Annotated in this window: 52 protein-coding genes, 2 tRNA genes and 1 other RNA gene (1 of these 55 running past the window's edge); 24 read left to right on the forward strand and 31 right to left on the reverse strand. The window is 54.6% G+C overall.

Features of this window, described 5'->3' with window-relative positions:
• Positions 1–306: 306 nt before the first annotated feature.
• The 5 genes from rnpB to LZ634_RS12800 form a co-directional block, all read right to left on the reverse strand.
• Positions 307–688: RNase P RNA component class A (gene rnpB / locus LZ634_RS12780), an RNA gene on the reverse strand.
• Positions 689–720: 32 nt separating this feature from the next.
• Entirely contained in the window at positions 721–1,866 is a 1,146-nt protein-coding gene (garK, locus tag LZ634_RS12785) for a glycerate 2-kinase (protein WP_234505605.1), read from the reverse strand.
• A 95-nt stretch (positions 1,867–1,961) separates the two neighbouring features.
• The gene (gene garR / locus LZ634_RS12790; protein ID WP_234505608.1) at positions 1,962–2,852 is read right to left on the reverse strand and encodes a 2-hydroxy-3-oxopropionate reductase; all 891 of its coding nucleotides are present in this window, start codon (positions 2,850–2,852) and stop codon (positions 1,962–1,964) included.
• Between the two features lie 29 nt (positions 2,853–2,881).
• A complete protein-coding gene (gene garL / locus LZ634_RS12795; protein ID WP_052283692.1) occupies positions 2,882–3,652 on the reverse strand; it encodes a 2-dehydro-3-deoxyglucarate aldolase in 771 nt (256 codons plus the stop codon).
• A 26-nt stretch (positions 3,653–3,678) separates the two neighbouring features.
• Entirely contained in the window at positions 3,679–5,019 is a 1,341-nt protein-coding gene (locus LZ634_RS12800) for an MFS transporter (RefSeq protein WP_234505611.1), read from the reverse strand.
• A 414-nt stretch (positions 5,020–5,433) separates the two neighbouring features.
• Here LZ634_RS12800 and garD point away from each other — a divergent pair, with 414 nt between their 5' ends.
• Positions 5,434–7,005, forward strand: coding sequence for a galactarate dehydratase (gene garD, locus LZ634_RS12805; protein WP_234505615.1), 1,572 nt, complete (start codon positions 5,434–5,436; stop codon positions 7,003–7,005).
• Between the two features lie 46 nt (positions 7,006–7,051).
• On the opposite strand, the gene LZ634_RS12810 is transcribed toward garD, so the two are convergent.
• Positions 7,052–7,867 (reverse strand): DeoR family transcriptional regulator, encoded by an 816-nt coding sequence (locus LZ634_RS12810; protein ID WP_234505618.1) that lies wholly within the window; start codon positions 7,865–7,867, stop codon positions 7,052–7,054.
• Between the two features lie 249 nt (positions 7,868–8,116).
• Between LZ634_RS12810 and kbaZ the strand changes: the two genes are divergently transcribed.
• The 10 genes from kbaZ to LZ634_RS12860 all read left to right on the forward strand — a co-directional run bounded on the left by kbaZ (position 8,117) and on the right by LZ634_RS12860 (position 18,367).
• Positions 8,117–9,412 (forward strand): tagatose-bisphosphate aldolase subunit KbaZ, encoded by a 1,296-nt coding sequence (gene kbaZ, locus LZ634_RS12815; RefSeq protein WP_234505621.1) that lies wholly within the window; start codon positions 8,117–8,119, stop codon positions 9,410–9,412.
• Positions 9,413–9,431: 19 nt separating this feature from the next.
• A complete protein-coding gene (gene agaV / locus LZ634_RS12820) occupies positions 9,432–9,905 on the forward strand; it encodes a PTS N-acetylgalactosamine transporter subunit IIB (protein ID WP_234505624.1) in 474 nt (157 codons plus the stop codon).
• A gap of 10 nt (positions 9,906–9,915) precedes the next feature.
• On the forward strand, positions 9,916–10,695 hold the full coding sequence (gene agaW / locus LZ634_RS12825; protein WP_234505627.1) for a PTS N-acetylgalactosamine transporter subunit IIC: 780 nt from the start codon (positions 9,916–9,918) through the stop codon (positions 10,693–10,695).
• Entirely contained in the window at positions 10,685–11,563 is an 879-nt protein-coding gene (agaE, locus tag LZ634_RS12830; protein WP_234505629.1) for a PTS N-acetylgalactosamine transporter subunit IID, read from the forward strand. Before agaW ends, agaE begins: the two co-directional genes overlap by 11 nt.
• Positions 11,564–11,580: 17 nt before the next feature.
• Positions 11,581–12,015 (forward strand): PTS galactosamine/N-acetylgalactosamine transporter subunit IIA, encoded by a 435-nt coding sequence (gene agaF / locus LZ634_RS12835; protein ID WP_234505632.1) that lies wholly within the window; start codon positions 11,581–11,583, stop codon positions 12,013–12,015.
• Positions 12,012–13,145, forward strand: coding sequence for an N-acetylglucosamine-6-phosphate deacetylase (gene nagA / locus LZ634_RS12840; protein ID WP_234505635.1), 1,134 nt, complete (start codon positions 12,012–12,014; stop codon positions 13,143–13,145). The genes agaF and nagA overlap by 4 nt, the downstream gene beginning before the upstream one ends.
• Before the next feature lie 301 nt (positions 13,146–13,446).
• On the forward strand, positions 13,447–14,601 hold the full coding sequence (locus tag LZ634_RS12845; protein ID WP_234505638.1) for an AgaS family sugar isomerase: 1,155 nt from the start codon (positions 13,447–13,449) through the stop codon (positions 14,599–14,601).
• 12 nt (positions 14,602–14,613) lie between these two features.
• Positions 14,614–15,486, forward strand: a complete 873-nt coding sequence (kbaY, locus tag LZ634_RS12850; protein ID WP_234505641.1) for a tagatose-bisphosphate aldolase subunit KbaY — start codon at positions 14,614–14,616, stop codon at positions 15,484–15,486.
• Between the two features lie 123 nt (positions 15,487–15,609).
• Positions 15,610–17,181: a maltose/glucose-specific PTS transporter subunit IIBC gene (gene malX / locus LZ634_RS12855; RefSeq protein WP_234505644.1), complete on the forward strand. Its 1,572-nt coding sequence runs from the start codon at positions 15,610–15,612 to the stop codon at positions 17,179–17,181.
• 13 nt (positions 17,182–17,194) lie between these two features.
• Positions 17,195–18,367: a MalY/PatB family protein gene (locus LZ634_RS12860; RefSeq protein WP_234505647.1), complete on the forward strand. Its 1,173-nt coding sequence runs from the start codon at positions 17,195–17,197 to the stop codon at positions 18,365–18,367.
• Positions 18,368–18,470: 103 nt separating this feature from the next.
• Here LZ634_RS12860 and rsmI read toward each other — a convergent pair whose 3' ends face one another.
• The gene (gene rsmI, locus LZ634_RS12865; RefSeq protein WP_234505650.1) at positions 18,471–19,334 is read right to left on the reverse strand and encodes a 16S rRNA (cytidine(1402)-2'-O)-methyltransferase; all 864 of its coding nucleotides are present in this window, start codon (positions 19,332–19,334) and stop codon (positions 18,471–18,473) included.
• Positions 19,335–19,396: 62 nt separating this feature from the next.
• On the opposite strand from rsmI, the gene LZ634_RS12870 reads away from it, so the two are divergent.
• Genes LZ634_RS12870 through dolP form a run of 4 tightly spaced genes read left to right on the forward strand, consistent with a single transcriptional unit; the run spans position 19,397 to position 23,023 of the window.
• Complete coding sequence (locus tag LZ634_RS12870; protein WP_234505654.1) at positions 19,397–21,484, forward strand: penicillin-binding protein activator; 2,088 nt, start codon at positions 19,397–19,399, stop codon at positions 21,482–21,484.
• The gene (locus LZ634_RS12875; protein ID WP_234505655.1) at positions 21,442–21,828 is read left to right on the forward strand and encodes a YraN family protein; all 387 of its coding nucleotides are present in this window, start codon (positions 21,442–21,444) and stop codon (positions 21,826–21,828) included. The genes LZ634_RS12870 and LZ634_RS12875 overlap by 43 nt, the downstream gene beginning before the upstream one ends.
• Before the next feature lie 19 nt (positions 21,829–21,847).
• On the forward strand, positions 21,848–22,438 hold the full coding sequence (diaA, locus tag LZ634_RS12880; protein WP_234505658.1) for a DnaA initiator-associating protein DiaA: 591 nt from the start codon (positions 21,848–21,850) through the stop codon (positions 22,436–22,438).
• A 9-nt stretch (positions 22,439–22,447) separates the two neighbouring features.
• Positions 22,448–23,023 (forward strand): division/outer membrane stress-associated lipid-binding lipoprotein, encoded by a 576-nt coding sequence (gene dolP / locus LZ634_RS12885; protein ID WP_234505661.1) that lies wholly within the window; start codon positions 22,448–22,450, stop codon positions 23,021–23,023.
• An 18-nt stretch (positions 23,024–23,041) separates the two neighbouring features.
• On the opposite strand, the gene LZ634_RS12890 is transcribed toward dolP, so the two are convergent.
• The 5 genes from LZ634_RS12890 to LZ634_RS12910 all read right to left on the reverse strand — a co-directional run bounded on the left by LZ634_RS12890 (position 23,042) and on the right by LZ634_RS12910 (position 30,008).
• On the reverse strand, positions 23,042–23,680 hold the full coding sequence (locus tag LZ634_RS12890) for an NAD-dependent epimerase/dehydratase family protein (protein WP_234505664.1): 639 nt from the start codon (positions 23,678–23,680) through the stop codon (positions 23,042–23,044).
• 172 nt (positions 23,681–23,852) lie between these two features.
• Positions 23,853–26,996, reverse strand: a complete 3,144-nt coding sequence (locus LZ634_RS12895) for a CusA/CzcA family heavy metal efflux RND transporter (protein WP_234505667.1) — start codon at positions 26,994–26,996, stop codon at positions 23,853–23,855.
• A gap of 10 nt (positions 26,997–27,006) precedes the next feature.
• The gene (locus LZ634_RS12900) at positions 27,007–28,248 is read right to left on the reverse strand and encodes an efflux RND transporter periplasmic adaptor subunit (RefSeq protein ID WP_234505670.1); all 1,242 of its coding nucleotides are present in this window, start codon (positions 28,246–28,248) and stop codon (positions 27,007–27,009) included.
• A 5-nt stretch (positions 28,249–28,253) separates the two neighbouring features.
• Complete coding sequence (locus tag LZ634_RS12905; RefSeq protein ID WP_320673458.1) at positions 28,254–28,598, reverse strand: copper-binding protein; 345 nt, start codon at positions 28,596–28,598, stop codon at positions 28,254–28,256.
• 24 nt (positions 28,599–28,622) lie between these two features.
• Entirely contained in the window at positions 28,623–30,008 is a 1,386-nt protein-coding gene (locus tag LZ634_RS12910) for a Cu(I)/Ag(I) efflux RND transporter outer membrane protein (protein WP_234505673.1), read from the reverse strand.
• Between the two features lie 514 nt (positions 30,009–30,522).
• Here LZ634_RS12910 and LZ634_RS12915 point away from each other — a divergent pair.
• The 3 genes from LZ634_RS12915 to LZ634_RS12925 all read left to right on the forward strand — a co-directional run bounded on the left by LZ634_RS12915 (position 30,523) and on the right by LZ634_RS12925 (position 34,031).
• Entirely contained in the window at positions 30,523–31,809 is a 1,287-nt protein-coding gene (locus LZ634_RS12915) for an ABC transporter substrate-binding protein (protein ID WP_234505677.1), read from the forward strand.
• Positions 31,810–31,912: 103 nt separating this feature from the next.
• Positions 31,913–32,596, forward strand: a complete 684-nt coding sequence (locus LZ634_RS12920) for a copper/silver response regulator transcription factor (protein WP_234505680.1) — start codon at positions 31,913–31,915, stop codon at positions 32,594–32,596.
• Positions 32,586–34,031, forward strand: a complete 1,446-nt coding sequence (locus LZ634_RS12925) for a Cu(+)/Ag(+) sensor histidine kinase (RefSeq protein ID WP_234505684.1) — start codon at positions 32,586–32,588, stop codon at positions 34,029–34,031. Before LZ634_RS12920 ends, LZ634_RS12925 begins: the two co-directional genes overlap by 11 nt.
• Here LZ634_RS12925 and LZ634_RS12930 read toward each other — a convergent pair.
• A complete protein-coding gene (locus tag LZ634_RS12930; protein WP_234505686.1) occupies positions 34,028–34,453 on the reverse strand; it encodes a YhbP family protein in 426 nt (141 codons plus the stop codon). The genes LZ634_RS12925 and LZ634_RS12930 overlap by 4 nt on opposite strands.
• Positions 34,454–34,507: 54 nt before the next feature.
• Here LZ634_RS12930 and LZ634_RS12935 point away from each other — a divergent pair, with 54 nt between their 5' ends.
• Complete coding sequence (locus tag LZ634_RS12935; protein WP_234505690.1) at positions 34,508–34,792, forward strand: GIY-YIG nuclease family protein; 285 nt, start codon at positions 34,508–34,510, stop codon at positions 34,790–34,792.
• On the opposite strand, the gene LZ634_RS12940 is transcribed toward LZ634_RS12935, so the two are convergent.
• Positions 34,779–35,282 carry a GNAT family N-acetyltransferase gene (locus LZ634_RS12940; RefSeq protein ID WP_052283663.1) on the reverse strand — a complete coding sequence of 168 codons (504 nt, stop codon included), beginning with the start codon at positions 35,280–35,282 and terminating at the stop codon, positions 34,779–34,781. The genes LZ634_RS12935 and LZ634_RS12940 overlap by 14 nt on opposite strands.
• On the reverse strand, positions 35,276–35,800 hold the full coding sequence (gene ubiT, locus LZ634_RS12945; RefSeq protein ID WP_061281695.1) for a ubiquinone anaerobic biosynthesis accessory factor UbiT: 525 nt from the start codon (positions 35,798–35,800) through the stop codon (positions 35,276–35,278). Before ubiT ends, LZ634_RS12940 begins: the two co-directional genes overlap by 7 nt.
• A gap of 220 nt (positions 35,801–36,020) precedes the next feature.
• On the opposite strand from ubiT, the gene ubiU reads away from it, so the two are divergent.
• The 3 genes from ubiU (at position 36,021) to LZ634_RS12960 (ending at position 39,110) form a co-directional block, all read left to right on the forward strand.
• Positions 36,021–37,016 carry a ubiquinone anaerobic biosynthesis protein UbiU gene (gene ubiU / locus LZ634_RS12950; RefSeq protein WP_234505692.1) on the forward strand — a complete coding sequence of 332 codons (996 nt, stop codon included), beginning with the start codon at positions 36,021–36,023 and terminating at the stop codon, positions 37,014–37,016.
• Positions 37,017–37,024: 8 nt separating this feature from the next.
• Positions 37,025–37,903 carry a U32 family peptidase gene (locus LZ634_RS12955; protein WP_234505695.1) on the forward strand — a complete coding sequence of 293 codons (879 nt, stop codon included), beginning with the start codon at positions 37,025–37,027 and terminating at the stop codon, positions 37,901–37,903.
• 199 nt (positions 37,904–38,102) lie between these two features.
• Positions 38,103–39,110, forward strand: a complete 1,008-nt coding sequence (locus LZ634_RS12960) for a luciferase-like monooxygenase (RefSeq protein WP_234505697.1) — start codon at positions 38,103–38,105, stop codon at positions 39,108–39,110.
• 88 nt (positions 39,111–39,198) lie between these two features.
• On the opposite strand, the gene mtr is transcribed toward LZ634_RS12960, so the two are convergent.
• From mtr to LZ634_RS13020, 12 genes are all read right to left on the reverse strand, one after another.
• Entirely contained in the window at positions 39,199–40,443 is a 1,245-nt protein-coding gene (gene mtr, locus LZ634_RS12965; RefSeq protein WP_234505700.1) for a tryptophan permease, read from the reverse strand.
• Between the two features lie 145 nt (positions 40,444–40,588).
• The gene (locus LZ634_RS12970) at positions 40,589–42,553 is read right to left on the reverse strand and encodes a DEAD/DEAH family ATP-dependent RNA helicase (protein ID WP_234505703.1); all 1,965 of its coding nucleotides are present in this window, start codon (positions 42,551–42,553) and stop codon (positions 40,589–40,591) included.
• Complete coding sequence (gene yrbN, locus LZ634_RS12975; protein WP_187590287.1) at positions 42,546–42,626, reverse strand: protein YrbN; 81 nt, start codon at positions 42,624–42,626, stop codon at positions 42,546–42,548. Before yrbN ends, LZ634_RS12970 begins: the two co-directional genes overlap by 8 nt.
• A 105-nt stretch (positions 42,627–42,731) precedes the next feature.
• On the reverse strand, positions 42,732–43,616 hold the full coding sequence (gene nlpI / locus LZ634_RS12980; protein WP_234505706.1) for a lipoprotein NlpI: 885 nt from the start codon (positions 43,614–43,616) through the stop codon (positions 42,732–42,734).
• Between the two features lie 110 nt (positions 43,617–43,726).
• A complete protein-coding gene (pnp, locus tag LZ634_RS12985; RefSeq protein WP_234505709.1) occupies positions 43,727–45,856 on the reverse strand; it encodes a polyribonucleotide nucleotidyltransferase in 2,130 nt (709 codons plus the stop codon).
• 348 nt (positions 45,857–46,204) lie between these two features.
• The gene (rpsO, locus tag LZ634_RS12990) at positions 46,205–46,474 is read right to left on the reverse strand and encodes a 30S ribosomal protein S15 (protein WP_035891092.1); all 270 of its coding nucleotides are present in this window, start codon (positions 46,472–46,474) and stop codon (positions 46,205–46,207) included.
• A 152-nt stretch (positions 46,475–46,626) separates the two neighbouring features.
• The gene (gene truB, locus LZ634_RS12995; protein ID WP_234505712.1) at positions 46,627–47,571 is read right to left on the reverse strand and encodes a tRNA pseudouridine(55) synthase TruB; all 945 of its coding nucleotides are present in this window, start codon (positions 47,569–47,571) and stop codon (positions 46,627–46,629) included.
• Complete coding sequence (rbfA, locus tag LZ634_RS13000; RefSeq protein ID WP_052283653.1) at positions 47,571–47,972, reverse strand: 30S ribosome-binding factor RbfA; 402 nt, start codon at positions 47,970–47,972, stop codon at positions 47,571–47,573. The genes truB and rbfA overlap by 1 nt, the downstream gene beginning before the upstream one ends.
• Before the next feature lie 139 nt (positions 47,973–48,111).
• Positions 48,112–50,802: a translation initiation factor IF-2 gene (gene infB / locus LZ634_RS13005; RefSeq protein ID WP_234505715.1), complete on the reverse strand. Its 2,691-nt coding sequence runs from the start codon at positions 50,800–50,802 to the stop codon at positions 48,112–48,114.
• 24 nt (positions 50,803–50,826) lie between these two features.
• Entirely contained in the window at positions 50,827–52,314 is a 1,488-nt protein-coding gene (nusA, locus tag LZ634_RS13010) for a transcription termination factor NusA (protein ID WP_234505719.1), read from the reverse strand.
• A gap of 28 nt (positions 52,315–52,342) precedes the next feature.
• Positions 52,343–52,795, reverse strand: a complete 453-nt coding sequence (gene rimP / locus LZ634_RS13015) for a ribosome maturation factor RimP (protein WP_052283650.1) — start codon at positions 52,793–52,795, stop codon at positions 52,343–52,345.
• Positions 52,796–53,003: 208 nt separating this feature from the next.
• A tRNA-Met gene (locus LZ634_RS13020) sits at positions 53,004–53,080 on the reverse strand.
• Positions 53,081–53,415: 335 nt separating this feature from the next.
• On the opposite strand from LZ634_RS13020, the gene argG reads away from it, so the two are divergent.
• Entirely contained in the window at positions 53,416–54,759 is a 1,344-nt protein-coding gene (argG, locus tag LZ634_RS13025; RefSeq protein WP_234505724.1) for an argininosuccinate synthase, read from the forward strand.
• 70 nt (positions 54,760–54,829) lie between these two features.
• Here argG and LZ634_RS13030 read toward each other — a convergent pair whose 3' ends face one another.
• Positions 54,830–55,735: an AraC family transcriptional regulator gene (locus LZ634_RS13030; protein WP_234505727.1), complete on the reverse strand. Its 906-nt coding sequence runs from the start codon at positions 55,733–55,735 to the stop codon at positions 54,830–54,832.
• A 116-nt stretch (positions 55,736–55,851) separates the two neighbouring features.
• Between LZ634_RS13030 and LZ634_RS13035 the strand changes: the two genes are divergently transcribed.
• Positions 55,852–56,388: a carboxymuconolactone decarboxylase family protein gene (locus LZ634_RS13035; protein WP_234505730.1), complete on the forward strand. Its 537-nt coding sequence runs from the start codon at positions 55,852–55,854 to the stop codon at positions 56,386–56,388.
• A 117-nt stretch (positions 56,389–56,505) separates the two neighbouring features.
• Here the strand turns inward: LZ634_RS13035 and LZ634_RS13040 are convergent.
• From LZ634_RS13040 to glmM, 3 genes are all read right to left on the reverse strand, one after another.
• Positions 56,506–56,592, reverse strand: a tRNA-Leu gene (locus tag LZ634_RS13040).
• 14 nt (positions 56,593–56,606) lie between these two features.
• A complete protein-coding gene (gene secG, locus LZ634_RS13045) occupies positions 56,607–56,939 on the reverse strand; it encodes a preprotein translocase subunit SecG (protein ID WP_234505733.1) in 333 nt (110 codons plus the stop codon).
• 225 nt (positions 56,940–57,164) lie between these two features.
• Positions 57,165–57,671, reverse strand: the 3' end of a protein-coding gene (gene glmM / locus LZ634_RS13050) for a phosphoglucosamine mutase (RefSeq protein ID WP_234505734.1). Its footprint extends 831 nt past the window's final position; 507 of the gene's 1,338 nt are visible here — the last part of the coding sequence; its start codon lies off the right edge, out of view — the gene reads right to left on this strand; it ends in the stop codon at positions 57,165–57,167.

The following is a 57,671-nucleotide window of genomic DNA, read 5'->3' on the forward strand; positions in this document are numbered from 1 at the left end:
TAAGTTGGCAGCATCACCCCAATCATGTTAACAACTTGAACACATAGTGGTGACATTATAAAACGTAAATCAGCCTGATTTTTAGCGGGTTTTAGCGCTATCCAGGAGGAGATATACGGCATCGGCAGCACAAAAATCCAATCGAAACGTTTATATTAGTGTTTTGTGCATTGTGTCGCATTTCGACAAAATGAATGGGTTTGTAACATTTTTATAAGGGTCAATAAGGAAGCATGATGGCTTTTTCAAAGTTCTCCTGCCCGCATCCTCAAAAGCAAAAACCCCGCCGAAGCGGGGTTTTTTAAGAGGTGAAACTGACCGATAAGCCGGGTTCTGTCGTTGGACAGTCATTCATCTAGGCCAGCAATCGCTCACTGGCTCAAGCAGCCTACCCGGGTTCAGTACGGGCCGTACCTTATGAACCCCTATTTGGCCTTGCTCCGGGTGGAGTTTACCGTGCCACGGACTGTTACCAGCCGCGCGGTGCGCTCTTACCGCACCCTTTCACCCTTACCTGATCCCACTTGCGTGGGCCATCGGCGGTTTGCTCTCTGTTGCACTTGTCGTGGGCTGTTACACCCCCCAGGCGTTACCTGGCACCTCGCCCTATGGAGCCCGGACTTTCCTCCCCTCCGCCCGTCTCCCCCGAAGAGGACGACGACGAAGCGGCGACTGTCTGGTCAGCTTCGGCGCGCAGTATAGAGGGTTTGCGCGCCAATGTCACCTTTGAGTCTGCATCCCCAGCAGAATGGTCGCCGCGACGTTGCGCGAGGTAAGGTAAATATTGTCCGCCGCATCGCGGAACGCCTCCTCCAGCGAACCAATGCGGTTGAGGACGCTGAACACCGAATCAATACCGTACTGATGCACAATCCCGACGTCGCGCGTCAGGCTTCCGGCAATACCAATCACCGGCTTGTGATATTTTTTCGCCACGCTGGCCACGCCAACTGGCACTTTGCCGTGAATACTCTGGCTATCAAGACGCCCTTCACCGGTGACCACCAGCGTGCAGTCATGAATATGTTCTTCCAGGTTGAGCGCCTGCGTCACAATCTCAATCCCACTGCGCAGATCCGCGCCAAGAAACGCCATCAGCGCCGCGCCCATACCGCCTGCAGCCCCGGATCCCGGAACGTCTTTCACGTCCACGCGCAGCGATTTTTTAATGACCTCGGCAAAATGGTCAAGGTTATGGTCCAGCTCGCGAATCATCGCCTCAGTAGCCCCTTTTTGTGGGCCAAAGATGAAAGAGGCACCAGATTCGCCGGTCAGGGGATTGGTGACATCACAGGCCACGCGAATGCTGCACGCCTGTAGGCGGGCATCAAGACGACTAATATCAATCTTGTTCAGGCTCATCAGGCTGCCGCCGCCAAAGCCGATGTCAGCCCCGTTGGCATCGCACAACTTCGCGCCCAGCGCCTGTACCATTCCGGCACCGCCATCGTTAGTGGCGCTGCCGCCGATGCCGATAATAATGTTTTTCACCCCGCTCTCCAGCGCCTGCAGGATGAGCTCCCCGGTACCGTAAGAGGTGGTAATTAAGGGGTTGCGTAACTCAGGTGGCACCAGCGCCAGCCCGCTGGCTGCTGCCATTTCGATAAACGCCGTGTGACCATCGCCCGAAATGCCCCACTGTGCCTCGACGGCTTCACCGAGAGGACCGGTGACGATTGACGTCACTGCCCGCCCCTGCGTTGCCGCGATCATCGCCTCAACCGTTCCTTCTCCACCATCGGCGACCGGCACGGAGACAAACTGCGCTTCCGGAAAGATTTCCCGAAATCCTTTTTCTATTGCCTGTGCTACTTCGGTAGCAGAGAGGCTTTCTTTATAAGAGTCTGGGGCGATTACGATTTTCATATCTGAACCTATTAGCGCACGACGGCGGATGGCGTATGACTTATCCGGCCTACAAGGTAGGCCCGGTCAGCAACGCGCAACCGGGCACGACGTCATTAGCGAGAAACTTCCACTTTCGCCAGTTTTTCGTAGTAGCACGCGATAGCGCTGTGGTCGGCGGTTCCCAGACCGTCGGCGCGCAACGCCTGCATCATCTCCATCACCGCCGCCGTTAACGGCAGCTGTGCGCCCACGCCGTGGGAGGTGTCCAGCGCGTTGGCCAGATCTTTAATATGCAGGTCGATACGGAAACCAGGCTTGAAGTTGCGGTCCATCACCATCGGTGCTTTGGCATCCAGCACGGTACTTCCCGCCAGGCCGCCGCGAATGGCCTGATAGACCAGATCCGGGTTCACGCCCGCTTTGGTAGCCAGCGTCAGCGCTTCGGACATCGCTGCGATATTCAGCGCGACAATCACCTGGTTTGCTAGCTTGGTCACGTTGCCCGCACCAATTTCACCGGTGTGCACCACCGAGCCGGCCATCGCTTTCATCAGGTCATAGTACTTATCGAAAATCGCCTTATCGCCGCCAACCATCACCGACAGCGTACCATCGATAGCCTTCGGCTCACCGCCGCTGACCGGGGCATCCAGCATGTCAACGCCCTTCGCCTTCAGCGCCTCGCTAATTTCGCGGCTTGCCAGCGGGGCAATAGAGCTCATATCAATCAGCACGGTACCCGGTTTGGCCCCTTCAATAATGCCGTTCTCACCCAGCGCCACCTCTTTAACGTGCGGGGAGTTTGGCAGCATAGTGATAATCACATCGCACTGCTCCGCAATCGCTTTTGCCGTGCTCGCCGCTTCCGCACCCGCCGCCATCACCTCAGCAACGCTTTCAGAATTACGGTCACAAACCACCAGCGAGTAACCCGCTTTCAGCAGGTTTTTACTCATCGGTTTACCCATGATACCCAGGCCAATAAAACCAACTTTCATCGTCATTTCCTCAATTTTGCGTTTAGTCGTGGTGGTTACTTTTTAAAGGCGTCGGCCAGCTTCTGCGTTCCGGCGCGGAACACGCCCAGATCGCTGCCAACGGCCACAAAGGTGGCGCCCCATTCCAGATAGCGACGGGCATCCGCTTCAACCGGAGCCAGAATGCCGCTTGGTTTACCGTGCGCTTTCGCACGGGCAAAAATGTGTTTAATCGCCTGCTGAACCTCCGGATGCGACGCATTGCCCAGATGGCCTAATGCCGCCGCGAGGTCGCTTGGGCCGACAAAGATGCCGTCAACGCCGTCAGTTGCAGCGATGGCATCGACACTATCTACGCCAAGCTGACTTTCAATCTGCACAAGAATGGTGATGTTCTTGTTGGACTGTGCGAAGTAATCCGGCACGGTGCCGAACATGTTGCCGCGGTGAGAAACGGAAACACCGCGAATGCCTTCCGGTGGATAGCGCGTGGAGGCAACCGCCTGCTCTGCCTGCTCCTGAGTTTCAACAAAGGGAATCAGGAAGTTATAGAAGCCAATATCCAGCATGCGCTTGATAATCACCGGCTCGTTGGTCGGGATACGCACCACCGGCGCACTGGCGCTGCCTTTTAATGCCATCAGTTGCGGGATTAACGTCGTCACATCGTTCGGCGCGTGTTCACCGTCCAGAACCAGCCAGTCGAAACCGGCCAGGCCTAACACCTCGGTGCTGATAGGGCTGGAAAGCGCTGACCAGCAGCCAATCTGAACCTGATGTGCAGCCAGCGCTGCTTTGAATTTGTTAGGGAAAATCGCGTTATCCATTTTCATTACCTTAAGTTAGTTGTGACTTACTTCCGCAGTTCCAGACGTTTGATGTCACCGACCACGAACAGGTAGCAAACCATCATCATCAGTGCAGAACAGCCTACAAAAATCAGTGCGCCATTAAAGGAGTGCAGCTCGCTGACGATATAGCCAATGACCAGCGGCGTAACGATGGAGGCAACGTTGCCAAAGACGTTAAACAACCCGCCGCACAGCCCAACAATCTCTTTCGGCGCCACATCGGAGATAACCGGCCAGCCCAGTGCGCCAAAACCTTTACCGAAGAACGCTAGCGCCATTAACGCCACTACCAGCACCGTATTGTCGGTGTAGTTACACAGAATAATCGTTGATGCCAGCAGCATACCCAGCACGATAGGCAGTTTTCGGGCGAAGGTCAGCGTGCAGCCACGGCGAATCAAGTAGTCAGAGAACAACCCGCCCAGCACGCCGCCGCCGAAACCGCACAGCGCAGGAATTGACGCCACCATCCCCACCTTCAGAATCGACATCCCTTTATCCTGCACCAGGTAAATCGGAAACCAGGTCAGGAAGAACCAGGTGATGGTGTTTAAGAAATACTGGCCAAAGAAGATACCTAGCATCATACGGCTGCTGAGCAACTGCTTGATGTAATCCAGTTTTGGACCTTTCGCCGCATCGCTGCCCGGCTTTTTATGGTCCATATCAACAACCGCACCGTTATCCGCAATGAACTTCAGCTCTTCTTTGCTCATCCGTGGGTGATCGGTCGGGTTGTGCATGAACTTGACCCACATGGCGGTCAGCACAAAACCAATCACCCCCATGACGGTAAAGACATGCTCCCAGCCCCAGGCAAAGGTCAGCCAACCCAGCAGCGGCGAGAACAGCGCTAATGAAAAATACTGCGCGGAGTTAAAGATTGCCGAAGCCGTTCCGCGCTCTTTGGTGGGGAACCAGGCCGCCACAATACGGGCGTTAGCCGGGAAGGACGGCGCTTCAGAGAAGCCCAGCATAAAGCGCATGAAGAACATTGAGACGCCAGCCCATGCCAGCGGGAAGAAGCCCACAAAGCCCTGCAGGAAAGTAAACAGCGACCAGAAGAACAGGCTATAGCTATACACTTTCTTCGAGCCAAATTTATCCAGTAACCAGCCACCGGGGATCTGCATGAGCAAGTAAGCCCAACCAAAGGCAGAGAAGATATACCCCATTGAAACTGCGCTCAGGTTCAGTTCCTGAGCAACGGACGTGCCGGCTATGGAGAGCGTTGCACGGTCTGCGTAGTTAACGGCCGTAACAATGAAAATAACCAATAAAATTAAATATCGGGTAGGCATACCCTTTTTTGATTCAGCAACATCAGCAGTATCGTGCATCATTTTATTATCCTCGGGTACAGGACACCTTAATTTTATTATTTTTTATTAAGGCGTATTTCTCTGACTATTTATTGATAACGGATACTTTCAAAAAACAAATCAGACACCATGAAATCGAGGTTCAGTATAATCAGGAAGCCACATCGACACATTGTGCATAAATCCAACTTAACCACTTTTTAAATACATTAAGTTGAGCATACGCACATAACACTGGGCGCTAATGCACAATTTCAACCATTGCTACCCTTGCCCCACGTGGCATCACGGCGAGAGGTGATCTGCGTCACATTCTTATATCCGAACTCCTGACATTCTTTATTCCATCATCAATGTGTTTCTATTTCCTATAACCAGAAGCGAAACACTTATATACATTATTCTTTTTACCCCGTTGCTGGAGAATGCTGGACAATGGCTAACATTGAAATCAGACAAGAGTCGCCGACTGCCTTTTATATAAAGGTGCATGCCACCGATAATGTGGCGATCATTGTTAACGATAACGGATTAAAAGCGGGAACCCGTTTTCCTGATGGTCTGGAATTAATCGAACATATTCCCCAGGGCCATAAAGTGGCATTGGTTGATATCCCTCTTAACGGCGAAATTATTCGCTACGGTGAGGTCATTGGTTACGCGGTTCGCGACATCGCGAAAGGCAGCTGGATAGACGAATCCACGGTCGCCCTGCCAAAAGCCCCGCCGCTGAATACGCTGCCGCTGGCCACAAAAGTACCGGAGCCGCTGCCGGCGCTGGAAGGCTATACCTTTGAAGGCTATCGCAATGCCGACGGCAGCGTGGGGACCAAAAACCTGCTGGGCATTTCCACCAGCGTGCACTGCGTCGCAGGCGTGGTGGATTACGTGGTCAAAATCATTGAGCGCGATCTGCTGCCAAAATTCCCGAATGTCGATGGCGTAGTTGGCCTGAACCATCTGTACGGCTGCGGGGTGGCTATCAATGCCCCAGCGGCGATTGTTCCTATTCGCACCATCCACAATATCGCACTGAACCCGAACTTCGGCGGAGAAGTGATGGTCGTTGGCCTTGGCTGCGAAAAACTGCAGCCGGAACGTCTGCTGGAAGGGACGGAAGATGTGCAGAGCATCCCGGTCGACAGTGCCAGCATCGTGCGTTTGCAGGATGAACAACACGTCGGCTTCAAATCCATGGTCGATGACATTCTCATTGTCGCCGAACGTCACCTGGAAAAACTCAATCAGCGCCAGCGTGTCACCTGCCCGGCGTCAGAGCTGGTAGTGGGAATGCAGTGCGGCGGCAGTGATGCATTCTCCGGCGTCACCGCCAACCCAGCGGTGGGCTACGCCTCCGACCTGCTGGTCCGCTGTGGCGCGACCGTTATGTTCTCGGAAGTGACCGAAGTCCGCGATGCGATTCATCTGTTAACGCCGCGCGCCATCAATGAAGAAGTCGGTAAACGCCTGCTGGAAGAGATGGCCTGGTACGATAACTATCTTGATATGGGGCAAACGGACCGCAGCGCCAACCCGTCCCCGGGCAACAAAAAAGGCGGTCTCGCCAACGTCGTAGAAAAAGCGCTGGGCTCGATTGCGAAATCGGGTAAAAGTGCCATCGTCGAGGTGTTGTCGCCGGGTCAGCGCCCGACCAAACGCGGCCTGATTTACGCCGCAACGCCAGCCAGCGATTTTGTGTGCGGTACTCAGCAGGTGGCGTCCGGGATCACCGTACAGGTCTTTACCACCGGCCGCGGGACGCCTTACGGCCTGATGGCGGTGCCGGTTATCAAGATGGCCACCCGCACCGAGCTTGCCAACCGCTGGTATGACTTAATGGATATCAACGCGGGGACAATTGCCACGGGCGAGGAAACGATTGAAGACGTCGGCCTGAAGCTGTTCCATTTCATTCTCGACGTCGCGAGCGGGCGTAAGAAAACCTTCTCGGATCAATGGGGGTTGCATAACCAGCTGGCGGTGTTTAACCCGGCTCCGGTAACCTGATAGCCGTTTACCGACAAAAAGGGGGAGCATAAACGCTCCCCCTTTTTTAATCCGCCAGCGAAACCAGAATCACGTCGATGCCGCTTTTGCGCAGCCCTTCGAGGCTTTCCACCGGGATCCCTTCATCGACGATAATCATATCGACGCGCTGCATATCGATAATTTTATGCAGGCTGGAGCGGTTAAACTTGCTGGAATCGGTGACCACCACGATTTTTTCCGCCACTTCGCACATCCGCCGATTCAGCCGCGCCTCATCTTCATTATGGGTGCTGATCCCACGCTCAAGATCGATGGCATCCACGCCTAAGAACAGCATGTCGAAATGGTAATTTTGCAACGATTGTTCGGCCTGATCGCCATAAAAAGACTGCGACTGACGACGAAGATGACCACCGGTCATCAGCAGCTCAACGCCGTCGGCTTCCAGCAGCGCATTAGCCACGTTCATCCCATTGGTCATGACAATCACGTCGGTATGCTGGCGCAGCATACGCGCGATTTCAAACGTGGTTGTCCCGGAATCAAGAATGATGCGATTTCCGGCTTTAATCAGCTGCGCCGCCTCGGCCGCGATACGCCGTTTGATGGCGGTATTGAGCGAGCTTTTATCTTCAACAGAAGGCTCATTACCCGGCACGTTGCTGTCGCAAATCAGTGCACCACCGTAAGCACGAACCGCGATCCCCTGTTTCTCCAGGAAAGCCAAATCATTGCGAATAGTGACCGTTGAGACGCCAAAATCATTGGAAAGATCGTTAACCTGCACGCTTCCTTGCTGGCGCAAACGCTGAATGATGAGCTCACGCCTTTCACTGGTGCCCGTAATACGTTTTTCAGTCGACATTGCAGTGCTGCTCATAGTGCATCCCTTAACCCAATCTTTCGTTTCATTTCGATTTTCATATTAACGCCTTTCCTTTGCCAGAATGCAAGTGCCACTCCCCCATTAGCCGCCTATCATCAGTATCCCAAATCTTTCATTATGTTTCTTTTGTGAAATAGATCGGAAAACTATTATCTTTCGTTTTATTTTTACAACACCATAATGCAGTATTAAACGAAACAAACCGAAAGATAACTGTCACAGCAATCTGTTCTGGAGAGGAAAGTGAAACATCTGACTGATACGGTAGCGCTGCATAAACAAGGTAAAGCAAACGGGATTTACGCCGTTTGCTCCGCACATCCGTTGGTACTTGAATCAGCGCTTCGCTTTGCCCACGCGCATCATACCCCTTTACTGATCGAGGCAACGTCCAATCAGGTTGACCAATTCGGCGGCTATACCGGAATGACCCCAGCTGATTTCCGAGGCTTTGTCTGCCAGCTCGCTGACTCACTGCACTTCCCCCAGGATCTACTGATTTTAGGCGGCGATCATCTGGGTCCTAACCGCTGGCAAAATTTACCCGCCGAACAGGCGATGCTCAACGCCGACGATCTCATCAAAAGCTATGTCGCGGCGGGCTTTAAAAAGATCCACCTCGATTGCAGCATGTCCTGTGAGGGCGATCCGGTGCCACTGACGGACGAGATCGTCGCTGAACGCGCCGCGCGCCTAGCAAAGATCGCCGAAGAAACCTGTATTGCCCACTTCGGCATCGCCGACCTGGTTTACGTCATTGGTACAGAAGTGCCCGTTCCCGGCGGTGCCCATGAGACATTAACCGAGCTGGCCGTTACTACGCCGGATGCCGCCCGCGCGACGCTCGAAGCCCATCACCATGCCTTTGAAAAACAGGGTCTGACTGCGATCTGGCCTCGAATCATTGCCCTGGTTGTGCAGCCTGGCGTTGAGTTTGATAACAGCCATATTATCGATTATCAGCCGCAGAAAGCCGTTGCGCTGAGCAAAATGGTTGAGGCTTATGACACGCTGGTCTTTGAAGCGCACTCCACGGACTACCAAACACCGCAATCGCTGCGCCAGTTAGTGAAAGATCATTTCGCTATCCTGAAAGTCGGCCCAGCGCTGACTTTTGCCCTGCGGGAAGCGCTCTTCTCCTTGGCCGCCATTGAAGAAGAATTGCTGCCAGCCAAAGCCTGCTCTGGCCTTCGCCAGGTACTGGAAAATGTCATGCTCGACCGCCCGGAATACTGGCAAAGCCACTATCACGGCGACGGTAACGCTCGTCGGCTGGCGCGTGGCTACAGCTACTCCGACCGGGTGCGCTACTACTGGCCTGATAGCCAAATTGACGACGCATTCGAACGGCTGGTGCGCAATCTGGCAGACGACCCGATTCCACTGCCGCTCATCAGCCAGTATTTACCGCTGCAATACGTGAAAGTGCGCGAAGGAGAGATCGGTGCCGCGCCACGTGAGCTCATCATTAGCCATATTCAGGACATATTGCAGCAGTACCACCACGCCTGCCTGGGCGTGACATCCGACAACGAATAACAACAAAGAGGAAAATACGATGCCAAATATTGTACTGAGCCGCATTGATGAAAGGTTAATTCACGGCCAGGTCGGCGTGCAGTGGGTCGGATTTGCAGGAGCCAATCTGGTGCTGGTAGCTAACGATGAAGTTGCCGAGGACACCGTACAGCAAAATTTAATGGAGATGGTGCTAGCCGAAGGGATCGCCGTACGTTTCTGGTCGCTGCAAAAGGTTATCGACAATATTCATCGCACTGCCGATCGGCAGAAAATTCTGCTGGTCTGCAAATCACCGGCGGATTTTCTCAAACTGGTTGAAGGTGGCGTTCCCGTCACCCGTATTAATGTAGGAAACATGCACTACGCCAATGGCAAGCAGCAAATTGCCAAAACGGTTTCTGTCGATGCCCAGGATATTGCCGCGTTTAACGGCCTGAAAGAGGCCGGTGTGGAGTGCTTTGTACAGGGCGTACCAACGGAAGCTGCCGTAGACCTCTTCAAACTCCTCTGAGGGATTCACAATGGAAATTAGTCTATTGCAAGCTGCCGCGTTAGGCCTACTCGCCTTTATCGCGGGGCTGGATATGTTCAACGGCTTAACGCATATGCACCGCCCGGTGGTGCTCGGGCCGCTGGTCGGCCTGATTCTGGGCGATCTGCATACCGGTATTCTGACCGGCGGTACGCTGGAGCTGGTTTGGATGGGCCTGGCCCCGCTGGCCGGCGCTCAACCGCCTAACGTGATTATCGGTACCATTGTCGGTACCACCTTTGCTATTACCACCGGCGTGAAGCCAGAAGTTGCCATTGGCGTGGCCGTACCGTTTGCCGTCGCGGTACAGATGGGCATTACTTTCCTGTTCTCCGTGATGTCCGGCGTCATGTCCCGCTGTGATCGCATGGCGGCCAATGCCGATACCGATGGCATTGAACGCGTTAACTACCTAGCGCTACTGGCATTGGGTATCTTCTATTTCCTTTGTGCTTTCCTGCCCATTTACTTCGGCGCAGAACACGCAAAATCCGCCATTGATGTGTTGCCAGAGCGTCTGATTGACGGCCTCGGTGTCGCAGGCGGCATCATGCCAGCCATCGGTTTCGCCGTGCTGCTGAAAATCATGATGAAAAATGTCTACATCCCCTACTTCATTATCGGGTTTGTTGCCGCAGCCTGGCTCAAGCTGCCGGTGCTGGCTATCGCCGCCGCCGCGCTGGCAATGGCGATGATTGACCTCATGCGTAAATCTCCTGAAGCAGCTGCACCAGCGGCGAAAAAAGAGGAATTCGAAGATGGAATCTAATCCACATGCGCTGCCGAACGTGTCGGAAAGCGAACAGACATTGCTCACCGGCGTGAATGAAAATATTTATGAAGATCAGAAAATTGGCGCAGATCTGACGCGAAAAGATATTAACCGTGTCGCCTGGCGTTCCATGCTCTTACAGGCTTCATTTAACTATGAACGTATGCAGGCTTCCGGCTGGCTCTACGGGCTGCTGCCGGCGCTGAAGAAGATCCATACCAACAAACGAGACCTGGCCCGTGCGATGAAAGGCCATATGGGTTTCTTCAACACCCATCCATTTTTGGTGACGTTTGTTATCGGCATTATTCTGGCCATGGAGCGCTCCAAGCAGGACGTTAACAGTATTCAAAGCACCAAAATTGCCGTCGGCGCGCCGCTGGGTGGGATTGGCGATGCGATGTTCTGGCTCACCCTACTGCCAATTTGCGGCGGTATTGGCGCCAGCCTGGCGCTACAGGGGTCAATCCTCGGTGCGGTTATCTTCCTGGTGATGTTCAACGTCGTCCACCTGGGCCTGCGCTTTGGTCTGGCGCACTATGCTTATCGTATGGGCGTTGCCGCTATCCCGCTTATCAAAGCGAACACCAAAAAAGTCGGCCACGCCGCCTCTATCGTCGGGATGACCGTCATCGGTGCGCTGGTCGCTACCTATGTTCGCCTGAACACCACGCTTGAAATCAAAGCGGGTGATGCGGTTGTTAAGCTGCAGGCCGACGTTATCGACAAGCTGATGCCTGCCTTTTTACCGCTGGTCTATACCTTGACGATGTTCTGGCTGGTGCGTCGCGGCTGGAGCCCGCTGCGCCTTATTGGTATCACCGTGGTACTGGGTGTTGTCGGCAAGTTCTGCCACTTCCTGTAAAGCAAATGAGGTCCGAAATGTTAGGTATTATTTTGACGGGGCACGGTGGGTTTGCCAGCGGCATGGAAAAAGCGATGACGCAGATCCTCGGCGAGCAGTCGCAGTTTGCCGCTATCGATTTTCCTGAGACCTCGAGTACCGCACGTCTCACCGCACAGCTTGAAGAAGCGGTGGCTGAGCTGGACGGTACGGAAGGCATTATCTTCCTGACCGATCTGCTCGGCGGCACACCGTTTCGCGTCGCCTCTACGCTGGCGATGCAGCAGTCGGGACGTGAAGTCATCACCGGCACCAACCTACAGCTGTTACTGGAAATGGTAATGGAACGCGACGGACTTAGCAGTGAAGCATTCCGTTTGCAGGCGCTGGAGTGCGGACATCGCGGCCTCACCAGCCTGGTTGACGAACTCGGGCGCTGCCGCGACGAGGCACCGGTAGAGGAAGGCATATGACGCAAATCCTGCGCGCCAGGCGTTTGCTGACTGAACAGGGCTGGCGAGACGATCATCAATTGCACATTGCCGATGGTGTGATTACGGCGATTGAACCGATCCCCGTTGGCGTCACGCAGCGCGATGCCGAGCTGCTGTGCCCTGCTTATATCGATACCCACGTCCACGGCGGCGCGGGAGTCGATGTGATGGACGAAGCACCGGATACGCTCGATACGCTGGCGATACACAAAACACGTGAAGGGGTTGGCGGCTGGCTGCCAACCACCGTCACCGCCCCCTTAAACATGATTCACCGGGCGCTGGAACGTATTGCGAAGCGATACCACGCCGGTGGCCCTGGCGCGCAGGTGCTGGGTAGCTATCTGGAAGGCCCCTACTTCACGCCGCAGAATAAAGGCGCGCATCCTCCGGCGCTGTTTCGCGAGCTGGATATCAGCGAACTTGATGAGCTGATAGCGGTCTCTCAAGGCACTTTACGCGTGGTCGCCCTCGCGCCAGAAAAGCCTGGGGCAGTAGAGGCCATTCGTCACCTCAAGCAGCAAAACGTACGGGTGATGCTAGGTCACAGTGCGGCCACCTGGGCACAAACCCGCGCCGCTTTTGATGCCGGTGCAGATGGTTTAGTGCACTGTTACAACGGCATGACCGGTTTACATCACCGGGAGCCGGGGATGGTCGGCGCAGGATTAACCGACCCGCGCGCATGGCTGGAGCTGATTGCCGACGGGCATCACGTGCATCCGGCGGCGATGAAACTGTGCTGCAGCTGTGCCAAAGAACGGGTGGTGCTGATAACCGATGCCATGCAGGCCGCCGGCATGCCGGACGGGCAATACACCTTGTGCGGCGAGCAGGTTGAAATGCGCGGCGGGATTGTACGCACCGCATCCGGCGGCCTGGCTGGCAGCACGCTATCCGTGGATGCTGCCGTGCGTAATATGGTGGAGCTCACCGGCGTTTCGCCTGCAGAGGCGATTCATATGGCATCGCTGCATCCGGCTCGTTTGTTAGGTATCGACGGACAGCTCGGGTCGCTGAAGGTGGGTAAACGCGCCAGCATTATCGCCCTTGATGGCGGCCTACACATTCAAGATATCTGGGTTCAGGGCCAGCGGCTCTCCCTTTAATCCCCTTTATGGTGTGCCCCTTTGGCCTTCGGTCGTCGATCGCAAGGCCTTTCTTTTCCTTTCTTTTCACAAAAGAACTTAATATTTTCTTATTTTAACTACTCATTAAAAATCAATTAGATAGCCACACCCTACGGTTCACCGATCACAGATTTCGTTTTATTTCATTTTTCGTCATTGAACTTTCGTTTTCTTTTCTATAGATTTTAATTAACTGATATACGAAAAAGTGAAACGAAACGAAAGACAACGACAATTTGCCTGCGTCTGATGTGGAATTCACAAGACTAAGGACTGAGTTATGCCAGAAACCTATACCCCAGCTCTCTCTGCAACCGGTACATGGACAGAAGAAGAGATCCGCCAGCAGCCGAACTGCTGGATCCGTTCACTCTCCAACATTGAAAAGATTCGCGCTGACATTGATGGTTTTCTTGCACCACTGCTGGCGAAAGAAGATCTGCGAATCGTGCTAACCGGCGCCGGTACTTCGGCCTTTATCGGCGATATTATCGCCCCCTGGCTTGCCAGCCATACCGGGAAAAACATCAGCGCGGTGCCGACGACCGATCTTGTGACCAACCCGATGGACTACCTGAATCCCGCCCATCCGCTGCTGCTGATCTCTTTTGCCCGTTCTGGCAACAGCCCGGAGAGCGTCGCCGCCGTTGAGCTAGCGAATCAGTTTGTTCCCGAGTGCTACCACCTGTCGATCACCTGCAATGAAGCAGGCAGCCTGTATAAAAATGCCGTCAACTGCGACAACGCCTTTGCGCTGCTGATGCCAGCGGAAACGCACGATCGCGGCTTCGCAATGACCAGCAGTATCACCACCATGATGGCGAGCTGTCTGGCGGTATTCGCACCAACCACCATCAACAGCCTTACCTTCCGCGACGTCGCAGACCGCTGCCAGGCCATTTTGAGTTCGCTGGGCGACTTCAGCCACGGCGTATTCGGTCAGGGAAGCTGGAAAAGAATCGTTTATCTCGGCAGCGGCGGCTTACAGGGCGTTGCGCGTGAATCAGCCCTGAAGGTACTGGAGCTGACCGCCGGCAAACTCGCCGCGTTTTACGACTCACCGACCGGTTTTCGCCATGGCCCTAAATCGCTGGTCGATAGCGAAACGCTGATCGTGGTGTTTATCTCCAGCCACCCTTACACCCGTCAGTACGATCTCGACCTGCTGGCTGAACTGCGCCGTGACCAGCAGGCAAAACGTGTCGTCGCCATTGCGGCAGACACCGATGCCATCATCGAATCAGGCCCGCATATCCTGCTGCCGCCAGCCCGTCATTTTAACGATATGGAGCTGGCGTTCTGTTTCCTGGCCTACGCCCAGGTCTTTGCGCTGACGCAGTCAATCAACGTCGGGAATACCCCCGATACGCCATCCGCCAACGGCACGGTCAACCGTGTGGTACAAGGCGTCGTTATTCACCCGTGGCAGGCATAAGAGGAATCAACCATGAGCATTATTTCCACCAAATATCTTCTGCAGGACGCTCAGGCAAAAGGCTACGCGGTGCCGGCTTTTAACATCCACAACGCCGAAACGATCCAGGCGATCCTCGAAGTGTGTAGCGAAATGCAGTCTCCGGTGATCCTCGCCGGGACGCCGGGAACGTTTAAGCATATCGCGCTGGAAGAGATCTACGCGCTGTGCCGCGCTTACTCCACCAGCTACGACATGCCGCTGGCGCTGCACCTCGATCACCATGAATCGCTGGATGACATCCGCCACAAAGTAAATGCCGGCGTACGCAGCGCCATGATTGATGGTAGCCACTCGCCGTTTGAAGAAAACGTGAAGCTGGTGAAATCGGTCGTCGATTTTTGCCACGCCCACGATTGCAGCGTTGAAGCAGAACTGGGGCGCTTAGGCGGCGTTGAAGACGACATGAGCGTCGATGCCGAAAGCGCATTCCTGACCGACCCGATGGAAGCCAAACGTTTTGTGGAACGCACCGGCGTAGACAGCCTTGCGGTCGCTATCGGCACCGCACACGGCCTGTATACCAAAAAACCTAAAATCGATTTCCAGCGTCTGGCTGAGATTCGTGAAGTGGTGGACATCCCGCTGGTGCTGCACGGCGCAAGCGATGTTCCCGATGAATACGTTCGTCGCACCATCGAACTCGGCGTCTGCAAGGTCAACGTCGCGACGGAGCTGAAAATCGCCTTTGCCGCCGCGGTGAAAGAGTGGTTTGCGGAGAACCCAGAAGGGAATGACCCGCGCTATTACATGCGCGTCGGGATGAATGCGATGAAAGAGGTGGTACGCAGTAAGATTAATGTATGCGGCTCAGCCAATAGGCTGCTCCCAACACCGCATGCTTAATATGCAGTGTTGAATTAGATAATAAAAAAATATTAATAACAACTTACCTCTCATTTTTTAAAGGTCATGAGCAGTTTCTCATGACCTTCATATTATACTGATAGAAATAATGGAGTATTCTACATGACACAGGAACATTCTATAAAGTCCCGGGTATGGGAATTTTTTCAAAGCCTGGGAAAAACATTTATGTTTCCCGTATCGCTATTAGCGTTCATGGGTTTACTATTAGGTATTGGTAGTTCAATTACTAGTCCATCAACAATTAAAAGCTTTCCATTTTTAGGTGGCGAATTAACACAATTGACTTTTGGCTTTATTGCTACCGTTGGTGGTTTTGCATTTACCTATTTACCGGTCATGTTTGCAATTGCCATTCCCTTTGGGATGGCGAAAAGAAACAAAGCGGTTGGGGCTTACTCAGGGTTTGTCGGCTATATGCTGATGAACATGAGCATCAATTATTATCTGACGGTCACCCACCAGCTCGCTGACGCCGCCACCATGAAGCAGGTCGGCCAATCGGTCGTACTCGGTATCCAGACCCTGGAGATGGGGGTGTTAGGCGGCATCATTGCCGGTGTTATCACCTATTTCCTGCACGAACGCTTTCAGGACACCGTGCTGCATGATGCCTTTGCCTTCTTTAGCGGCATCCGCTTTGTTCCTATTATCACCTCTCTGACGCTGTCGATCGTCGGCCTGGCTATCCCGCTTCTGTGGACCTACGTCGCCATGGGCATCGCCGGTATTGGCCATATCATCCAGAGCACCAGCGTCTTTGGCCCCTTCCTTTACGGCGTTGGCGTACTGCTGCTCAAGCCTTTCGGTCTCCACCATATTCTGCTCGCCATGGTGCGTTTCACTCCGGCAAGCGGCACTGAAATCGTTAACGGGCATGAAATTGCCGGTGCTCTGAATATTTTCTATGCCGAACTGAAAGCGGGTCTGCCTTTCAGCCCACACGTGACTGCCTTCTTGTCACAAGGGTTTATGCCAACCTTCATTTTTGGTTTGCCGGCGGTGGCGTTTGCTATTTATCGGACGGCGAAACCCGAGAATAGACCTATTATTAAAGGGTTATTACTTTCTGGAGTATTAGTTTCCGTTATTACCGGGATTTCCGAACCTATTGAATTCTTATTCCTTTTCATCGCCCCTGCGCTGTATGTATTCCATATTATTATGTCGGGTTTAGCATTAATGGTGATGGCGCTACTGGGAGTGACCATTGGTAATACCGACGGTGGGATTCTCGACCTATTAATTTTCGGGGTAATGCAAGGAACCTCGACGAAATGGTATTTGTTATTCCCGGTCGGCGTAGTGTGGTTTGCGGTCTACTTCCTGGTATTCCGCTGGTATATATTAAAACACGATATTAAAACACCAGGTCGTGAAGATTCTTCTGATGGCGCATCACAGGCTGTCGCGGCAAATACCAAAGCGCGCGGCAAGTCAAAATACGACCACGGGCTTATTTTGAACGCCCTCGGCGGCAAGGAAAATATTACGTCTCTGGATAACTGCATCACCCGACTACGTCTGGTGGTTAAGGATATGACGAAGGTTGACCAGCCAACGCTGAAACAGGCCGGTGCACTCTCCGTTGTCGTCCTTGACGCGCACAGCGTCCAGGTGATTATTGGCCCACAGGTTCAGGGCGTAAAAACCGGCATTGAAGCCTTAATTTAACCAGGAGTTGGACATGTTCGATTTCGATAAAATCATCGAGCGTAAAAGCGATAAGTGTCGTAAATGGGATCACTCATTTGTCTGCTCTCGCTTCGGCGAGGTGCCGCAGGATTTCATTCCGCTGTGGATTGCCGACATGGATTTCACATCTCCACCTGCCGTCATTGAAGGCTTTCAGCGTATTGTGGAACACGGAACCTTTGGCTACACCTACAGCTTTGATGAATTTTATGATGCCGTTATCGGCTTCCAGCGCGACCGCCACCATGTCAACGTCGAGCGCGATTGGATAACGCTCACCTACGGCACCGTTTCGACGCTGCACTACCTGGTACAAGCATTTTGTCAGCCGGGCGATAGCGTGATGATGAATACGCCGGTTTACGACCCCTTTGCCATGGCGACACAGCGCCAGGGCGTACAGGTACTGGCGAATCCGCTTAAAATTGAAGACAACCGTTATCATCTCGACTTTGCGCTTATCGAAGAGCAGCTCAAGCGCCACACACCAAAGCTTTGGCTTTTATGCTCTCCGCATAATCCATCCGGGCGCATCTGGACGCTGAGCGAAATTCGCCAGGCTTCCGATCTTTGCCAGCGCTATGGCGTTGTTCTGGTGGTCGATGAAGTTCATGCCGAGCATATTCTGGCAGGTGAATTCACCAGCTGTCTGGCTGCCGGTGGTGCGGCGCAGGACAATCTGATTCTGCTGACCTCACCCAATAAGGCCTTTAACCTCGGCGGACTCAAAACGTCGTACGCCATTATCCCGGATGCGCAGCTACGGCAGCGCTTTCGCCAGCAGCTGGAAAAAAACTCCATTACCTCCCCCAATATCTTTGGCGTGTGGGGGATAACGCTGGCCTATCAGCATGGCCTGCCGTGGCTGGATGCGCTCAACGGATACTTACGCAGTAACGCCAACTACCTTGCCGACGCCATCCAAACACATTTCCCGGAGTGGAAAATGATGACGCCAGAGTCGTCATATCTGGCGTGGGTCGATGTCAGCGGCAGCGGGCGCACGGCAACGGACGTGGTAAACCATTTTGCCCGCCATGCGGGGGTGATTATTGAGGATGGCAGTCATTATGTTCAGGATGGCGAACGCTTCATCCGCATTAACTTTGGCACACAGCGCTACTGGCTGGAACAGGCGATAGAGAGGATGCGAAAGCATTCCTGATGCCCAGAGAAAACAAAGGCAGATAACTTTCGTTATCTGCCTTTTTCTTTGCGATTCAAACCGCGTTGTCGAGCAACCGAAACGCGCAAGATTGGCCTATGGCTTACTCGCCCTGCTGCTCCAGCGCGTATTTATACAGCGCGTTTTTCTTCACGCCGTGAATTTCCGCCGCCAGCGCCGCCGCTTTCTTCAGCGGCAGCTCGCTTTGCAGCAGCGCCAGGGTGCGCAGCGCGTCGGCCGGCAGCTCATCGTCCTGAGCTTTATGGCCCTCAACGATCAGCACCATTTCGCCTTTGCGACGGTTTTCATCCTCTTTCACCCATGCCAGCAGTTCACCTACCGGTGCGCCATGGATGGTTTCCCAGGTTTTGGTCAGCTCGCGGGCCAGCACCACATAACGCGCCTCGCCCCACACCGCGACCATATCCTCAAGGCTATCGAGAAGACGGTGGGTGGATTCGTAGAAGATCAGGGTGCGCGGTTCCGTTTCGATTGCCTTCATCGCATCACGACGGCCTTTTGATTTGGCCGGTAAAAAGCCTTCGTAGCAGAAACGGTCGGACGGCAGCCCTGCGGCGCTCAGCGCGGCAATCGCTGCACAAGGCCCCGGCAGCGGTACCACGCGAATACCCGCTTCACGGCAGGTGCGCACCAGATGATAGCCCGGATCGTTAATCAGCGGCGTTCCGGCATCGGAAACCAGCGCGATGTTGACCCCCGCTTTGAGCTTATCCACCAGCATTTGCGCTTTTTGTTGCTCATTGTGATCGTGCAGCGCAAACATCCGGGCGTTAATCGCGAAGTGTTGCAGCAATAAACCGGTATGACGCGTGTCTTCAGCCGCAATTAAATCAACAGCTTGCAATACTTCGAGCGCTCGTTGGGTAATATCAGCCAAATTTCCGATAGGAGTAGGTACAATAAAGAGTTGGCCTTGAGAATTATCCGCCGATTCGTGTTGTTTCATTGTTTAGTCCGTATTGCCGATTTAATATTGAGCATTGCGTAAAAAATATCACTGGATACAGTATGGTACCCTCAACATTTTCTCGTATGAAAGCCGCGCGCTGTCTGCCTGTTATCCTGGCTGCGCTGATTTTCGCAGGCTGCGGAACCCAGGCTCCCGATCAGAGTGCCGCCCAACTTCAGGGCGCGACGCAGGCTGACTCCGGCTTTTATCTGCAACAGATGCAGCAAAGCTCGAATGATAGCAAGACCAACTGGCAATTACTCGCCATTCGTGCACTGCTGAAAGAAGGAAAGAGCCAGCAGGCGCTGGAATTGTACAACCAGCTGCCGCAGGAGCTTAACGCTGCCCAACGTCAGGAGCAGTCGCTGCTGGCCGTTGAGGTGAAGCTGGCGCAGAAAGATTTTGCCGGTGCGCAGGCGCTACTGCAAAAGCTCAAGGCCGATGATTTCGACAGCGCTCTGCAAGCACGTTTCTGGCAAGACACCATCTCCGCCGAACAGGGCAAACCGTCGCTGACGTTGCTGCGAGCGCTAATCGCTCAGGCTCCGCTGCTGACTACCCAGCCAGCAAAACAGCAAAACAGCGATGCCACCTGGCAGGTGCTCTCCTCCATGACTCAGGCGCAGGCGAACGCGCTGGTGATCAATGCCGATGAGAATGAGCTACAAGGCTGGCTGGATCTGCAGCGCGTGTGGTTCGATAACCGCAACGATCCTGACATGATGAAGGCAGGGATCAAAGATTGGCAGACCCGCTACCCGCAAAACCCGGGGGCGAAAGTATTGCCATCACAGCTGGCCAACGTGCAGAGCTTTAAACCGGCTTCGGTCAATAAAATCGCCCTGCTGCTGCCATTAAGCGGCCAGGCGTCGGTCTTTGGCCGTACCATTCAAAAAGGCTTTGAAGCCGCGAAGAACGGTATCACGTCGGTCAGCGGCAGCGCGGTGCCGGAACAGGTTGCGCAGGCAGCCTCCACGGATGTCGTCAGCCCTTCGCAGGCTGAAGTTACCGATTTGACCAGCCCGCAGACCCAGGCCCCGGTTCAAACTCCAGCATCCGCAGCGCCGGTTCAGGCCGCAACCTCTGCACTGCCAGAAACCGCACCGGCGCCAGCCACATCCGCTCCAGCGCCAGCCGCACAGCCGCAGGCAGTTGCCAGCGTCGCAGCGAATCCATCGGCTGAGCTGAAAATTTATGACACCTCCACCCAGCCGCTGAACCAGATTCTGGCGCAGGCGCAGCAGGATGGCGTCAGCCTGGTGGTCGGCCCGCTGCTGAAAAATAACGTCGATGAGCTGCTGAAAAGCAACACCTCGCTGAACGTACTGGCGCTTAATCAGCCGGAAAACGTGAGCAATCACGCCAACATCTGCTACTTCGCGCTCTCGCCAGAAGATGAAGCCCGCGATGCTGCACGCCATATCCACGAACAGGGCAAACAATCTCCGCTGCTGCTGGTGCCGCGTAATACCCTCGGCGATCGCGTCACTCAGGCCTTTGCCGATGAGTGGCAGAAGCTGGGCGGCGGCACGGTGCTGCAGCAGAAATTCGGTTCGCTGTCTGAACTGCGCGGTGGCGTGAACGGCGGCTCCGGCATTGCGCTGTCGGGCACACCGGTTATCTCCAGCCAGTCGCAGCCACAGGGCGTGACCATTGGCGGCCTGACCATCCCACCAGCACCAACCGATGCGCAGATTAGCGGCAGCGGTAAAGTTGACGCCGCTTATATTCTGGCAACGCCGGAAGAAATTGCGTTTATCAAACCGATGATTGCGATGCGTAACGGCAGCCAGAGCGGCTCCCTGCTATATGCAAGCTCACGCAGTGCCCAGGGTACCTCTGGCCCAGACTTCCGTCTGGAGATGGAAGGTCTACAATACAGTGAAATTCCAATGCTGGCGGGCAGTAATCCTGCGCTGATGCAGCAGGCGCTGCGTGCGGTCAACAATGACTACTCGTTGGCGCGTCTGTATGCGATGGGCGTTGATGCCTGGGCGCTGGCCAACCATTTTGCCCAGATGCGCGGCATGCCGGGCTTCGAGCTCAATGGCAACACCGGCGATCTCAGCGCCAACCCAGACTGCGTGATTAACAGGAAGTTATCATGGCTCAAATACCAACACGGACAGGTGGTCCCCGCCAGTTAACCACTAAACAGGTCGGCGACGCGGTGGAACTCCGCGCGCGTCGCTGGCTGGAAAAACAGGGGCTGAAGTTTATCGCCGCCAACGTGCATGAACGTAGCGGCGAGATTGACCTGATTATGCATGACGCTACGGTAACGGTGTTTGTCGAAGTCCGTTACCGTTCGTCTGCGGCATACGGCGGCGCAGCCGCCAGTGTGACCCGCAGCAAACAACATAAATTATTACAGACTGCCCGCTTGTGGCTTGCCCGGCACAATGGGAGTTTTGATACTGTGGATTGCCGTTTCGATGTGTTAGCCTTCACGGGCAATGAGATCGAATGGCTCCAGAACGCTTTTAGCTAACAGAATGTAAAGGGATATCGTGCTCGAAAGAATCAAAGTGTGCTTCACCGAAAGCATTCAAACCCAAATCGCCGCGGCGGAAGCGCTCCCGGACGCTATCTCCCGAGCAGCGATGACCCTGGTACAGTCACTGCTTAACGGCAACAAAATTCTCTGTTGTGGTAACGGTTCGTCCGCGGCCAACGCACAGCATTTTGCTGCCTGCATGATTAACCGCTTCGAAACCGAGCGTCCTGGTTTACCGGCGATTGCACTTAATAGTGATAATGTGGTCTTAACCGCGATAGCGAACGATCGCTTACACGATGAGATTTACGCCAAGCAGGTGCGCGCGCTGGGTCACGCCGGTGATGTGCTGCTGGCTATCTCAACGCGGGGCAACAGTCGCGATATCGTCAAAGCGGTCGAAGCCGCCGTGACCCGTGATATGACCATCGTCGCCCTCACCGGCTATGACGGTGGTGAACTGGCGGGCCTGCTCGGGCAACAGGATGTCGAGATTCGTATTCCTTCGCACCGCAGCGCGCGTATCCAGGAGATGCACATGCTCACGGTTAACTGCCTATGCGATCTGATTGATAACACTCTTTTCCCACACCAGGACGACTAAGGAGAATAAATGAAGGCAATTTCGACCCTCGCAGTCCTTATTTCCGCATTGCTGCTTCAAGGATGTATTGCAGCCGCCGTTGTTGGCACGGCCGCAGTCGGCACCAAAGCCGCCACTGACCCGCGTACCGTGGGAACTCAGGTAGATGACAGCACGCTGGAAGTTCGCGTAAACAGCGCCCTGTCGAAAGATGCACAGATTAAGAAAGAAGCTCGCATCAACGTGACCGCGTATCAGGGCAAAGTCCTGCTGACCGGTCAGGCGCCGGATCTTAGCCTCGCCGCTCGTGCGAAGCAGATAGCCGTCGGCGTTGATGGCACGACTGAAGTCTTCAATGAAGTTCGTCAAGGCCAGCCAATTAGCCTCGGCACATCGTCCTCCGATACGTGGATTACCACCAAAGTTCGCTCTCAGTTGCTGACGACCGACCAGGTGAAATCCTCAAACGTGAAGGTCACGACGGAGAACGGCGAAGTCTTCCTGATGGGTCTGGTCACCGACCGTGAAGGTAAAGCCGCAGCCGACATCGCCAGCCGCGTGAGCGGCGTGAAGCGCGTCACCACCGCGTTTACCTACATTCAGTAATCATGCTGCCCGGCAGATTCACTGCCGGGCCATTTCTCTAAGCTGGCTCGACGACAGTATCGTCACCGGTGCGCTTGCCGGATGCTTTGCCATTCTCAGCATCGCTTTCGCCACATCTTCCGCTTGAATCGACTTCCAGTTCCCCGGCAACAGGCTAAACAGCGGAGCCAGCAGCTGTTCATTGAGTCGTGGCAAACGGCGATCGCCCAGCAGCATGGAAGGTCGCGCCAGCGTCAACTTCGTCCAGCCTTGCGCGATCAGCGCCGCCTCCGCTTGCCCTTTGACGCGATTGTAAAAGAATGGCGATTGGGTGTTGGCGCCCATCGCGCTGACCACCAGCATCTGCTGCGCGCCGAGACGTAAACCGGTTAATCCGGTTTCCACCACCAGATCGTAGTCGACGTGAGTGAACGCTGACTTCGAGCCCGCCTCGCTCTGCGTGGTGCCCAAACAGCAAAAAACGGTATCAACAGGGGTATTCACTTCCGCCAGCGCCTGGCGCAGGTCGGTGTCATGTGGATTGCCAATACCGAAGGCGTGCTCCAGCGGACGGCGTGTGGGGGCGATGATTGATTCGACCTGCGACTCGCGGCGCAGCATGTTGAGTAAGTGCCCACCAACCAGACCGGTGGCGCCGGTAATCAGTACATGGTGCATAAGGGTCTCCGTAATTCCCCGACGTTGCTACGCCCGATGGAATCACCGGGCGGCTTCAGCGTGTAGGCCGGATAACGCATCTACGCGACCATCCGACAAGATGCCGCATCATACCTGACGGCTCGACGCTTACCAGGCCTACAGCGTTGACTCGGTCAGGAGTCTGCTGGATTTATCCATTACGTCTGTGCCGATATAACCCAATCAACTTATAAGCGGCAGGAATAATAAACAACGATAGCAGCGGCGCGGTGATCATGCCGCCAATCATTGGCGCGGCAATCCGGCTCATCACCTCAGAACCCGCTCCGGTTCCCCATAGAATAGGCAACAGACCGGCAATAATCACGGCGACGGTCATCGCCTTGGGACGTACGCGCAGCACCGCACCGTGATACAGCGCATCATCCAGGCGTTCCTCACTAAAGGTTTGCGGGTTTTGCAGCGCTGGATCGGCCTCGATAGCGTGGCGTAAATACATCAGCATCACCACCCCAAACTCGGCCGCGACCCCGGCTAGCGCAATAAACCCAGTACCGGTTGCTACCGACATATGGAACCCTTGCCAGTAGAGGAACCAGATTCCCCCGACCAGCGCAAACGGCAGGCTCATCAGAATCAGCAGCGCCTCTTCTACCCGGCGGAACGCCAGATACAGCAGGACGAAGATAATCATCACCGTCATCGGTACCATCAGCTTAAGCTTTTTGTTCGCGTGTTCCAGTAGCTCAAACTGACCGGAGAACGCCACGCTGGTACCAGGTTTTAGGGTGACGCTACGGCTGATTGCCGCCTGCAGGTCATGCACCACCGAGACCATATCGCGGTCGCGCGCATCGATATAAATCCAACTCGCCGGGCGGGCATTTTCGGTTTTCAGCATCGTCGGGCCAGAGACCACTTTCACCTGCGCTACATCACCCAACGTAATTTGCTGTTTGCCGGGGGTGAGAATTGGCAGCTGGCGCAGCGCCGTTGGGCCGTCGCGGAACCCCTGCGGATAGCGGATATTAATCGGGTATCGCGCCACGCCCTCCACGGTTTCCCCGATCGTTGCGCCACCAATGGCTGACGAGACAAACAGCTGCACATCACCCACGGTCATCCCGTAGCGGGCGGCTTTTTGTCGGTCGATATCCACATCGATATAGCGCCCACCTTCCAGCCGCTCTGCCAGCGCAGAGACGACGCCGGGCACCGTTTTTGCCACCGTTTCAATGTGCTGCGCGGTGTCATCAATATCGGCAAGTGAAGTGCCCGATACCTTGATGCCGATGGGGCTCTTAATGCCGGTGGAGAGCATATCGATACGGTTACGGATTGGCGGCACCCACAGGTTCGCCAGCCCCGGCAAACGCACGGTGGCGTCAAGCTCGTCGATAATTTTGTCGAGGGTCATTCCCGGCCGCCACTGATCCTGCGGCTTAAGCTGGATCGTGGTTTCAATCATCTCCAACGGCGCGGAGTCGGTTGCCGTCTCCGCCTTGCCGGATTTACCGAATACCGAGGCCACTTCCGGCACCGTTTTAATCAGCTTATCGGTTTGTTGCAGCAGTACCGCCGCCTGCCCCGGCGAGATCCCCGGCAGAGTAGAGGGCATGTACAGCAAATCACCTTCGTTGATTTTCGGCAAAAATTCACCGCCAACCTTGCTAAGCGGCCACAGCACGGTAAACATCGATAGCAGCGCCACCAGCAGCGTCAGCTTCGGCCAGCGCAGCACTTTCAGCAGTAACGGGTGGTAAATCGCAATCAGAAAACGGTTCAGCGGATTACTCGCCTCCGCCGGGATTTTCCCTTTAATCCAAAAGCCCATCAGAATTGGGATCACCACAATCGCCAGCGCCGCCGCCCCAGCCATGGCGTAGGTTTTGGTAAAGGCCAGCGGGCCAAACAGCCGCCCTTCCTGCCCTTCAAGGGTGAAGATCGGGATAAACGACAGGGTGATAATCAGCAGGCTGATAAACAGCGCCGGCCCCACTTCCACCGCGGCGTCGGTTATCTCCCGCCAGCGGGTGCCGTTGTCCATCGGCTGTCCGGGATGCGCCTCCTGCCAGTGTTCCAGCCGTTTGTGGGCGTTCTCGATCATGACGATCGCCGCATCTACCATCGCCCCTACGGCGATGGCGATCCCACCCAGCGACATAATATTGGCGTTCAATCCCTGGAAGTGCATGACGATAAAGGCAATGCACAGCCCCAGCGGCAGCGAGACAATCGCCACCAGCGCTGAACGCAGGTGCCAGAGAAACAGCGCGCAGACCACCGCTACCACGATGAATTCTTCAATCAGCTTCGAGCGTAGATTGTCGATAGCCCGGTCGATAAGCTGGCTTCGGTCGTAGGTGGTCACCACCTCCACGCCCGCTGGCAGGCTTTTTTGCAGCGATGCCAGCTTCTCTTTGACCGCCGTAATCACTTCACGGGCATTTTTACCGGAACGCAGCAAGACCACGCCGCCGGCCACTTCGCCCTCACCGTTAAACTCGGCAATCCCACGGCGCATTTCCGGGCCAATCTGCACCCGAGCCACGTCCTTCAGGTAGACCGGTACGCCGTTTTCTCCGGCCTTCAGGACGATATGGTTAAAATCTTCGAGACTTTTGAGATAGCCGGTGGCGCGGACCATGTATTCCGCCTCCGCCATCTCCACGGAGGAGCCGCCCGCCTCCTGGTTCGAAGAGGTGAGCGCCTGTTTAACCTCGCTTAAGCTGATGCCATACTGGGCGAGCTTCAGCGGATCAACCTGCACCTGATACTGCTTCACTACCCCGCCCACCGAGGCCACTTCTGCCACATTAGGGATCGTTTTAAGCTCGTACTTCAGGAACCAATCCTGCAATGAACGCAGTTCTGCCAGGTCGTGTTTGCCGCTTTTGTCCACCAGCGCATATTCAAAAATCCAGCCCACGCCGGTGGCGTCCGGGCCAATTTCCGAACTGACGCCCTGCGGAAGTTTGCCCTGCACCTGGTTTAAGTACTCCAGCACGCGCGAACGCGCCCAGTACAGATCGGTACCGTCTTCAAAAATGACGTAGACATAGGAGTCACCAAACTGCGAGAAGCCGCGTACCGTTTTGGCGCCCGGCACCGAGAGCATGGTGGTGGTCAGCGGATAGGTGACCTGGTTTTCCACAATCTGCGGCGCCTGTCCTGGGTAGCTGGTTTTGACGATCACCTGCACATCGGAGAGATCCGGTAGTGCATCGACCGGCGTATTCACAATCGTCCAGCCGCCCCACAGGCTTAGAAACAGCACGCCCATCATCACCAGGAAGCGGTTAGCGACCGAGCGCCGAATAATCCATTCAATCATCGCCGTCTCCTTAATGCCCGGCATGGGCGTCGGCGGTATGCCGCATCCGGTCCAACGCGCCGCTAATATTGGCTTCAGAATCAATCAGGAACAGGCCGTTAACCACGATGGACTCTCCCACCGAAAGACCGGCAGCAATGCCCGTCTTATCGCCGGACTCGTGCAGCACCTGTATTTTCTTCGGCACAAATTCGCCGTTGCTGTCCACCGCGATCACCCGCTGTTCATCGCCGGTGTCAATCACCGCCTGTGACGGGATCAGCAGCATTTCGTCGCTCTGCGCGTTGAGCTTCAGGTAGGCGTTCATCCCGGGTTTTAGCAACTCGTCGGGGTTATTGACCTGTAGGCGAACCTGTAATGTGCGGGTGGCCGGATCGACGCTCGGCAGAATAGACGTTTTCTGGATCGGGAAAGATTTGCCCGGATAAGCCGGAATAGAGACCGTAAACTGAGAGGAATCCTTGAGCAGCCAGGCAATCGACTCCGGCACCGCCGCGCTGATCCACACCGGATCCATGCCCTGAATTTGCGCCACCACGTTATCTTTGGCGATATTCATTCCACTTTTCAGGCTGAACGCGGTGAGTACGCCGTCAATCGGCGCGGTGAGGGTAAACTGTGTCTGCACGCGGCGCGTAGTGCGCATCCGCTGGATATCCGCTTCCGGCATCCCCGCCAGCCGCAGGCGTTCAAGCACGCCTTCCAGCTGAATTGCCGTACCGCCGGAGTTAGCCAGCAGCAGATATTCGCTCTGCGCTTCAACCCATGAAGGAATGGTCACCGTCACCAGCGGCGTCCCCTTACGCACCTTATCGCCCACCGTCAGCGGGTAAACCTTATCGATAAACCCTTCGGCGCGCGCCTGCACAATCACGAACTGATATTCGTTATAGCTGACGTTCGCTGGAAGGGTTTGGGCATAGTCGAGCCGCCCCTTGCTCACCGTGGCGGTACGCAGCCCCAGATTGTGCACCTGCGTCGGGTCAATACGCACGCCGCTCGACTGCGTATCGCCGCCTTCATCGGCGTATTTCGCCACCAGGTCCATGTCCATAAACGGCGATTTGCCGGGCTTTTCAAAGCGCACATCCGGCTTCATCGGATCGTACCAGTACAGCACCTTGCGTTCAGCCGGTGCGGACTCAGCCTTAGCTGAGGGCGCAATAAAGTGGCTAATGGCGGCCATCGACAGCCCGCCAATGATCAGGCTACCGACGATCGCCGCCGTATATTTTAATTTGGCTGTCGTCATGGTGATTACAGCGCCTTGATGTCCTGGAGGAGGGAAAGATTGCCCTGCTGAACGAAGCTGAAGTTAACCTGCTCACCTTCTTTGAGCTGTTTAATCGCCTCGGTCGGCTCACTAAAGGTGAAGCGCATCGTCATCGCGGGCCAGCCAATCGCGGGGATCGCCTGATGATCGATGGTTATCTTCTTCGCATCCATATCAATGAGTTTGACGATGCCAGTGCCCTCAATCACCTGCGCTTTCGCGCTCATGTCCATCATCTGCATATGGCCGTCATGCTGCATTTCTGCGGCCTGTACGTTCAGCGCCAGCATCATAAAAACGCCGCCAACCAGAGTAGTTAATTTACGCATCGCTTAAGACTCCTGAATAAAAAGTTAGGCTTTCCAGCCGCCGCCAAGGGCGCTGAACAGATTGATTTCGTTAACCTGCTGGGAATAAATCAGATCGAGGATCGCTTGCCGGGTAGCAAACAGTGAACGCTCGGCGTCCAGTACTTCGATATAGCTCACCGCCCCGCTGGCATAGAGCGCGCGGGCGCGTTGCAGAGTAATTTGCAGCGAGGCTAAATAGCGCTGCTGGGCCACCAGTTGCGCCTGAATGCTGTCGCGCAGCGAGAGCGTGTCGGCCACCGCTTTAAACGCCGCCTGAATTTTTTGCTCGTAGTTCACCACCGCCTGGCGCTGCTTCACGTTCGCCAGCGCGAGGTTGGCTTCGTTACGCCCGGCGTTAAAAATGGGCAGGTCAATCTTCGGCACGAAGTTCCACATGCCGCTGGCGGCGTTAAACAGGCTGGAGAGCGTTGAGCTGCTGCTCGAGACGCCGCTGGTCAGGGTAATCGATGGGAAAAATGCCGCTCGCGCCACGCCGATATTGGCATCCGCCGCGCGGAGCTGATGCTCTGCTTCCATAATGTCCGGACGCTGAAGCAGAATGGTGGAAGGCAGATTCGCTGGCAGCGGCAGCGGGTTGACCGCTGCGGCCGACTGCGTGGAGTCGGCAATCGTTGTGCTATAGACGCCCAGTAGCTGTTGAAGCGTATGGTTGGCCTGCGCCAGTTCGCCTTCGCGCTGAGCGATATCGGCGCGGGTGCTTTCAATCACCCCGCGCGCCTGTTCCAGCGCCAGCACGTTGGTGCTGCCGGTCACCAGCTGCTGTTCCACAAAAGCGTAAGACTGCTGGTAGTTTTTCAGCGTCTCTTTGGCAATCACCACCTGGGCGCTCAGACGGCGCTGGTTGAAATAGGCCTGGGAGACGTTGGTCACCACCACGATTTGCGCCGCGCGCTGCGCCGCCTGGCTGGCGGAGAAGTTCTGCCTGTCGGCCTCACTCATGTTTTTCAGCTTGCCGAAAAAGTCGAGCTCGTAGCTGAGATTCAGCCCCACATTGTAATTTTTGGTGGTGGCGTTCTGCCCCTGGAGATCGCCCTCATAGCTTGCACCAGAAGTGCCATTGAGCTGCGGATAGCGCCCGGCGTCGGTCACGTTATACTGCGCGCGCGCGGCTTCCACATTCAGCACCGCCATACGCAGGTCACGGTTGTTACGCAGCGCGACGTCAATCAAGCGCCTGGCCTGCGGGTCAGCGAAAAAGGTTTGCCAGCCGGTCTCTTGCCATTGGCTGCCGGTCGGCACCAGCGCCCCCCGGGAGAGCGAAAACTGTTCCGGAACGACCTTTTCGGGCGGCCGATAGTCCGGCGCCAGCGAAGTGCAGCCGGCCAGAATAAACGCCATCATCAGCGTCAGCGGTTTTAGAGTAAGCATGTCACGTCCTGTTCAGCCAAATCAGCAGGGGCTGGTAATGTGCATACCTTACGGGAGTGACTCTGTTTGCTCGGTGACAGGATAATGACAAAGTTGTCATTTAAGGCGCAGAGGGAAATTCGGCTGTGATCGCGTTGGCGAAAAATAGCGCTAATGAAAGACCCGGCTTTATTTCATCGGTAAAAAGACAATTATTTAATTCCAAATATTCGACGCCATCACACTCTATGATGAAAATAATAATCAGCTCACACTTTCACGACCATTCGGGTCGATAAAAGAATAAAACCAAAAATACAAAAACCAATAATTTCATACAGATAAAAATAACCCGTTAATTACAGCCTATTTTTACTGTGAAACTCGCCACACAACGGCACAATATCGACGCCGTGCCAATATTAAAACATTGTTTCACCCTAAGCCCCCTTCTATCATCATTTTGCTTCACCTTTTCACCCATCCTTACCTCTGTTCAGGGATAGATAGTCTCGCCCGTCAACCGGAGTCAAAAATGAAATTTAAAACTAAAGCGCTAGGTCTGGCCCTGTTATTCACCCTTTCACCCCATGCCTTCAGTGAACAACTCGACGTCTGGATCCGCGCCAGCAATGATTCAAAAGTTATCTATCAAAAGCTCGCCGACCAGTTCGAGAAGGAAACCGGGATATCGATAAAGTACTTTAATGCGGTCACTGACTTTGACCAGCGCCTAGCGCGCGCGGCCACCGGCGGCGCGTTGCCCGACGTGGTGTTTAACGACGCGATTATCGTCGGCCAAATGGTCCAGCTGGGTATCGTCGATGAGATTAAGCCGGGCGAGTTGAAAGGCGGCAGCGATGTGTATGAGGCGGCGTGGAAATCGACTCAGCAGCCGGATGGCAAATACTACGGCGTGCCCACCTCGGCTCACACCTACGCGCTGTTTATCCGTCAGGACTGGCTCAATAAGCTGAACCTGAAAGCGCCAACCAACTGGGATGAACTGAAAAAAGTCGCTCAGGCATTCACCCACGATGATCCTGACGGTAACGGTAAAAAAGACACCTACGGTTTTACCATGCCGCTGGCCACCACCCGTGGCTACGCCAGTTCATTCTCCTCGTCTTATCTTTGGCAGGCGGGCGGCAACTATTTAGTCGCGACCCAACCGGGGAAATTCAAGGCGGCGTTGGACAGTAAAGAGATCGCCAGCGCGATGGCCTTTATGCGCGGGATGGTGTGCGAAGGGCTGGCGCAGCCGGGCGCCATTAACCACACCACCGCCGACGCCAACACCTCGTTCCGCTCCGGCCAGACCGGCATGTACTCATCCGGCCCGTACCATATCGCGCTATTCGATAAAGATCCTGGCAAGCAAACCTACACCGTTGTGCCACCACCGGCAGGCCCCGGCGGCGCAGTCTCCATGGCGGAAGGCACCACCGCGTTTCTCATGAAAACCAGCCCGCGCAAAGCGGCAGCGAAGAAATTCCTCGAGTTTCTGATCTCACCTGAAGGACAGAAGATCGGTATGGCGGTGGATAGCACCTCGATGCCGATCGTCCGTCTGCCGGTGAACAAAACGCTGAATATCAAGGATTACCACGACGATCCGCGCTGGGCAGTGTTTGCCGAAACCTATGCTAAAGAAGGACGTTATATGCCGCAGATCCCAAACTGGATCCCGGTACGCCAGATTACCGCCGACGGCTTTAACAAAATTTACGCCAGCTGCGACGGGGATATTCCGGCAGTGCTCAAAGAGATAAATGACAAGGTTAACGAGGAGCTGAAGCGGCAGAACGCCTGGGCGGAGTAAGGGTCAAGCATGAGCCTGCGCCAGCCGCAGGCTCTTCCCCTGTCTTGCTATCGCCCCACGCTCCATTAGAATGGCCCCATCACACAGCGGCGATGGAGGGCGCGTGAAAATACTGGTTGTCGAAGATGAGATCAAAACGGGTGAATACCTGAGTAAGGGGCTAACGGAAGCGGGCTTCGTGGTGGATCACACCGACAACGGCCTCAACGGCTATCACCTGGCGATGACCGCAGATTACGATCTTATCGTGCTGGATATTATGCTGCCGGACGTGAACGGTTGGGATATCGTCCGCATGCTGCGCGCCGCCAATAAGGGTATGCCGATCCTGCTGCTGACCGCGTTGGGCACCATTGAGCACCGGGTAAAAGGGCTGGAACTCGGCGCCGATGACTATCTAGTGAAGCCGTTCGCCTTTGCCGAACTGCTGGCCCGCGTCAGAACGCTGCTCCGCCGTGGCGCTGCCGTGATTGTCGAAAGCCAGTTTCAGGTCGCCGATCTCACCCTCGATCTGGTTTCCCGCAAAGTCACCCGCGGCGATACCCGCATCACCTTGACCAGTAAAGAATTTACGCTGCTGGAGTTTTTCCTGCGCCATCAGGGCGAAGTGCTGCCGCGATCGCTCATCGCCTCCCAGGTGTGGGATATGAATTTCGATAGCGATACCAACGCCATCGACGTTGCCATTAAGCGCCTGCGCGGCAAAATTGATAACGATTTTTCACCCAAGCTGATTCAGACCGTGCGCGGCGTTGGCTATGTGCTCGAGGTCCGCGATGAAGGGTAATTTGCGCCGTCGTCCATTTTCGCTGGCGACCCGCCTGACCTTTTTTATTAGCCTCGCCACCATCATCGCTTTTGCCGCCTTTACCGGCATGATGCTGCATTCGGTCGAAAAACACTTTGCCGAACAGGACGTCAACGATCTTAAGCAGGTAAACGCCACGCTCAGTTCATTGCTGACCGCGCCGGATACTTCTGAAGCCGAGAAAATCAGCAACATCAGCAGCGCGCTGGCCAGCTATCGCAATATTGCCGTGCTGCTGCGCACGCCTGACAACCCACAGCTATATCGTTCCCCCAATGGGCCTGATTTATCGCCAATCTTTGCCTCTCCCCAGTTTGCTCAGGAGTTAAAAACCCAGCGTATGTTCCGCTGGGGAGGCAGCAGCATGCCGCCTATGCCGGGGCATGAAGCCAGCGCCAGGCCAACGACCACTTACCGGGTCATCGCCTCAACGTTCCATGACAACGAGCGCACCTACACGCTGCTGATTGCGCTGTCGATAGACTTTCATCTGCACTATCTCGATGAACTCAAACGCAACTTGATGATGATCGCCGCCGTCATTAGCCTGCTGATTATCGGGATCGTGTTGATCGCCGTGCGTAAAGGCCACCAGCCGCTGCGCAACGTGAGCATGAAGATCAAAAATATCACCTCGGATAATCTCGATGTGCGGCTGGAACCCGAGCGCGTGCCGATTGAACTGGAACAGCTGGTGATATCGTTCAACCAGATGATCGGCCGGATCGAAGATGTCTTCCGTCGGCAGGCCAATTTCTCTGCCGATATTGCCCACGAGATCCGCACGCCGATCACCAATCTGGTGACGCAAACCGAAATCGCCTTAAGCCAGCCGCGCACGGTTAAAGAGCTGGAAGACGTGCTCTATTCGAGCCTCGAAGAGTACAACCGGATGGCGAAGATGGTGAGCGATATGCTGTTTCTGGCGCAGGCTGATGAAAATCTGCTGATCCCGGAACGCATACCGTTAGATCTGCAGAGCGAAACGATCAAGGTCTTTGAATTCTTTGAGGCCTGGGCCGAGGAGCGCGAGGTTAAGCTGCGCTTTGTCGGGCAGCCGTCGCTGATTGAAGGCGATCCGCTGATGATCCGTCGTGTCATCAACAACCTGCTGTCGAATGCGATCCGCTATACCCCGCGCGGCATGTCGGTGACCGTGCAGGTTAGTGCCCAAGATGACAGCATTATCTATCGCGTGGAGAATCCAGGAACACCAATCCCTGCCGAGCATTTACCGCGGCTGTTCGATCGTTTCTACCGGGTCGATCCCTCTCGGCAGCGCAAAGGGGAAAACAGCGGTATCGGGCTGGCGATCGTCAAATCGATCGTGCGGGCACACGGCGGGAAGATCGGCGTGACGTCAGACACCGTCGCCACATGCTTTACGATTACACTGCCGAAGATGGGCAATTAGTCGCGCAGCCAGTGGAGCTTTTTGCCAAAGCCTAAGGTGTTGTCGGTGAACTTCAGCTCATCCAGACGCAGCTCCCAGACCGGGGCCGACAGGACGCGAGCAACCTGAAAACGGCGCACGTACAGCGCCCGTTTCTCCGCGGCCTCATCCCCTTCCAGCAGGCGAATTTCGCCTTTGAACTGTACGCCGCGAATGAGCGCCACCGTTTTGGGTTGACCATTAACGGTACCGGCAACTGGCGCCTGTTTGCCGGTCATTTGCCCATGGCGCGTGGTCTCTTCACTGAGCAAATAGAAAGCAACGCGCTGCGGGTCGTAGACGTAGAACGCGTTAGCGCACCACAGCTCACCCTCCCTGGCCACACACCAGCTAACCACGTGTTGTTTTGCTAGCCAGCGGCTAATGGCAGCGAGCGTTTCCATCTGTTCTCTCCGATATGCTATGGTGCGTCCATCCTTACAGACAGGTTGGCACACGTGCGTTGGTTTCTTTATCTCGTCCGGACCGAGGACAATAAATTGTACACCGGTATCACCACCGATGTTGAACGGCGATTCCACCAGCATCAAAGCGGTAAAGGGGCGAAGGCGCTGCGCGGCAAAGGCGAGCTGAAGCTGGCATTTTTCGGTGAAGTGGGCGAGCACTCGCTGGCGCTGCGCCTCGAGTACCGCATCAAGCACCTGACGAAGCGCCAAAAAGAGCGCTTCGTCGCAGGTGACGGTTCATTTGAAACGTTACTGGACAGCCTTAGAATCGGTTGAAGTGGTCCGAATACTCCACCAGACCGTGTACGCCTTTCAGCGCGTCATCTGCCAGCGGGTGGACCATAAACGCCTCTTCAGTGCCCGGCCAGCGGCAGCGTAAATCATACTGCGCGGCGCGTTCAAAGCCGAAACGGCCGTACAGCGCCGGATCGCCCAGAGTAACGACCGCCGCATAGCCAAACTCGTTCAGCGAATCCAGCCCTTCGTAGATCATCTGGCGTGCCAGCCCCTGACCACGGTACTCTTCATCCACCGCGACCGGAGCAAGACCAACCCACTGCAGCTCTTCACCTTCAACGCTAACCGGGCTAAAAGCGACGTAGCCGACGACATGACCTTCATCATCCGTGGCCACCAGCCCCAGCGTAATCAGGCCGTCTTCACGCAGATCGCGTACCAGACTGGCTTCGCCATCACCGTTGAATGCGCGACGCAGCAGCGCGTCGATTCCCGGGGCATCAATTCCAATTTCTACTCGAATCAGCATGGCTCACCTACCGATGTATGTTTAGTTTCTGATGGTGATTTTAGGCCAGCTTCGACAAAATCAGCCAGCTGCATCAGCATCACGCGCAGCGCTTTTGGCATCTGCTCAAGCTCAATGGCATCCATCAGGTTTTTGACATAGAGACCCAGCTCCGTATCGCCTTCGATAACCAGCCGACGCTGGAAGAAAAGCGTATCCGGGTCCTGTTTACGCGCAGCGATCATCAGTAAGTCGCTGGCATCCGCGCTGAAGCTGACATCCGCCTGGGCGTTGTCGCTCACAATTAAGCGCTCGTTCTGTACCGAGGTGAACCATTTGAGGCCAATATCGCGCACCTCAATGCTCAGCCAGCGGCCGTCGAGAAAATCCAGTTCACCGTCATTGAGCGCCTGGCGGAACTGCCAGCTTAACACCTGCTGCAGAACCTGGCGTTTAAGGGCGAACGGCGTAAATTTCACCGGGACGCTCATCAAAGTTGGCGCTACATGGACCAGACGTGAACGCAGTTTATCCAACACAAGCTTTACTCCCTGAATGCAATAGTTCCGTTATTTTGCCATATCAGATAAACGACATAGCGGCGTAAATCAACAATTATGTCGTGAGGCAGAGGGATTATTGGCGTCATCAATACGCTTTTGTCTGCCTCAAATCAAAAATGATTAGCGATAGGTTAACTAAAATCCCTAATCATTAACAATAATGCGCCCCTGCTGGGCCGCGAACTCAGGAAGAATTATGGAGTTGCTCTGCCCTGCCGGAAACCTTCCGGCGCTTAAGGCGGCTATCGAAAACGGTGCCGATGCGGTGTATATCGGGCTGAAGGATGATACCAACGCCCGCCATTTCGCCGGTCTTAACTTCACCGAGAAGAAGCTGCAGGAAGCGGTAAACTTCGTTCACCAGCATAACCGCAAACTGCATATCGCCATCAATACCTTTGCGCATCCCGATGGCTACGTGCGCTGGCAACGTGCGGTGGATATGGCGGCACAGCTGGGTGCCGATGCGCTGATCCTCGCCGACCTCGCTATGCTTGAGTATGCCGCAGAGCGCTACCCGCATATTGAGCGCCATGTCTCCGTTCAGGCATCGGCGACCAATGAAGAGGCGATTAATTTCTACCATCGCAACTTCGAGGTTGACCGTGTGGTCCTGCCGCGCGTGCTGTCGATTCACCAGGTGAAGCAGCTGGCCCGCGTCACCCCGGTACCGCTGGAAGTCTTCGCGTTCGGTAGCCTGTGCATTATGGCCGAAGGCCGCTGCTACCTTTCCTCCTACCTGACCGGTGAGTCGCCGAACACCGTCGGTGCCTGTTCGCCTGCACGCTACGTGCGCTGGCAACAAACGCCACAGGGGCTGGAATCACGTCTTAATGAAGTGCTGATCGACCGTTATCAGGATGGTGAAAACGCCGGTTATCCGACGCTGTGCAAAGGACGCTATCTGGTCGACGGCGAGCGCTATCACGCGCTGGAAGAACCGACCAGCCTCAACACCCTGGAGCTGCTGCCGGAACTGTTAGCCGCCAATATCGCATCGGTGAAAATCGAAGGCCGTCAGCGTAGCCCCGCGTACGTCAGCCAGGTCGCCAAAGTCTGGCGTCAGGCGATTGATCGCTGCAAAGCCGATCCGCAGAATTTCGTCCCACAGGCTTCCTGGATGGAGACGCTTGGCTCCATGTCCGAAGGGACTCAGACCACCCTCGGTGCGTATCACCGTAAATGGCAGTAGGAACAGCAATGAAATATTCATTAGGGCCAGTGCTTTACTACTGGTCAAAAGAGACGCTGGAAGATTTTTACCAGCAGGCCGCGACCAGCAGCGCCGATACCATTTATCTGGGCGAAGCGGTGTGCAGCAAACGTCGCGCCACTAAAGTCGGCGACTGGCTGGATATGGCCAAATCCCTCGCCGGCAGCGGCAAGCAGGTGGTGCTCTCGACCCTCGCTTTGGTTCAGGCGTCATCCGAGCTGGGTGAACTCAAACGCTATGTTGAAAACGGCGATTTCCTGGTGGAAGCCAGCGACCTCGGCGTGGTAAATCTGTGCGCCGAGCGTAAGCTGCCATTCGTGGCTGGCCACGCGCTGAACTGCTACAACGCCGTGACCCTGCGTGTACTGCAAAGACAGGGCATGACCCGCTGGTGTATGCCGGTCGAGCTGTCGCGCGACTGGCTGGTCAACCTGCTCAATCAATGTGAAGAGCTGGGCATTCGCGATAAGTTTGAAGTCGAAGTGTTGAGTTATGGTCATCTGCCGCTGGCCTACTCTGCTCGCTGCTTTACCGCGCGTTCCGAAGACAAACCGAAAGATGAATGCGAGACCTGCTGCATCAAATACCCTACCGGGCGCAGCATGCTGTCGCAGGAAAATCAGCAGGTGTTCGTGCTTAACGGTATCCAGACCATGAGCGGCTACGTCTATAACCTGGGCAATGAGCTGACCTCAATGCACGGGCTGGTCGACATGGTGCGCCTGTCGCCGATGGGTAATGAAACCTTCGCTATGCTCGACGCCTTCCGCGCCAACGAAAACGGCACCGCGCCGCTGCCGCTGACCGCCAACAGTGATTGTAATGGTTACTGGAAACGTCTGGCCGGGCTGGAACTGCAGGCCTGATAAAAACCGCTCACTTTGTTAACAACAGTCATCAGTTTTTAATGCATTATTAAAGTTGCAGCTTTTCTGGCCGGGTCTCACCCGGCTGGAAGAAGACCTTCAATCTGATGACTATGCATTGAATCATTCAGGCTTTTCACCGCGAATAGTGGTCCCACCTGAAAGACGAAGTGTATATGCTGTAGCAAAGTGAGCCTTTATGACTGACAAAACCGTTGCATTCTCGGTGCTCGACCTCGCGCCGATCCCTCAGGGTTCTTCCGCACGGGAAGCCTTCTCCCATTCGCTCGACCTCGCCAAGCTCGCTGAAAAGCGCAGCTACCATCGCTATTGGCTGGCCGAACACCACAACATGACTGGCATTGCCAGCGCGGCCACGTCGGTATTGATTGGCTATCTGGCGGCCAATACCACTACGCTGCGCCTGGGCTCAGGCGGCGTCATGCTGCCCAACCACTCGCCGCTGGTGATAGCCGAGCAGTTCGGGACGCTCAATACGCTCTATCCAGGACGCATCGATCTTGGCCTTGGCCGCGCCCCGGGCAGCGATCAGCCGACCATGCGCGCACTGCGCCGCCATATGAGTGGCGATATTGATAACTTCCCACGCGATGTGGCGGAACTGGTCGATTGGTTCGACGCCCGCGATCCAAACCCGCAGGTGCGCCCAGTGCCGGGCTACGGCGAGAAGATCCCCGTCTGGCTGCTGGGTTCAAGTCTTTACGGTGCGCAGCTGGCAGCGCAGCTTGGGTTGCCGTTCGCCTTTGCCTCGCATTTCGCCCCGGATATGTTGTTCCAGGCACTGCATCTCTACCGCACCCACTTTAAGCCATCGGCGCGTCTGGAAAAACCCTACGCCATGGTGTGTATCAATATTATCGCCGCCGACAGCAACCGTGATGCGGAATTCCTCTTCACTTCTATGCAGCAGGCCTTCACTAAACTGCGCCGCGGTGAAACCAGCCAGCTGCCGCCACCGATTGAAGATATGAGTAAATTCTGGTCGCCGTCGGAGAAATACGGCGTCGATCAGGCTTTAGGCATGTCGCTGGTTGGCGATAAAGAGAAAGTGCGTCACGGGCTGGAGTCAGTTCTGCGTGAAACCCAGGCGGACGAGATTATGGTCAACGGCCAGATCTTTGACCATCAGGCGCGTTTACATTCGTTTGATTTGGCGATGGATGTGAAAAAAGATTTGTTGGGATAGTCTTTTTATCTGCCAGATGGCGGCTACGCCTTACCGGGCCTACATGTCCTGTAGGCCCGGTAACCGCAGCGCCACCGGGCGCTGCGGTTTACTGATAGACCGGCAGTAAATTAAAACTCGACAGGAAATGCACCAGTGCGTTACCAACGCCGAACACCAGAATCAGCGCAATCATCGGCTTACCGCCCCAGACACGGAATTTCGGGCTACCAAAGCGTTTACGGGATTTACGCGCCAGCAGCGCTGGCACGATTGCCGCCCAGATAGTAGCAGCCAGACCCGCGTATCCAATCGCATACAAGAATCCGTTCGGCCACAGCAGGCCACCGATAATCGGCGGCAGGAAGGTCAACAGCGCCGTTTTGAAGCGGCCCAGCGCGGAGTCATCAAAACCAAACAGGTCCGCCAGGTAGTCAAACAGGCCCAGCGTCACGCCCAGGAACGAACTCGCCACCGCAAAGTTAGAGAATACCACCAGCAACAGATCCAGACTCCGGCTATTGAGCACGCCGCTCAGCGCCTGCACCAGCACATCGATGTTACCGCCCTTCTGCGCGATGCCGATAAACTCAGGGCGCGGGATATTGCCCATCGTTCCTAGCAACCATACGGTGTAGAGCGCCATCGCCAGCAGCGTTCCGTAGACCAAACATTTCACGATGGTGCGCGGATCTTTGCCGTAGTATTTCATCAGGCTCGGCACGTTACCGTGATAGCCGAAAGACGCCAGACAGAATGGCAGGGTCATCAGCAGGTACGGCGTATACGATGCGTTGCTCTCAGCAACGTTAAACAACGTCGTTGGCGTGACGTGGCCCATCAGGCTGCCGAAGGTCAGGAAGAAGGTTATCACCTTCGCCCCCAGCACGATGGCCGTCATTCGGCTTACCGCTTTGGTGCTTAACCACACCACAAACGCCACCAATAGCGCGAAGCTGAAACCTGCGGCGCGCGCTGGGACGTCTAGCGACATTTCCGCAAAGGTATGATGCAGAATCGAGCCGCTGGCCGAGATGTAGGCGTAGGTCAGGATATAGAGCACAAAGGCGATGGAGATGCCGTTAACAATGTTCCAGCCTTTGCCCAGCAAATCTTTGGTGATGGTGTCGAAGCTCGAGCCAATTCGATAGTTGAGGTTCGCTTCAAGGATCATCAGCCCCGAGTGCAGCATACAGAACCAGGTAAACACCAGCGCCGCCATTGACCAGAAGAACCACGCACCGGACATCACGACTGGCAGGGAGAACATTCCCGCACCAATGATTGTGCCGCCGATGATCACCACGCCGCCAAGCAGCGAAGGTGACGTTTGGGTGGTGGTTAGTGTCGCCATACAGCCTTTTCTCCAGTTTATTATTTTGCTACTGCATTTCAATGTGATGCACTGTACCAGTACATGAGTACAAATGAAATAAAAAAAGCCCCAATCGTTAAGATCGGGGCTGTATCGTTTACTTTACGCTAATAAGCTATGAAGCTTATGCGTCACCGCCGAAACGACGACGACCGGTAGAGTCATCACGACGCGGTGCTGCACCAGCATCATCACGGCGCGGCGCACGGTTGCCGCCGTCACGACGTTCGCCGCTGAAACGACGACCATCACCACGACCGCCTTCACGACGCTCACCACCGAAACCACGGCCTTCACCGCGACCGCCTTCACGACGTTCGCCACCGAATGCACGACCGCCTTCGCGACGCTCACCACCGCGACCACCACGGTCAGGGCGCGGCTGGGCATCACCCATCAGCTGCATGTTCATCGGTTTGTTCAGGATGCGAGTACGAGTAAAGTGCTGCAGTACTTCGCCCGGCATGCCTTTTGGCAGTTCGATAGTAGAGTGAGTACCGAACAGCTTGATGTTACCGATGTAACGGCTGCTGATATCACCTTCGTTAGCGATAGCGCCAACGATGTGACGAACTTCAACGCCATCATCACGGCCAACTTCAATGCGGTACAGTTCCATATCGCCAACTTCACGACGTTCACGCTTAGGACGATCTTCGCCGCCACGGTCATTACGATCGCGTGGACCACGGTCGTTACGATCGCGACGTTCAAAACGCTCGTCACGCTCGCGGAATTCACGCTTAGGACGCATTGGCGCATCTGGTGGAACGATCAGAGAACGTTCGCCCTGTGCCATTTTCAGCAGTGCTGCAGCCAGGGTCTCAACATCCAGCTCTTCGCCTTCAGCAGTCGGCTTGATTTGAGCCAGCAGACCACGGTACAGATCCAGATCGCTGCTTTCCAGCTGCTGCTGTACTTTAGCGGCGAATTTCTCCAGGCGGCGTTTGCCCAGCAGGTCTGCGTTCGGCAGTTCTACTTCTGGAATAGACAGCTTCATGGTGCGTTCGATGTTGCGCAGCAGACGACGCTCGCGGTTCTCAACGAACAGCAGCGCACGGCCAGCACGACCCGCACGACCGGTACGGCCGATACGGTGAACGTAAGACTCGGAGTCCATCGGGATGTCGTAGTTAACAACCAGGCTGATACGCTCAACGTCCAGACCACGTGCCGCAACGTCGGTCGCGATCAGGATGTCCAGACGACCGTCTTTCAGACGTTCCAGAGTCTGCTCACGCAGGGACTGGTTCATGTCACCGTTCAGCGCGGCGCTGTTATAGCCGCTACGTTCCAGGGCTTCAGCCACTTCCAGAGTCGCGTTTTTGGTACGAACGAAGATAATCGCCGCATCAAAATCTTCCGCTTCCAGGAAACGTACCAGCGCTTCGTTTTTACGCATGCCGTATACAGACCAGAAGCTCTGGCTGATATCCGGGCGAGTGGTTACGCTGGACTGGATGCGTACTTCCTGTGGCTCTTTCATAAAACGACGGGTAATACGACGAATAGCTTCCGGCATGGTTGCAGAGAACAGAGCGGTCTGATGACCTTCTGGGATCTGAGCCATGATGGTTTCAACGTCTTCGATAAAGCCCATACGCAGCATTTCATCAGCTTCGTCCAGCACCAGACCGCTCAGTTTAGAGAGGTCCAGAGTGCCGCGCTTCAGGTGGTCCAGCAGACGACCCGGGGTACCGACAACAATTTGTGGCCCTTGACGCAGGGCACGTAACTGCACGTCATAACGCTGGCCGCCGTAAAGGGCTACCACGTTCACGCCGCGCATGTGTTTAGAGAAATCAGTCATTGCTTCAGCCACCTGAACCGCCAGTTCGCGGGTCGGGGCCAGCACCAGAATCTGTGGTGCTTTCAGCTCAGGATCAAGGTTGTTCAGCAGCGGCAAAGAGAACGCTGCGGTTTTACCGCTACCAGTCTGGGCCATACCCAGAACATCGCGGCCGCCCAGCAGGTGTGGGATACACTCAGCCTGGATCGGAGATGGTTTTTCGTAACCCAGATCGTTAAGGGCTTCAAGGATAGGAGCCTTAAGCCCCAGATCTGCAAAAGTGGTTTCGAATTCAGCCATGTAGTACGTGTGCCTCAAAATTAATGGCGGCCAGTCTACATAACTTATCGTGAAAATTTTCGGTAATTTTCATTAAAAGTGTGAACCGGCTCAAAGTAGATGTATTAACGAACAACAACTCCCTCACCCGTGAAGGTGATGGCAATCAAATGTGATTACGGGCTGATGTGTACGTCAGCTATTGCTGGTCCGATTCTGCCAGGTCGTCTTGCTCCTGGCCCAAGAGCGCTAATTCCAACAATGCGTATCGGTGCTCAACGTAGTTGTGTACGTTGTTGGCAACCGCCAGTTTGAACAGTGCCGCAGCGCTGTCCTTGTCCCCCAGACTTAGGTAGTACTTACCTAAATAGAAGTTGGTTTCACTGAGATGCTCAGCGAGCGAGGTGTTATCCGTTGCGTCCGCCTTCAGGCGTTCCATTAACGATTTTTCGTCAATGTTGCCCAGGTAGAACTCGACAATGTTCCATCCCCATTGCTCTTTATCCGATTTGTCGAAGCGTTGCTTCAACGCGACTTTGGCCTGCTTCTCATCGAGCTTCTGCTCAGCGAGGTATAGCCACAGGCTGCGGAAAGGATCATTGGGATCGTCTTGATAAAACGCTAGCAGATCATCTTGCGCTAATTTCGCACGGCCACCGTAATAAAGCGCGATGCCGCGGTTCAAGTGCGCATAATTGTAAGTTGGATCAAGCTCAAGTACAGAATCAAACGCTTCATAGGCAGCATCAAAATTGCCTGCCTGCGTTAAATAAATGCCTAAGTAATTGAATACTTCAGGCATATCAGGTCGGATAGCCAGCGCTTGCGAAAAATCGTTGCGCGCCAGTGCTCTCAAACCAAGACTATCATACAACACTCCGCGCTCATATAAAAGCTGTGCGCGTTCGTCATCGGTTAAAGCCCGACTGGCAAGTATTTGTTCCATGCGTGCCAGGATTACTTCCTGCTGTAAAGTCGGTTGCAATGGCACCGCGAGGACTTCACTCTTACGCCAGGCAGAGTTGCTGCATCCTGCCAGCGTGAGTGCTGTCGCAACGAAACACCAGCGCAAAAAAGGCTTCATTTCCCACTCCCGAAGACAACAATTGGATGAACGTCCTGTCCCCCGCTGCAAACAAGGCATCCGGCCAGCTAAATGTGCCCTCCGCAAATACGGAGGGCAAAAGGCAAACCTTACTCGCCTTGTTCTGCTACCGGAGCTTCCGGTGCGGCAGAGGACTGCTCGGTTGCTTCTTTGATGCTCAGACGTACGCGGCCCTGACGATCAACTTCCAGGACTTTAACCGGTACTTCCTGGTTCATCTGCAGGTAGTCGGTCACTTTCTCAACACGCTTGTCAGCGATCTGAGAGATGTGGACCAGACCTTCTTTACCGCCACCGATGGCAACGAATGCGCCAAAGTCAACGATACGGGTCACTTTACCGTTGTAGATACGGCCAACTTCGATTTCTGCCGTGATCTCTTCGATACGACGAATCGCGTATTTCGCTTTTTCACCGTCGGTTGCTGCGATTTTCACTGTACCGTCATCTTCGATTTCGATGGTGGTGCCGGTCTCTTCGGTCAGCGCGCGGATAACAGAACCGCCTTTACCGATAACGTCTTTGATCTTGTCTGGGCTGATCTTAATAGTGTGGATACGCGGAGCGAACTGAGAGATGTCGCCGCGCGGCGCGTTAATCGCCTGTTCCATCACGCCCAGGATGTGCAGACGTGCACCTTTAGCCTGGTTCAGAGCAACCTGCATGATTTCTTTGGTGATGCCTTCAATTTTGATATCCATCTGCAGCGCAGAGATACCGTCGCGGGAACCCGCAACTTTGAAGTCCATATCGCCCAGGTGGTCTTCGTCGCCCAGGATGTCAGACAGAACAACGTAGTTCTCGCCTTCTTTCACCAGACCCATCGCGATACCCGCAACGGCCGCTTTAATCGGCACGCCTGCGTCCATCAGCGCCAGGGAAGCACCGCACACGGAAGCCATGGAAGAGGAACCGTTGGATTCGGTGATTTCGGACACAACACGTACGGTGTACGGGAATTTGTCCAGATCAGGCATCACAGCGAGCACGCCGCGTTTAGCCAGACGACCGTGACCGATTTCACGACGCTTCGGAGAACCAACCATGCCGGTTTCGCCGACGCAGTACGGAGGGAAGTTGTAGTGGAACAGGAAGTTGTCAGTACGCTCGCCCATCAGTTCGTCGAGGTTCTGCGCATCACGGGTGGTGCCCAGGGTCGCAGTAACCAGCGCCTGAGTTTCGCCACGGGTGAACAGTGCGGAGCCGTGGGTACGCGGCAGTACGCCAGTACGCACGTCCAGACCACGGATCATGTCTTTTTCGCGGCCATCGATCCGCGGCTCGCCTGCCAGTACGCGGCTACGAACAACGTTTTTCTCGATAGCGTGCAGGATTTCACCCAGTTCGTTAGCGTCCAGGGATTCATCTTCTGCAACCAGCGTCGCGATGGTTTCAGACTTGATCACGCCAACCTGAGCATAACGCTCTTGTTTGTCAGTGATGCGGTAAGCGTCGCTCAGGCGCGCTTCAGCCAGTGCTGCCACGCGCGCGTTCAGCGCTTCGTTAACTTCTTCTGGCTGCCAGTCCCAACGTGGTTTACCGGCTTCTTTCACCAGTTCGTTGATTTCTTTGATAACAATCTGCTGCTGGTCGTGACCAAACACGACAGCACCCAGCATCTGGTCTTCGCTCAGCAGTTCTGCTTCGGATTCAACCATCAGCACGGCACCTTCGGTACCGGCAACAACCAGGTTCAGTTTGCTTTCTTTCAGTTCGTCCTGAGTCGGGTTCAGCACGTACTGGTCATTGATATAACCTACGCGTGCAGCACCGATTGGGCCGTTGAATGGAATACCGGACAGGGACAGCGCAGCGGATGCACCGATCATTGCCACGATATCTGGGTTGATCTGTGGGTTAACGGAAACAACGGTGGCGATAACCTGAACTTCGTTCACGAAGCCTTCCGGGAACAGCGGACGAACCGGGCGGTCAATCAGACGCGCGATCAGGGTTTCGCCTTCGCTTGGACGGCCTTCACGACGGAAGAAGCTGCCTGGGATACGGCCAGCTGCGTAAGTACGTTCCTGATAGTTAACGGTCAGCGGGAAGAAGTCCTGGCCTGGTTTCGCTTTTTTCTGGCCAACAACGGTAACGAATACCGCGGTGTCATCCATGCTAACCATAACGGCTGCGGTCGCCTGACGCGCCATCATGCCGGTTTCCAGCGTCACGGTGTGTTGGCCGTACTGGAACTTACGAACGATCGGATTAAGCAAAATTCTATCCTTTCTTAATATGCGGCGGAACACCCTGTGGTGTGCCAGCCAATGAAACCGATCTTCTTTGCATCCTCGCGACTAATGACAATCCTAACCCGGTCCGGGTAAAGCCTCTCATTAGCCGCGCGAACCTCTGCAACGAAGAATATGTACAACAACAATACATTATACCCGTTATCTTTCAAAATACTGCTGTGTTGGTAATTCCAGCTCAATTTTGTCTAAACAAGATGGCTTTACCTGGGCATCAGACCGTTATTTTGCGGGTACATTTTTCTCATAAATTGCTGTCGTCTGGTGGAAAAAAGGGGCCATAAAGGCCCCTCTTTCTGAAACTCGCTAGAGTTAGCGACGCAGACCCAGACGCTCGATCAGCGCGGTGTAGCGTGCAACATCTTTACGTTTCAGGTAGTCGAGCAGTTTACGACGCTGAGAAACCATGCGCAGCAGACCACGACGGCTGTGGTGATCTTTTTTGTGCTCTGCAAAGTGACCCTGCAGGTGGTTGATCTGTGCAGTCAGCAGTGCAACCTGTACTTCGGTAGAACCGCTGTCGTTTGCGCCACGACCGAACTCAGAAACGATTTGTGCTTTAGCTTCAACGCTTAGAGACATTTTGAACTCCAAATTTAAAAGAAAGAAAGGGTGCCGATCTCTAATTCAGCAGCCCCTGATATAACATCCACCAATTGTTAAACAATTACGCAGATGTTAAGCCGCGATATTCTACCCGCAGCGCTCAGTTATCGCAAGCCACAGAGTCAGGCTTACTCGGGGTATTCGACCACCAGGCGGCGTGGAGCCACGCGGCCTTCGTCATCGATTTCCCCCATACCGAGAAATTTCCCTTCATCGCCTTCGGTGACACGAACGAGCCCATCAAGCGGGGCGCCGTTAGTGCGTACCGGATTACCGTTTTTAAAGTAAACCGACGATGTGAGCGGAAGATTAACGACAGGATAATCCGAAGCGGGACTGTCCATCGCCATCAATAGTGGGTCGAGCAGTTCCGCCGCTGGGATGCCCTGCTGCTGTGCCTGTTCAACCAGCGCGTGCAGCTGCTCCAGCGTCACCATACGATCAACCGGGTATTTACTGACCGCCAGACGGCGCAGGAAAATCACGTGCGCGCCACAGCCAAGCTTCTCACCCAAGTCGTCAATGATGGTACGAATATAGGTGCCTTTTGAGCAGTGAATTTCCAGCTCCAGCTCGTTACCTTCGTGACGAATAAACAGCAGTTCGTAAACGGTAATCGGGCGAGCTTCACGCGGAATATCAATCCCCTGGCGGGCGTATTCATACAGCTTTTTACCCTGATACTTCAGCGCGGAGTACATGGATGGCACCTGTTGGATGTCACCACGGAAACTCTCAAGCGCGTCGGCTAATTGGGCATCACTGAAGTTCACCGGACGTTCTTCCACAATCTGCCCGTCGGCATCTGAGGTATCGGTACGCTGCCCTAAGCGCGCAATCACCCGATAACGTTTGTCGGAGTCCAGCAGGTACTGGGAGAACTTCGTGGCTTCCCCGAGGCAAATCGGCAGCATGCCGGTTGCCAGCGGATCCAACGCGCCGGTGTGGCCAGCGCGGTTGGCGTTATAAATACGCTTTACCTTTTGCAGCACATCATTGCTGGATGCGCCCTGCGGCTTGTCCAGCAACAATACGCCGTGAATATCACGGCCGCGACGACGAGGACGACTCATCAGTCCTCCTTGCTGTCGTCCGGGTTAACACGACGTTCGTCGTCATGTTTCACCACGTTGCTGACCAGGTTAGACATACGCATCCCTTCAACCAGCGAGTTGTCGTAGAAGAAGGTCAGTTCCGGCACGATACGCAGGCGCATCGCTTTACCCAGCAGCGAGCGGATGAAGCCAGACGCTTCCTGCAGCGCTTTGATGCCGGCTTTGACGGCCGCTTCATCTTTGTCGTTCAGGAAGGTAACAAACACTTTGGCATAGGCCAGGTCACGGGACATTTCAACGCCGGAAACGGTCGTCATCATGCCCAGGCGCGGGTCTTTAATCTCACGCTGCAGAATGAGAGCAATCTCTTTTTGCATCTCCTGGGCCACGCGCTGCGGGCGACCAAATTCTTTCGCCATAATAAATTCTCCAGACAAAAAAGGGGCTATCAGCCCCTTTTGAAATAATTGCCGGGTGGCGCTTCGCTTACCCGGCCTACACAACATCATCGTCTAAGGACTTTGGGCCGCAACTAAGCAGCCCTAAAGACGACGAAGATTATGCGATGGTACGTTGAATCTCGATGATCTCGAACACTTCGATCATATCGCCAACGCGAACGTCGTTGTAGTTCTTAACGCCGATACCACATTCCATACCGTTACGGACTTCGTTAACGTCATCTTTGAAGCGGCGCAGGGATTCCAGCTCGCCTTCATAGATAACCACGTTGTCGCGCAGAACGCGGATTGGGTTGTGACGCTTGATGGTACCTTCGGTAACCATACAGCCGGCAATCGCACCGAATTTCGGTGATTTGAACACGTCACGAACTTCAGCCAGACCAATGATCTGCTGTTTCAGTTCCGGAGACAGCATGCCGCTCATTGCCGCTTTCACTTCGTCGATCAGGTTATAGATGACGGAGTAGTAGCGCAGATCCAGGCTTTCGGATTCAATCACTTTACGCGCAGATGCATCCGCACGAACGTTGAAGCCAACCAGGATAGCGTTGGATGCAGCAGCCAGGGTTGCGTCGGTTTCGGTGATACCACCTACGCCAGAACCGATGATCTTCACTTTAACTTCGTCAGTAGACAGTTTCAGCAAGGAGTCGGAGATCGCTTCCACAGAACCCTGAACGTCAGCCTTCAGAACGATGTTCACTTCGTGAACTTCGCCTTCGGTCATGTTAGCAAACATGTTCTCGAGTTTAGATTTCTGCTGACGAGCCAGTTTAACTTCACGGAATTTGCCCTGACGATACAGTGCAACTTCACGCGCTTTCTTCTCGTCACGAACCACGGTCACTTCGTCACCGGCAGCCGGCACACCGGACAGACCCAGGATTTCAACCGGGATAGATGGACCCGCTTCCAGAACTTCCTGACCTAGTTCGTTACGCATTGCACGAACACGGCCATATTCGAAGCCACACAGTACGATATCGCCCTTGTTCAGGGTACCTTCACGGACCAGGACGGTAGCTACTGGGCCACGACCTTTATCCAGGAAGGATTCGATCACGGCACCGCTCGCCATACCGTTACGGATAGCTTTCAGCTCCAGAACTTCTGCCTGCAGCAGGATAGCGTTCAGCAGGTCATCAATACCGGTACCGGCTTTCGCAGATACTGGGATGAACTGAGATTCGCCGCCCCACTCTTCCGGCATAACGCCGTACTGAGACAGTTCGTTCTTAACGCGGTCCATATCGGCTTCTGGCTTATCGATTTTGTTCACAGCAACAACCAGCGGCACCTGAGCAGCTTTCGCGTGCTGGATAGCTTCGATGGTCTGCGGCATCACGCCGTCATCTGCTGCAACAACCAGAACAACGATATCCGTTGCCTGAGCACCACGAGCACGCATAGAGGTAAACGCGGCGTGGCCCGGGGTATCCAGGAAGGTGATCATCCCGTTTTCAGTTTCAACGTGATATGCACCGATGTGCTGGGTAATGCCGCCCGCTTCGCCAGAGGCGACTTTCGTTGAACGAATGTAGTCCAGCAGAGAGGTTTTACCGTGGTCAACGTGACCCATGATGGTCACAACCGGTGCACGTGGCTCAGCCTGTGCGCCAGTGTCACGGTCGCTCATTACCGCTTCTTCCAGCTCGTTTTCACGACGCAGGATAACTTTGTGGCCCATCTCTTCGGCAACCAGCTGTGCGGTTTCCTGGTCGATGACCTGGTTGATGGTCGCCATTGCGCCCAGTTTCATCATCGCTTTGATGACCTGAGAACCTTTGACCGCCATCTTGTTCGCTAAATCGCCAACGGTGATGGTTTCGCCAATCACAACGTCACGGTTAACTGCCTGAGCTGGCTTCTGGAAGCCCTGCTGCAGGGAGGAACCTTTACGCTGCTTACCGCCTTTACCGCCACGAACCGCTGCACGCGCTTCTTCACGATCGGCTTTAGATTCAGCGTGCTTGTTGCCTTTTTTCGCTGGACGAGCCGCTTTCGTGCTGCGAGTACGGCCGCGGCCGCCTTCAACTTCACGGTCGTTTTCGTCTTCAGCCTGGCGAGCATGCTGAGAGGTGGTGACGTGATAATCGCTGGTATCTTCAGTCGGTTCAGCGTTATTCACACCATTTTTCTCGTTTTCTTCTGCCATACGGCGAGCTTCTTCCGCTACGCGGCGCGCTTCTTCTTCAAGCTTGCGGCGTGCTTCTTCTTCCGCTTTACGCTTCAGCTCAGCTGCTTCATTTTCACGGCGGGCTTTATCGGCCTGGGCGGTTTTTGTCATATCGTCGGTCTGTTGATTGCTCACTTTGTCTTTTTCCGCAGCTTCACGTTTCGCTTTATCAGCGGCTTCACGTTTAGCTTGTTCTGCGGCCTCGCGTTCAGCTTTATGTTGCGCCTCGCGTTTGGCCGTTTCTTCTGCCTCACGACGGGCTTGCTCTTCCGCTTCACGCTGCGCCTGCTCTTCCGCGGCAAGGCGTTCAGCCTCTTGCGGATCGCGTTTCACAAAGGTGCGTGTCTTGCGGACTTCGATTTGTACCGATTTACTTTTTCCACCGGTACCAGGAATGTTGAGAGTACTGCGCGTTTTGCGCTGCAAAGTCAACTTATCCGGGGCAGAACCGTTTTCACGGTTCAAATGCGCCAGTAAGGTTTGCTTCTCTTGCGCGGACACAGAGTCATCAGCAGACTTCGGGATACCAGCATCAGCAAATTGCTGTACCAGGCGATCCACGGAGGTCTGTATCTCTGCAGCCAGCGATTTTACGGTTACATCTGTCATACTGTTCCTTCCTGCTACAGTTTATTACGCTTCGTCACCGAACCAGCAAATATTACGGGCAGCCATAATCAGCTCACCGGCTTTTTCGTCGGTTAACCCTTCGATATCAGCCAGATCATCAATGCCCTGTTCGGCGAGATCTTCCAGCGTACAAACACCACGGGCAGCCAGTTTGAAGGCCATCTCACGATCCAATCCTTCCAGATTCAGCAGATCGTCAGCCGGTTTATTATCACCGAGGCTCTCTTCCTGGGCCAGTGCCAGAGTGGTCAGTGCGTTTTTAGCACGCTCGCGCAGTGCTTCAACGGTGGCTTCATCCAGGCCGTCGATAGCCAGCAGCTCTTTCATTGGCACGTACGCCAACTCTTCAAGCGTTGCAAAGCCTTCTTCAACCAGTACCGTTGCGAAATCTTCATCAATATCGAGATATTTGGTGAAGGTATCAATGGCTGCATGCGCTTCAGCCTGATGCTTCGCCTGCAGGTCATCAACGGTCATCACGTTGAGTTCCCAGCCGCTCAGCTGTGACGCCAGACGGACGTTCTGACCGTTACGACCAATCGCCTGCGCCAGGTTACCGGCTTCCACGGCGATATCCATCGTGTGCTTGTCTTCATCAACCACGATAGATGCAACATCAGCCGGGGCCATCGCATTGATGACGAACTGCGCCGGGTTATCATCCCACAGGACGATATCAATACGCTCGCCGCCCAGTTCGGTAGAAACCGCCTGAACGCGTGCGCCACGCATGCCGACGCAAGCGCCAACCGGGTCGATACGTTTGTCGTTAGTTTTAACGGCAATTTTCGCACGAGAACCTGGATCGCGAGCGGCAGCTTTGATTTCGATAACTTCTTCGCCAATTTCCGGCACTTCAATGCGGAACAGTTCAACCAGCATTTCTGGTTTAGAACGGGTGACGAACAGCTGGGCGCCGCGCGCTTCCGGACGTACAGAATAGAGAACGCCACGAATACGGTCGCCTGGACGGAAGTTTTCACGCGGCAGCATATCTTCACGCTGGATAACGGCTTCAGCGTTGTTGCCGAGATCCAAAGAGATATTGTCGCGGTTTACTTTCTTAACCACGCCGGTGACGATCTCACCTTCGTGTTCACGGAACTGATCAACAACCATCGCACGTTCAGCTTCACGTACTTTCTGTACGATAACCTGCTTAGCAGTCTGGGTAGTGATACGGTCAAAGGTCACAGATTCGATCTGGTCTTCGACGTACTCACCCACGTTCAGACTTTCGTCTTCAAAACGTGCGGCTTCCAGGGTGATTTCTTTGGTTGGTTGGGTGACTTCTTCAACGATAACCCAACGGCGGAACGTGTCAAAATCGCCGCTACGACGGTCAATTTCTACGCGAACGTCAATTTCTTGTTCGTATTTTTTCTTGGTTGCTGTAGCCAGCGCACTTTCCAGCGCTTCAAAAATTTTCTCGCGTGGCAGTGATTTTTCGTTGGAGACGGCTTCAACAACGGCCAAAATTTCTTTGTTCATCGCGGGCTTTTCACCTCAATCCAGACTGTTAAAAGTGGGGAACCAGGTTCGCCTTCTGGATATTACTCAGCGCGAACACTTCATCTTTACCTTCGACTGTGACAGTGATCATTTCACCGTCCACCGCTTTGATAATGCCCTGCCATTTACGACGGTTCTGTACCGCCATACGCAGGACCAGCGTTACCTCTTCACCCATGAAACGCGTGTAGTGTTCCGCGGTGAACATAGGACGATCGAGGCCCGGAGAAGAAACTTCCAGGTTGTAGGCCACGGTGATCGGATCTTCAACGTCCATCACCGCACTGACCTGGTGGCTCACATCAGCACAATCGTCAACATTGATGCCATCTTCACTATCAATATAGATGCGCAGTGTCGATGTGCGACCACGAATAAATTCGATGCCGACCAGTTCATAGCCCAAGGCTTCAACCGGCGCTGTAATCATCTCTGTTAATTTTTGCTCTAATGTGGACAAACCCACCCCCAAGACATAAAAAAAGGGCCTAAAGCCCAGTTATTCTGTAGTCAGATAACAAAAAACCCCGATAAATCGGGGCTTTAGATAACTGAACCCTATAGCCGCAACTGCGGCCTGGAGAACCTTCCGAATAGAATTTTTTTCAAATCCAGCTACGAAGGCCTAAGTCTTCACAGTATATTTGAAAAAGAACTCTAAGGGAAAGTGGTTGCGGGGGCCGGATTTGAACCGACGACCTTCGGGTTATGAGCCCGACGAGCTACCAGGCTGCTCCACCCCGCGCCTGAAACGTGGCAAATTTTACGCGTTTTGAGTAAAAAATGCAAATAATGCTGGGATTTGGTACCGAGGACGGGACGTAAAATCGACCTACAGTATAGTGATGTCGATCACAGCTTGTCAACCTCACATTCTATGCAGAAGAAATGCGTCTGCAGTCGCGATAAGGTACCCCCAGCGACTCTCGCTAGCAGCACGGATTTTTTGAATAAAAATGCATGAAGCACTTCCAGTCCCGCGCAAAAGATGATTAAATTAAAACTCATTTATTTTGCATAAAAATTCACTGACAGCGGAAGGCGATTCCACCTTCAGTCACTTAAGCAGGGTTTTACTTTATGACGACGATTCTCAAGCATCTTCCAACAGGTCAACGTATTGGTATCGCCTTCTCTGGCGGTCTGGACACCAGCGCAGCGCTGCTGTGGATGCGAAAAAAAGGCGCTGTCCCTTATGCATATACTGCAAACCTGGGCCAGCCTGACGAAGATGATTATGATGCTATCCCTCGTCGTGCTATGGAATATGGCGCAGAGAACGCTCGCCTGATCGACTGCCGTAAGCAGTTAGTTGCTGAAGGTATCGCCGCCATTCAGTGTGGTGCATTCCATAACACCACCGGTGGGCTGACCTACTTCAATACCACTCCACTGGGCCGTGCCGTGACCGGGACCATGCTGGTTGCCGCCATGAAAGAAGACGGCGTTAACATCTGGGGTGACGGCAGTACCTATAAAGGAAACGATATTGAACGTTTCTATCGCTATGGCCTGCTCACTAACGCCGAGCTGCAAATTTACAAACCGTGGCTGGATACCGATTTTATCGACGAACTGGGCGGACGCCATGAAATGTCCGAGTTCATGATCGCCTGTGGTTTTGACTACAAGATGTCCGTTGAAAAAGCGTATTCAACCGACTCCAACATGCTGGGCGCGACGCACGAAGCGAAAGACCTCGAGTTCCTGAACTCCAGCCTTAAAATCGTTAACCCGATCATGGGCGTGAAATTCTGGGATGAGAATGTCAAAATTCCAGCTGAAGAAGTGACCATTCGTTTTGAACAGGGTCATCCGGTAGCGCTAAACGGCAAAACCTTCAGCGATGACGTTGAGATGATGATGGAAGCCAACCGCATTGGTGGCCGTCACGGTCTGGGTATGAGCGACCAGATTGAAAACCGTATTATCGAAGCGAAGAGCCGTGGCATCTACGAAGCTCCGGGGATGGCGCTGCTGCACATCGCTTACGAGCGTCTGCTGACCGGTATCCATAACGAAGATACCATCGAGCAATACCACGCACATGGCCGCCAACTGGGTCGTCTGCTGTATCAGGGCCGTTGGTTCGATTCCCAGGCGCTGATGCTGCGTGATAGCCTGCAGCGTTGGGTTGCCAGCCAGATTACCGGTGAAGTGACGCTGGAACTGCGTCGTGGTAATGACTACTCAATCATGAACACAGTCTCCGACAACCTGACTTATAAAGCAGAGCGTCTGACCATGGAGAAAGGTGACTCCATGTTCACCGCGGAAGATCGTATCGGCCAGCTGACCATGCGTAACCTGGATATCACAGATACCCGTGAGAAGCTGTTTGGCTATGCAAAAACGGGCCTGCTGTCTGCTTCCTCCACAAGCGGCGTGCCGCAGGTAGAGAACCTGGAAAATAAATCCAAGTAAACCTGTCTGCTGTATGCAAAAGGCCGCGCGAGCGGCCTTTTTTACGTCCAGAAGCTGGTGCTACCCAATATTACTTCCGCCGCCATTCACCCGGCGTCAGGCCATAGTGTTTTTTAAAGGTCTTTGAAAACGATGCCTGCGAGTGGAACCCGCAACGTTCAGCAATTGTATCCAGCCGAGCCTGTCGGTCTTGCTGTAGCAAACGCGCGGCCATTGCCATACGCAGCTGCGAAAGCCAGGCCTGCGGCGTAAGGTGATAAACGCGGGCAAAATGACGGGCGAAAGTGGCGCGTGATAAAAATGCCCGTGCGGCCATGCTTTCCATCGTCCAGGGCTGTTCCGGCGTCGACATCACCGCCAGTACGGCAGGCATCAATCGTTCATCACTCATCAAACGCATTAGGCCACTCGGCGGCGCCTTCATCCCCAACAATGTACGCAGCAGCAGTACCAACAATGTGTCTCCGAGGCTACGGACAATCGCCGCACCGCCGGGACGCTCGGTAATACTTTCGCGCACCAGCACGTTAAGCAAGATTTCCAGCTCCGGACACTCGGCGCGCTCATCGGTGTGCAGATGAACCAACTCGGCCTCTTCAGCAAACAGCCAACTGACGTGTGGGCCAAAATAGAACTCGCCGCACAGCATCTCCAGCGCATCACCTTGCGCTTCGGTACGCATTTCGGTCAACGTCCCGTTAAAGCGGTGGGCAACGGGCAGCACCTGCCCCCATTCGACCAGACTTTCCATCAGATGCGGCGAACCGTGCGGCAATAAGATCACATCCCCTGCACGCATATCTCGGGTCTGGTTGCCAACGGTGAGCCGACCTTCACCACGCAGCACAAAATGCCACGGCACGATTCCTGCTCGCATTTGATCATGGCCCACCTGCCATCGCCCGCCAAAACGACAGTGCAAATTCACTTCACAGCGCGGTGCTAGCAGCGTTAATAGATGACTCAGACTATCCATATGTCTCCTGAGACGATAAGACAAAAAGATGAGACGTAGACGGCCAGTCTAGCACGCGCTCTGGCACTAAGATGTCCTCGTTGACACAACATACCCTCACATCACAGGAGCACACCATGAGCCGTTTAGCCGAAATTCGTGAACAAGATGCTACAGGTAAAGCCGCTGAAATTTTCGCGGGCATCAAGAAAGCAGTAGGGAAAGTACCGAATGCCTATCTGGCTATCGGTGGACACTCACCGGCGGCGCTGCAACAAGCGCTGGCGCACAACGCGATGCTGCAAAAAGGCAGCCTGAATGCGAAAGAACTGGAAGCCATCAACTTGTCGGTCAGCGAAACCACCGGCTGCGACTACTGCCTCGCCGCACACAGCATGATGGCGAAAAAAGCGGGCTTCAGTAGCGAGCAGATTCGTCAATTGCGCCACGCCGAGTATGCCGAAGACGCACACCTTGACGCACTGGTGAAATTTGCCCAAACCGTAGTCACCACCACCGGTACGCTGCCACAGGCGGATGTCACTGCGCTGAAAAATGCCGGGTTCGACGATCGACAGGTGATTGAGATTATCAGCGCGATTAGCGCCATCCTCTTCACCAATATGGTGAACCGGGTGAATGATACGGTGGTTGATTTCCCGAAAGCGGATTGATGTAGCTTTGATTGCCGGATGGAGGCGTCACCTTATCCGGCCTTATCCTACGCGACAACAGCATAGAAAATACAGACGAAAAAAAAGACGCTTTTCAGCGTCTTTCTTTCGGAATATTGGTACTGAGGATGGGACTCGAACCCACAAGCCCGTTAGGGCACTACCACCTCAAGGTAGCGTGTCTACCAATTCCACCACCTCAGCACAGATACTACTATTTAGTGTGGGATATCGCTGGTCGGCTGTGCCGGTGCAGCTGGCTGAGTCTGCTCGGACTTAGCCGGTGCAGTCAGGTTATCCCACTCACTTCCTTTACTGGTCTTGTTACTGTTGATGTTACCCAGAACCAGACTGATGATGAAGAACAGCGTCGCAAACACTGCGGTCATGCGGGTCATGAAGTTACCAGAACCACTAGAACCAAACAGCGTGCCGGAAGCGCCTGCTCCAAAGGAGGCTCCCATATCAGCGCCTTTACCTTGCTGCAGCATAACGAGGACCACAAGACCAATCGCTACAATAAGGAAAACTACTAAAAGAGCTTCGTACATAATCAACCTGTTCCTTGCGGGGTCACCGCGTACCAAGTGCTTCAACCAATAAAGCGGGATGCTTATGTTTCCCACTGAAGCGGGTGTGAATACTAACCAAAGCGAATGACCTTCGCAAGGGCAATTTCCACACATTGTATCAACTGCGGAAAAAAACAGCAAAAGCACGGAAAACCTTTCATAAAAAGGCGGCAAGCGCCGCCTTTTTAATCACTTAGCGTTTGCTTATACCGCTTTTACCGCATCGGCAATACGGTGCGCAAACGCATTGACCTGCGCGTCGTCTTCACCTTCCACCATCACGCGGATCAGTGGTTCAGTACCAGACTTACGCAGCAGCACGCGACCACGATTGCCCAGCGCAGCTTCTACTTCCGCCGTCACGGCTTTCACCGCCTCATTTTCCAGCGGGTTTGATTTTCCGTCGGTGTAGCGAATGTTGACCAACACCTGCGGGAACATTTTCATTCCGCTGCACAGGTCATGCAGGGTCATGTGGTTGCGAACCATCGCCGCAACGACCTGCAAGCCAGCGACAATGCCGTCGCCAGTGGTGGTTTTGTCCAGCAGGATAACATGGCCGGAGTTTTCCGCGCCGATGCGCCAGCCTTTCTCCTGCATTTTCTCCAGCACGTAGCGGTCACCCACTTTCGCGCGGGTAAATGGAATACCCAGCTGCTTGAGCGCCACTTCCAGGCCCATATTACTCATCAGTGTACCCACCGCACCGCC

Origin of the sequence: Kluyvera intermedia (genome assembly GCF_021440345.1) — a bacterium.
Taxonomy (GTDB): domain Bacteria; phylum Pseudomonadota; class Gammaproteobacteria; order Enterobacterales; family Enterobacteriaceae; genus Kluyvera; species Kluyvera intermedia_A.

Excerpts from the sequence above, each read along its gene's own strand:
- LZ634_RS12930 (WP_234505686.1), bottom strand. The coding sequence starts at position 34,453 with ATGGAAACGCTCGCTGCCATTAGCCGCTGGCTAGCAAAACAACACGTG.
- LZ634_RS12900 (WP_234505670.1), bottom strand. The coding sequence starts at position 28,248 with ATGACGACAGCCAAATTAAAATATACGGCGGCGATCGTCGGTAGCCTG.
- rbfA (WP_052283653.1), bottom strand. The coding sequence starts at position 47,972 with ATGGCGAAAGAATTTGGTCGCCCGCAGCGCGTGGCCCAGGAGATGCAA.
- truB (WP_234505712.1), bottom strand. The coding sequence starts at position 47,571 with ATGAGTCGTCCTCGTCGTCGCGGCCGTGATATTCACGGCGTATTGTTG.
- LZ634_RS12860 (WP_234505647.1), top strand. The coding sequence starts at position 17,195 with ATGTTCGATTTCGATAAAATCATCGAGCGTAAAAGCGATAAGTGTCGT.
- LZ634_RS12895 (WP_234505667.1), bottom strand. The coding sequence starts at position 26,996 with ATGATTGAATGGATTATTCGGCGCTCGGTCGCTAACCGCTTCCTGGTG.
- LZ634_RS12915 (WP_234505677.1), top strand. The coding sequence starts at position 30,523 with ATGAAATTTAAAACTAAAGCGCTAGGTCTGGCCCTGTTATTCACCCTT.
- agaV (WP_234505624.1), top strand. The coding sequence starts at position 9,432 with ATGCCAAATATTGTACTGAGCCGCATTGATGAAAGGTTAATTCACGGC.
- argG (WP_234505724.1), top strand. The coding sequence starts at position 53,416 with ATGACGACGATTCTCAAGCATCTTCCAACAGGTCAACGTATTGGTATC.
- nlpI (WP_234505706.1), bottom strand. The coding sequence starts at position 43,616 with ATGAAGCCTTTTTTGCGCTGGTGTTTCGTTGCGACAGCACTCACGCTG.
- garR (WP_234505608.1), bottom strand. The coding sequence starts at position 2,852 with ATGACGATGAAAGTTGGTTTTATTGGCCTGGGTATCATGGGTAAACCG.
- infB (WP_234505715.1), bottom strand. The coding sequence starts at position 50,802 with ATGACAGATGTAACCGTAAAATCGCTGGCTGCAGAGATACAGACCTCC.
- yrbN (WP_187590287.1), bottom strand. The coding sequence starts at position 42,626 with ATGAAAATTACCGAAAATTTTCACGATAAGTTATGTAGACTGGCCGCC.
- LZ634_RS12960 (WP_234505697.1), top strand. The coding sequence starts at position 38,103 with ATGACTGACAAAACCGTTGCATTCTCGGTGCTCGACCTCGCGCCGATC.
- garD (WP_234505615.1), top strand. The coding sequence starts at position 5,434 with ATGGCTAACATTGAAATCAGACAAGAGTCGCCGACTGCCTTTTATATA.
- secG (WP_234505733.1), bottom strand. The coding sequence starts at position 56,939 with ATGTACGAAGCTCTTTTAGTAGTTTTCCTTATTGTAGCGATTGGTCTT.
- agaW (WP_234505627.1), top strand. The coding sequence starts at position 9,916 with ATGGAAATTAGTCTATTGCAAGCTGCCGCGTTAGGCCTACTCGCCTTT.
- agaF (WP_234505632.1), top strand. The coding sequence starts at position 11,581 with ATGTTAGGTATTATTTTGACGGGGCACGGTGGGTTTGCCAGCGGCATG.
- LZ634_RS12800 (WP_234505611.1), bottom strand. The coding sequence starts at position 5,019 with ATGATGCACGATACTGCTGATGTTGCTGAATCAAAAAAGGGTATGCCT.
- malX (WP_234505644.1), top strand. The coding sequence starts at position 15,610 with ATGACACAGGAACATTCTATAAAGTCCCGGGTATGGGAATTTTTTCAA.
- LZ634_RS12970 (WP_234505703.1), bottom strand. The coding sequence starts at position 42,553 with ATGGCTGAATTCGAAACCACTTTTGCAGATCTGGGGCTTAAGGCTCCT.
- rpsO (WP_035891092.1), bottom strand. The coding sequence starts at position 46,474 with ATGTCTCTAAGCGTTGAAGCTAAAGCACAAATCGTTTCTGAGTTCGGT.
- mtr (WP_234505700.1), bottom strand. The coding sequence starts at position 40,443 with ATGGCGACACTAACCACCACCCAAACGTCACCTTCGCTGCTTGGCGGC.
- LZ634_RS13035 (WP_234505730.1), top strand. The coding sequence starts at position 55,852 with ATGAGCCGTTTAGCCGAAATTCGTGAACAAGATGCTACAGGTAAAGCC.
- agaE (WP_234505629.1), top strand. The coding sequence starts at position 10,685 with ATGGAATCTAATCCACATGCGCTGCCGAACGTGTCGGAAAGCGAACAG.
- LZ634_RS12870 (WP_234505654.1), top strand. The coding sequence starts at position 19,397 with ATGGTACCCTCAACATTTTCTCGTATGAAAGCCGCGCGCTGTCTGCCT.
- LZ634_RS12875 (WP_234505655.1), top strand. The coding sequence starts at position 21,442 with ATGGCTCAAATACCAACACGGACAGGTGGTCCCCGCCAGTTAACCACT.
- ubiU (WP_234505692.1), top strand. The coding sequence starts at position 36,021 with ATGGAGTTGCTCTGCCCTGCCGGAAACCTTCCGGCGCTTAAGGCGGCT.
- garK (WP_234505605.1), bottom strand. The coding sequence starts at position 1,866 with ATGAAAATCGTAATCGCCCCAGACTCTTATAAAGAAAGCCTCTCTGCT.
- LZ634_RS12940 (WP_052283663.1), bottom strand. The coding sequence starts at position 35,282 with ATGCTGATTCGAGTAGAAATTGGAATTGATGCCCCGGGAATCGACGCG.
- LZ634_RS12810 (WP_234505618.1), bottom strand. The coding sequence starts at position 7,867 with ATGAGCAGCACTGCAATGTCGACTGAAAAACGTATTACGGGCACCAGT.
- garL (WP_052283692.1), bottom strand. The coding sequence starts at position 3,652 with ATGGATAACGCGATTTTCCCTAACAAATTCAAAGCAGCGCTGGCTGCA.
- LZ634_RS12925 (WP_234505684.1), top strand. The coding sequence starts at position 32,586 with ATGAAGGGTAATTTGCGCCGTCGTCCATTTTCGCTGGCGACCCGCCTG.
- LZ634_RS12890 (WP_234505664.1), bottom strand. The coding sequence starts at position 23,680 with ATGCACCATGTACTGATTACCGGCGCCACCGGTCTGGTTGGTGGGCAC.
- kbaY (WP_234505641.1), top strand. The coding sequence starts at position 14,614 with ATGAGCATTATTTCCACCAAATATCTTCTGCAGGACGCTCAGGCAAAA.
- LZ634_RS13030 (WP_234505727.1), bottom strand. The coding sequence starts at position 55,735 with ATGGATAGTCTGAGTCATCTATTAACGCTGCTAGCACCGCGCTGTGAA.
- rsmI (WP_234505650.1), bottom strand. The coding sequence starts at position 19,334 with ATGAAACAACACGAATCGGCGGATAATTCTCAAGGCCAACTCTTTATT.
- LZ634_RS12845 (WP_234505638.1), top strand. The coding sequence starts at position 13,447 with ATGCCAGAAACCTATACCCCAGCTCTCTCTGCAACCGGTACATGGACA.
- LZ634_RS12955 (WP_234505695.1), top strand. The coding sequence starts at position 37,025 with ATGAAATATTCATTAGGGCCAGTGCTTTACTACTGGTCAAAAGAGACG.
- nagA (WP_234505635.1), top strand. The coding sequence starts at position 12,012 with ATGACGCAAATCCTGCGCGCCAGGCGTTTGCTGACTGAACAGGGCTGG.
- LZ634_RS12910 (WP_234505673.1), bottom strand. The coding sequence starts at position 30,008 with ATGCTTACTCTAAAACCGCTGACGCTGATGATGGCGTTTATTCTGGCC.
- dolP (WP_234505661.1), top strand. The coding sequence starts at position 22,448 with ATGAAGGCAATTTCGACCCTCGCAGTCCTTATTTCCGCATTGCTGCTT.
- LZ634_RS12905 (WP_320673458.1), bottom strand. The coding sequence starts at position 28,598 with ATGCGTAAATTAACTACTCTGGTTGGCGGCGTTTTTATGATGCTGGCG.
- nusA (WP_234505719.1), bottom strand. The coding sequence starts at position 52,314 with ATGAACAAAGAAATTTTGGCCGTTGTTGAAGCCGTCTCCAACGAAAAA.